This is a genomic window from Bacillus sp. FSL K6-1284, assembly GCF_038002625.1.
Lineage (GTDB): Bacteria > Bacillota > Bacilli > Bacillales > Bacillaceae > Bacillus > Bacillus paralicheniformis.
Window position 1 is genome coordinate 3,961,290 of sequence record NZ_JBBOCW010000001.1, and the last position, 57,671, is coordinate 4,018,960.

Below are 57,671 nucleotides of genomic sequence, written 5' to 3' on the forward strand. Positions count from 1 at the left end.
CAATGCCTTCCATGTCTGGCAGCTTTCCATAAAGGTGTACAGGCAAAATGCATTTCGTTTTCAAAGTGATGCATGCTTCAAGTTCAGAAGGATCCATGCAAAATGTAACAGGGTCAATATCGCAGAAAACCGGAGTGCCTCCAGCTGCAAGCACGGCGTTTTCCGTTGCAGCAAAGCTGTTTGCAGGCATAATGACTTCATCACCTTGTCCAATACCCGCAGCTTTCAGTGCGACAATCATGGCATCGGTTCCGCTGGAGGAAGCCATGACATGCTTTTTTCTCAAAAGAGCGGCTATTTCAGCTTCAAATACACCGACATAAGAACCGCTTGTAAATTGCCCGGTCGGCAGCACGCCTTTCACCGCATGAATCACGTCATCTACTTCTTCTTCTGTGATCAGTCGATGAAGCGGCATAAAATCAACTCTGGAGGGCGGAGAATCCATTCTGTTTAGCAAATTGGCGGTCAAGTCGAATTGATCCTGCTGCAATGTCTCTTTTAATTTTTGATTAGCCAGTGTGTCGTCTATACGGCATTCACCAGCGTGCTTCCCTTCCTTCAAATCATTCAGAAGGACAAATAGCTGTTTGCTTGTGCAAGTCATGTTTTCGCTTGCGGTTTTCATCAATTTCACCCCATTTTTATTATTTTGGGAAATTGTCATATTTCATGACATATCTTAAATGATGGAATCGATACCATAACAACTCTTTTTTTCAGGAAGTGACTTTATGCCTACGATTGACGAAATTGCAAAATTAAGTAATGTGTCAAAAACAACTGTTTCAAGAGTACTGAACGACCATCCTTATGTATCTGAAGAAAAAAGGAAGCGTGTTTTGGAAGTCATCGAAAAATTGGACTACATTCCGAACACCTCTGCACGAAAGCTCAGATCCAACAAAACGATGTTTCTCGCAGTGTCTGTCCCTCACGCGGACCATCCATTCTTCGCGCAGCTCATGAAGCATGTGTCCGCTGAAGCACTGAAACACCAATACAAAGTCATTGTGTTTCAGACGTTTTATCAAAAGCAGAATGAACTGAAAGTACTGGAGCTGCTCAAGAGGAAAGAAGTCGACGGGCTTATGTTATGCAGCCTTGAAAATGAGTGGGAAGACATCAAAAAATACGTCAAATACGGTCCTGTGGTCTTGGCAAATGAATTCCACGCCGAAGCGGACGTGCCGGTGATCTGCTATGACGAATTCGAAGCCGGATATAAAGGAACGGAGCTTTTTATTCAAAAAGGGCATCATTTAATGGCCTTCTGCTGTGACACGATACACAGCAAGGCCCAGATTATGAGAAAAGAAGGGTTTATGAAAGCATTGTCTGATGCGGGTTTACATTTCCAGGAGAAGTGGATGTTCAGCCACGCATTTACCATTCATGACGGCTTCCGTATTATGGACCAGATCCACAACATGTCCGAAAAGCCGACCGCCATTTTTACGGGAAACGACCAAGTGGCCGCAGGAATTATTAAAAGGGCCCGCTATTATCAATATGAAGTGCCAAAGCAGCTTGCAGTGCTTGGATATGATAATCAATCGATCTGTGAGGTGACCGATCCGGAAATCACGACAATCGATATACCTGTTGAAGAGCTGGCTCAAAAAGCCGTATGTGCAATGGTAAACCACCTAAATGGGGAAAGCGGATTACAGAGGGATGTCGTGACCCTGTCTCCTACATTAAAAATCAGACAATCTGTTTAGGGTATATATTAATCTTGAACTATTTTTTATTTTATTCAGATAAAATTTTTGTTAAAAAACGGTAAAGAAGGCCTTCTGAACGGTCATGGCTGCGGTTGCTGTTTTTTAACAAAAAAGACCGCCGGGAATTTGAACTGCCCCTCTTTTGTTAGACACACTTCACAATTGGAGGTGCAGTTTTTAAAATTTACAGTTGAGGAAATTCGCACAGTGTCTTTCATGGGTGGATTCGCAATACCGATATCATGGAGAAGACGCGTCTAAAAAGCCTATACAAGCTATTCTGCCGAAGATAAACCAAAAGGTACTTCACTCGAAAATGGGACATCTATCCGTGAAACAGCTTGAAACCGGAGGAATAGGTACCCTAAAAAGCGGCGTTCACCTATGAAGAAGGATCAGACGAAGGGACCCAAGCGGAAATTGAACGCCTGCGGATGGAGAATGCCTGCTTAAAAAAGTTGAAAGCCTTAGTTCAAAACAACGAAACATCACATAAAGCATGTCCCGTAAAGGCAACTGTCACGGCAATGCGGTGGCGGAAAGCTTCTTTTAGCATTTTAAAATCAGAATTCATTTATTTTAAAGAATTTGGAGCGTCGAACATTTCAAAAAAGGACCCGCATAGTATATTGATTCTCTACAATCACAAACGGATCAAGATCAAATTAAAAGGCATGAAACCTGGTACTATACCGGAATCATGCCAGTCAAACTGCTTCATGAGATTTTAACTTTTTAGGGTCACTTCATTTCCGGCGGTTTCCTTAACGATGTTGCTCAATTACCGCGCAGACGATGCGGTCTTTTCCATTAAGATCCTTTTTCACCCGTACGTCAGCATCAGGAAAGAACCGGTGAAACATGTCTTTGACGGCATTCCCCTGAGTCCAGCCGATTTCAAACACCACCAGTGCCTGATCTGCGATGACAAATGGAATTTCTTTCATGAAACGCTTATAAAACTGCAATCCGTCAGCACCGTCCGTCAAAGCCCCGGCGGGTTCATGAAGACGTACGACATCTGACAGCGTCTTCATGTCTTCCTCAGATATATAAGGTGGATTTGAAACGATGACATCAGCTTTCTTCTGTCGCTTGATAAGCGGCTCAAGCAAATCGCCGCCGATAAAATCCACTTTCGCCCCAAGCCGGTCAGCGTTGTGTCTTGCCGTGCTTAAAGCTTGTTCCGAAATATCCGTCGCCGTGACGGAAAAACGCGGGCTCTCAAGCGCAAGAGTCACCGCAATCGCCCCGCTTCCTGTACCGATATCGACGGCTTTAAGGCGATCTGTTCCGTGAAAAACTCTTTCCGCTTCAGAAAGAACAGCTTCAACGACTTCCTCTGTTTCAGGACGCGGAATCAAAACGTGTTCATTTACGGAAAATTCCCGTCCGTAAAAGGATTCTTTTCCGGTGATATATTGAACAGGCAATCCTTGATGATGAAGCTCGACAGATTTTTTAAACCGCGAAAAATCAGACTCTGATATGACATCATGGAAGCTTGCCAACAGTTTGCTGCGGTCGATGTTCAGCTGATCTGTCAGCAAAATTTCCGCGGCATTCCGGTCTCTTCCCGCTTCGGCCAAATAAGAAGAAGCCCATTTAAGGGCTTCAAATACCGTCTTCATCTCAGCTTTCCGCCTCTTGCAGCTTGCTTGCCTGGTCTTCTACGATCAGCGCGTCGATGACTTCGTCAAGCTTGCCTTCAAGGATCTGGTCGAGCTTTTGGATCGTCAAGCCGATCCGGTGATCAGTGACGCGGTTTTGCGGAAAGTTATACGTGCGGATGCGCTCTGAACGGTCCCCTGTTCCGACTGCGGATTTTCGGTTTTGATCATATTCAGCCTGAGCTTCCTGCTGAAATTTATCGTAAATTCGCGCGCGCAGAACTTTCATCGCTTTTTCTTTGTTTTTGATCTGAGATTTCTCATCTTGGCAAGACACGACAACACCTGTCGGAAGGTGGGTCAGACGGACGGCTGACATCGTCGTATTGACGCTTTGCCCTCCCGGACCGCTCGACGCGAAGGTGTCGACACGGATGTCTTTTTCATGAATATCCACTTCTACCTCTTCAGCCTCAGGAAGACAGGCTACCGTTGCCGTGGATGTATGGATGCGCCCGCCGGATTCGGTCTCTGGAACGCGCTGTACGCGGTGTGCGCCGTTCTCATACTTCAGCCTTGAGTATGCGCCGTTCCCATTGATCATAAAAATGATCTCTTTATATCCGCCTGTGCCTGTCATATTCGCTTCCATCACTTCTGTTTTCCAGCCTTGGAGCTCTGCGTAGCGGCTGTACATGCGGTACAGGTTTCCGGCAAACAAAGCAGCCTCTTCTCCGCCCGCTGCGCCGCGGATTTCCATGATAACGTTTTTGTCATCGTTCGGATCTTTCGGGATCAGCAATACCTTCAGCTGGTCTGTGAGCGACTCGATTTCTTCCTGCAGTTCGGAAATTTCCTCTTTAACCATCTCGCGCATATCGGAGTCCAGCTTTTCCTCAAGCATCGCTTTGGCATCGCTCAGCTGTTCCGACGCGCTCCGATAACGTCTGTATACTTCAACTGTTTCCTGTAAATCAGATTGTTCTTTCGAATATTCTCTAAGCTTCTTCGGATCGTTGACAACTTCCGGATCGCTTAATAGTTCATTTAATTTTTCGTACCGGTCCTCTATCGATTTTAAACGGTCTAACACGCTATTCACCTCTGTTTGCTGTGCGTAACATTCTAATTATAGTACAGGGACTCCTCCCCGTCAAAACAACTTCGCCGTTATCGGCAGCTGCCGCATCTTTTTGCTATACTTTTAAGAAAAAAGGAGCTTAACTCAATGCTGGAATCGATTCATCACATCGCTATCATATGCTCGGATTATGAAGCATCCAAAACATTCTATGTCGACAAGCTCGGACTTGAGATTCTGAGCGAAACGTACAGAAAGGACCGGGATTCTTATAAACTGGATCTCTCATTAAACGGCCGCTATGTCATCGAGCTGTTTTCTTTTCCAGATCCGCCCGAGCGCCTTACCAGACCAGAAGCTGCCGGGCTCCGCCATTTGGCTTTCACAGTGGCCGATCTTGATCAGACCGTCAAGGAGCTCAAGCAAAAAGGCATCATTGCCGAACCGGTTCGCACCGATCCCGGAACAGGCAAGCGCTATACGTTCTTCTCCGATCCGGACGGCCTGCCTTTAGAGCTTTACGAGGCATAGCAACGCCTTCGCCATCTGTGGAAAAACCGCTTTCTTTGCCGAATCCCTTCTTCTTTTGTCTAACAGGAAGGAAGCTTTTCATTCAGGTCGAATACCCTATTTAATGAACAGTTACAGGTTAAAAGGAGGTATCATATGAATACTGCTGATGCGGCAAATGAACTCGGGGTATCAACCAAAACGGTGCAGCGCTGGGTCAAGCAGCTGCAACTGCCCGCTTCCCGAAATGAGCTTGGCCACTACTTTTTCACGAAAGACGATATCGCCATTTTAAAAGAAGTAAAAGAGCAGTTAAAAAACGGTACGCCTATGCAGGATGTCACGGTCAAACGCCCGAAAAAAACCTTCCTCATCAAGAAAAACGAAATGGTTCAAACGGAAGAGCCGGCACCGCCGTTGAATGAGCGGCTCGAAGAAAGGCTGCAGCGTTTTTTAGAGCACGAACAGCTTGAACGCGAGCTGCTCCAAAAGAAAATCGCCGAGCTGGAAAGAAAGCTTGAACAAAAAGCGGACGATGTCGTCTCCTATCAGCTTCTGCAGCAAAGGCGCGAACTGGAAGAAGAACGGCAGCAGATCAAACATCTCGAACAGAAAATCAGTGAATTGGAAAGCATGAACCGCCACGAAAAAGATACAGCCGGCAGAAGAGAAGAAAAAAAACCGAAAAGCAAATTGAAATCGATCTTCTCTTTTTAAAGCGCAAAAAAGCTTGCAAGGCCATAAAACGGCTTCTTGCAAGCTTTTTCATTATGCTGTAATGGCAATCAATATCGGCAGTGAAATAATTGACAGCACCGCACTGATCACAAACGCGGATGCCGTTTCTGCTTCCTGGCTTTCAAAGTTTGTAGCAATCATAGCCGCCACGGCAGATCCAGGGAATGCCACAAGCAGAACCGCTTTTGTCATGTCGGCGGAAGAAAGGCCCACGACCATCGCGATCACAAACATTAAAGCAGGCTGAGCAGCGACTTTTAATAAAGCGATGCTCAAAGCAGGCATGCTGAATTTGATTTTACGGATTCCGACAGTCACCCCGACTGCGAAAAGAGCGATACCTGAAGTCGTATTTCCGAGCATATCAAGCATTTTCTGCGGCAATTCAGGAATCTGCAGACCGAATAATACAAGAATGATACTTGCAAGCGGTGCAAAAGCGAGCGGTTCAGACAAACCGTGTAAAATTGATTTTCCTGTTACCTTCCAAATGCTGTCTGTCGTTTCCGCTTGTTTTTTAGAAGAACGGCCGACAGTTCCGACGATGATCGCAAGAGGATCAAGCATCGCATTCACGACAATTCCCGTAATCGCGATCGGAATCGCAACTTCCTGCATGCCGAACAGGCTGCCCAATACCGGAATTCCCATAAAGGCGAATGTCGGCTGAGCTGAGTTTAATGAGAACATTGAAGCATCTGTTAAATCGTACTTAAATAAAAATCGTAAAAGAAGCAAAATAATTACGTAAAATCCAACGATACCGATGACCAGTGAAATCATCAGCGGAATCTGGCTGTAAAACTTATCTTTTGGCGTTGACAAAATGCTTGAAACAAAGTGGGCCGGAAGCGCGTATTTCGTAACGAGCGTACTTACCCCTTTTGCAGATTTAGCATCATAGCTTCCAAAGTGACCCGCGAACCATCCCAGCGCAATAACAAAAAATATTGGCGCAAGGAGGATTAAAATATTTAAAAAGTCCAAGACTGTTTCCTCCTCTATGTTGTCCCTTTCAGGGACGAATTAACGGCGGCTGATAAACGCAGTCGCCCTGTTACACAGCCGTCGATCCCATTTTTCATCTTTGATTGGTGCAGCCCGGTGACAAAATATCCGGACCCGGGCTGCTGTTTCTTTTTATCGTTTCCTCAGTATTGAATATTAGTCGCGTTTTGCAACAATTGTTTGATATTCCGGACGCCACATGGCTTCGCGAACCGCCTTTTCGACATCTTCAGGCTGAACTTGGGCCACGCCGTCTTTAATGGCAGCTTTCACAACATCAATTGCCACTTGAACGGATACGTCTTGCAGGTCGTCAATTTTCGGCAGCAGGCCTGCACCCGGTTTTTCATGGTCAACCATGTTCGCGACCGCGTTTGCAGATGCTGCAAACATGCCGTTTGTGATGACTTTCGCCTTCGAAACGATTGTTCCCAGGCCTAATCCAGGGAATACGAAAGCATTATTGGATTGTCCGATTTCGTGTTTCACGCCATTGTACTCAACAGCTTCAAACGGGCTTCCCGTCGCCACAAGCGCTTTTCCGTCCGTCCATTTGAACAAGTCTTCAGGAACAGCTTCAGCCAAATGTGTCGGATTGGACATCGGCAGAATCACCGGACGTTCAGTATGAGCCGCCATCTCTTTGATAATTTCTTCAGTGAAGGCGCCGGCAACACCTGATGTACCAATCAGAATGGTAGGCTTCACTTGACGGATGACTTCCTCAAAGGAAATCTCTCCCTTTTCATTGCGTTTCCATTCTTTCACTTCTTCGGTATCGCGCAAATACGGTTCTTGGAAATCCAAAATTTGATCCATGCCTGTCGTTAATAATCCTCTGTAGTCGACTGTCCAGAATGCGCGGCTGGCTTCTTCTTCTGAAAGCCCTTCAAGCACCATGGTGTCACGGATTTGGTCAGCAATTCCGATACCCGCAGAACCAGGTCCGAAGATGACGACGCGGTGGTCTTTCAAAGACGTGCCGGTCTTTTTAACAGCTGCTAAAATCGCTGCCAGCGTGATAGCTCCTGTTCCTTGGATATCATCGTTAAATGTCGAAATTTTATGGTTATATTTACTCATAATATTGCGAGCATTTTTATTTCCGAAATCTTCCCAGTGAAGAAGCGCATTAGGGAAAAACTTCAATGCTGTTTCGACATAAGCGTCGATAAATTGTTCGTAACGCTCACCTTCTACACGCGGATGACGGTTTCCGATATAAAGCGGATCGTTTAGCAGTTTTTCATTATTCGTTCCGACATCCAGTACGACTGGGATGACGCGGCTCGGATCGATTCCTGCTGCCGCCGTATATACTGCAAGCTTACCAATTGCAATGTTGATGCCTCCGACGCCCCAGTCGCCGATGCCCAAGATGCTTTCGGAATCGGTCGCAACGATCAAATCGATGTCATCAGCAGACGCCTGCAGGTTTTTAAACGCCGTTTCGATTCCGTCTATATCATCGATTGACAAGTAAACACCGTGCGGTCTGCGGTATTCGTGGCTGTATTCCTGAATCGCTTCACCGACAGTTGGCGTATAGACAACCGGAAGCATTTCACGCAGATGGTTTTGCAATAATTTATAGAAAAGCACTTCGTTTCTGTTTTGCAGATCGTTCAAATATACATTTTGACGAAGTCTGTCAGGTTGACGGGAAAATTGTTCATAAGCCCGTTCCGCCTGCTGATCAAGGCTGAGAACAGTCGGCGGCAGAAGCCCTTCAAGACCAAGGTTCTTTCTTTCTTCAAGCGAAAATGCAACACCTTTATTAAGCGTCGGAATGGAAAGAACGTCTTTTCCCCGCAAAGAAGTCTCCAAATATCCTTCCTTCGTTCTTCTCATGTTGTTCACACTAATTACCTTCTTTCTTAAAATATTAATGAAGTGAAATAAATACGGTAAACAATATAGAACATTTGCCTTTTTTACACATGTAGATTGTCAAATATGTAACGCGCGTTTTTGACAAAAAACTGAACATTTCTTAAAACCTATTTACTTTTTACTGACTACAGTAAGTCATTTTATGCCTGACTTTGTCAAAATTCAAGCGATGAAAATTAGTTAATTTTTTCGTATTCTTAATTAAGTTTTTTAATTACATTAATTCCTATAAAAAGGATTCAATAAAAAAAACACTTGTTTTTACCAAGTGTTTTTTGCGTGAAAATCTTATGTGTTTGTCCGATTTCATTTTGGCTTTCCAGGCACTTCATGATGGTGGCGGCAGCGTGCTTCATATGCTTCGGAAGCCCCCACCAAAATGACCGGATCGTCATAAGAAGCAGGTTTTCCATTGATCAGCCTCTGCGTACGGCTGGCCGGAGATCCGCAGACAGAGCACACCGCTTGCAGCTTCGTCACCGTTTCCGCTAAAGCCATAAGATCTGGCACGACACCGAAAGGCTCGCCCCGGAAGTCCAAATCAAGACCTGCTGCAATCACACGGTAGCCCTGATCAGCCAGAGAAGTTAACGTGCCGACAATCGATTCGTCAAAAAACTGGACTTCATCGACGCCGATGACATCCGTTTCTTTGCTTATGTATTGAAAAATTTCTTCCGGAGATGCGATGGCATGGCAAACAATGGATGTCCCATTATGCGAAACAACCGATTCACTGCTGTAGCGATTATCAATGGCTGGTTTAAACACTTTGACTTCCTGTCTCGCAAACGTTGCCCTTTTGATCCGGCGGATAAGCTCCTCTGACTTGCCCGAAAACATGCTTCCGCATATGAGCTCAAGCCATCCGCTTTGCTTCATGATGTACATCCGACTAACTCCTCTCCAGCGATTATTGCAAGTAAAAAAACAGGCAAGAAAAATCCTGCCTGTTTATCATATCTATTATTACTTAAGACCGTATTTTTTGTTAAAGCGATCAACACGACCATCAGCAGAAGCGAATTTTTGGCGGCCAGTGTAGAACGGATGGCATTCAGAACAAATCTCAACGCGTACCTCTTCTTTTACTGAACCTGTTTCAAATTCGTTTCCACAAGCGCATTTGACTGTTGCTTTTTTGAACTCAGGATGAATTCCTGCTTTCATATCTGTCATCTCCTTCCGCCCTGAATCCAATTCGGAAACAGAGTTATTATTCCGGGACAAAACCTCCGGAACGCACATGATGAAATTATAACAGCGATTCGGACGTTTTGCAAACTAAAGTTTTAAATCAGCGCCTTGCCGCCGACATATTCGCTTGCTTCCATTCCTGGATCAGAATATCGAAAAACTCCTGATTCGTTTTCGTCTTTTTCATTTTTCTCATAAATTTCTCGACGAAATCAGGCGTGTCAGACATCGTTTTCCGGATGGACCACAGACGGTCAAGGTGCTCTTTCGGAACGAGAAGTTCTTCTTTACGCGTACCCGAACGGCGAATATCAATGGCAGGAAAGATTCTTCTTTCCGCAAGAGAACGGTCAAGATGAAGCTCCATGTTCCCTGTCCCTTTAAATTCTTCATAAATGACGTCATCCATCCGCGAGCCCGTGTCGACAAGCGCGGTCGCCAAGATCGTTAAGCTGCCGCCCTCTTCGATGTTGCGGGCTGCTCCAAAGAAACGCTTTGGACGGTGGAAAGCGCCGGGATCGATTCCCCCTGACAACGTTCGGCCGCTCGGTGGAATGACTAGGTTATAAGCGCGGGCAAGCCTTGTAATGCTGTCCATTAAAATGATGACGTCCTTTTTATGTTCGACAAGCCTCATCGCACGTTCCAAAACAAGCTCGGCCACCTTGATGTGGTTTTCAGGCACTTCGTCAAACGTGGAGCTGACGACGTCTCCTGCAACCGAACGTTCGATATCAGTCACTTCCTCAGGCCTTTCATCGATAAGAAGCACGATCAGCTCCGCCTCCGGATGGTTGGTTGTGATGCTGTTCGCGATCTCTTTCAAAAGCATGGTTTTACCTGCTTTAGGCGGAGCGACGATCAGACCGCGCTGTCCAAATCCGACCGGCGCCATCATGTCCATGATCCGTGTTGACAGGTGATTCGGTTTCGTTTCAAGCACCATCTGGCGGTCTGGATAAAGAGGCGTTAACGCTGGAAAGTGCACGCGCTCTTTTGCCGATTCAGGATCGTCGCCGTTAACCGCTTCAACATGCAGAAGGCCGTAATACCGTTCGTTTTCTTTTGGAGGACGGACCTTTCCGGACACTTTGTCACCGTTTCTCAAATCAAAACGGCGGATTTGCGAAGCGGAAATATAGATATCCTCTGAACTAGGGGAGTAATTGATCGGTCTGAGAAAGCCGAACCCTTCAGACTGGATGATTTCCAATACGCCTTCCATGAACAGCAGATCTTCCTGTTCGGCGTTCGCTTTCAGAATGGCAAAAATCAGTTCCTTTTTTGTCAGTTTGCTGTAATAAGAGACTTTATAATGCCTTGCAAGCTCATACAGCTCTTTTAATTTCATATTTTCCAAAGATGAAATGGATACATCTTTCACTAAGAACACCACTCTTTTCTAATCGAATAATTTACTTTGTCTCATCAAATTCATGAAAGACGCTTGATTATACTGCCGATTCGTTTACCGGCAACGCTTCTACCCATATATATCGACGTATTGAAAAGGATTATAAGTATGAGTCGAGAAAGAAGCGAGGACTTAACAAGAGAAGATAATCGCATATCTGATAGATGCGGCAGGATTTTGGCTCTCTAAGAACCAACATGTGCAGAAAATTTCGCAGCACTCTTTAGTTTTACCCCATTTGTCGTACATATTCAACTTCATTTACGATTTGACATGAAATTGATAGAGATGACCCTGTTTTGAAAATGCCTTGACATAAAGAAGAAAAAGCCGTTAGCTATTGTATCAGAGTATGAACCTTGATTCAATTCGTGAAGTGAAATACAAGGGAAAAGCGGGTCGTCTATATCCCCGCTTTTTCTTATGGCCGGATGACCAGGTTAGGTTTTTTCTTGAGACTGTGTCTTCCGTCCACAAACCGCACCGTACCGGATTTCGCTCTCATGACTATACTGTGGGTCGTTCCAACAGATCCTTTGAATTGCACGCCTTTCAAGAGCTCTCCGTCTGTGACACCGGTTGCAGCAAAAATCGCGTCGTCTCCTTTGACGAGGTCTTCCATGCGGAGCACTTTGCCCGTATCAAGCCCCATCTTTTCACAGCGTCTCAGTTCTTCTTCGTTTTGAGGAAGAAGCTTTCCGTGAATTTCTCCTCCGAGAGCTTTGAGTGCGACAGCAGACAAGACGCCTTCCGGAGCTCCCCCTGAGCCGAATAAAATATCGACGCCTGTATGATCAAAAGCGGTGTTAATGGCACCGGCCACGTCCCCGTCGTTGATCAGCTTGATTCGGGCGCCTGCTTCGCGAAGCTCATGGATGATTTCCTCGTGCCGCGAACGGTTCAAAATCGTGGCTACGACATCTTCTACATCTTTATTTTTTGCTTTTGCCACAGCTTTTAAGTTATCAATCACAGGCGCTTCAATATCGATGCAGCCGACAGCTTCAGGACCTACAGCGATTTTATCCATATACATGTCAGGCGCATTCAGCAAGTTTCCGTGATCAGCCACAGCAATGACTGCGAGTGCGTTCCATCCGCCGCTTGCAACGATGTTCGTCCCTTCGAGAGGATCTACTGCTACGTCTACGCGAGGGCCGTAGCCGTTGCCGAGCTTTTCTCCAATATAAAGCATCGGCGCTTCGTCCATTTCCCCTTCTCCGATTACGACCGTTCCCTTCATAGGAATGGTGTCAAATACATCCCTCATGGCGCTTGTCGCAGCGTCGTCGGCCTCGTCCTTTTTACCTCTACCCATCCAGCGCGCTGACTTAAGCGCAGCCGCTTCTGTCACACGCACCAGTTCCATCGATAAGCTTCTTTCCATTCCTATCTAATCTCCCCTCACCCGTATGAAATCGTTTTATGTTTGATCTATCACAGCATTTGTCCATCAGGAATTTTGCAGCTGTTCAATTTCCTGGTCTGTCAATTTTTCGCGCCAGACAGTGGCCCCAAGCTTTGCCAGCTTTTCTTCAAGCTGGCTGTAGCCTCTGTCAAGGTGCTCCAAACCGGTGATTTCCGTGACTCCTTCCGCCATTAGACCCGCAACAACGAGACACGCTCCCGCCCGCAGATCGCTCGCTTTCACCTTGGCGCCCTGCAGAGGAACGGGACCGGTAATAATCGCCGATCTGCCTTCGACCTTCATCGACGCGCCCATGCGCCTCAGCTCGTCAATATGTTTGAAGCGGGCGGAATAAATGGTGTCAGTGACGACGCTCGTCCCGTTTGCCTTCGTTAAGAGCGATGTCATCGGCTGCTGCAGATCTGTCGGAAAACCGGGGTATACGAGCGTTTTTAAATCGACGGGTTTCAGCTCTTTCTGTCCGCCGACCATTAAAATCTGCTCGCTGCTTTCTTCGATTCGAACTCCCATTTCGCGGAGCTTGGCGATTAACGATTCCAAATGCGTCGGAATCACATTATCAATCAGCACTTCTTGTCCCATGGAAGCAGCTGCGATCATGAAAGTGCCGGCTTCGATCCGGTCCGGAATAATCGAGTGTCTGCACCCGTGAAGCGACTCAACGCCTTCGATGCGAATGACATCCGTACCGGCACCTTTTATTTTTGCTCCCATGCTCGTTAAAAGGGTCGCAACATCGATAATCTCAGGTTCTTTCGCAGCATTTTCAATTACGGTTCTGCCTTTGGCAAGCACGGCGGCAAGCATGATGTTGATCGTTGCTCCAACACTGACGACATCAAGATAAATGCGCGCGCCTTTTAATTCCTCCGCACGCAGATAGATCGCACCCTGTTCGTTCGTCACTTCGGCTCCGAGCGCCTCGAAACCTTTGATATGCTGATCAATCGGTCTCGGACCGAGGTGGCAGCCGCCTGGAAGGCCGATGACCGCTTTCTTAAAGCGTCCGAGCATCGCGCCCATTAAGTAATAAGAAGCCCGAAGCTGTTTCACTTTTCCATTCGGCAAAGGCATGCTGATCATCGGCGCAGGATCAACGACCATTTCTCCCTTTTCAAAGTGAACGTTTCCGCCGATCTCTCTCAGCAGATCGCGCAGCGTCAAAATGTCTGAAATATGGGGAAGGCCTTCAAGCGTAACCGTCGAATCAGCCAAAATCGTCGCGGGTATGAGAGCGACAGCGCTGTTTTTCGCTCCGCTTATATGTACTGTGCCATTGAGAGGATCGCCGCCGGCTATATTTAACTTTTCCATGATCGTCTCCTTCCTTAAAGAAGATAGCTAATGGAGCGCTTCATAATGAGATTTCCTTCAGACTCAAAATAAATGGTTCATTTCAAAATCTATCCAATTAAAAGAGAAAGAATACAACACATTTTAAATTTATCGGGAAGAAAAGTAGCGAAGCAGACTGCGGCAAGGTTCTCTTCTGCAAAACATTCATTTCTCTTTGTAAGACAAAATGGTGACAAACGGAGGGAGCCCCTCCACTTGCCACCCACATGAAGCAATTATTTATTCCAGTCAGCTAAAAACTGTTCAATCCCTTTATCAGTCAGCGGGTGCTTTGTAAGCTGATGAATGACTTTGAGAGGCATCGTACCGATATGCGCTCCCCTTAGCGCGGCTTCAGTCACATGCTGCGCATGGCGGATGGACGCGGCGATGATTTGCGTGTCCAAACCGTGCACATCGAAAATTTGTTTAATTTCACTGATCAAATCGAGGCCGTTGTGGCCGATATCGTCAAGGCGTCCCAGGAACGGGGAAACATACGTAGCTCCTGCTCTTGCGGCAAGAAGCGCCTGGTTTGCGCTGAAGATCAGCGTGACGTTCGTTTTAATCCCGAGATCGGTTAATGCTTTAACAGCTTTCAGGCCGTCAGACGTCATCGGAATTTTCACCGTAATATTCGGCGCGATTTTCGCAAGCTCTTTTCCTTCTTCAATCATCTCTTCAGCCTTCAGAGAAATAACCTCGGCGCTGACTGACCCAGAAACCACTTCGGTAATTTCACGCAGACGGTCATGAAACGAAATGTTTTCTTTTGCTACTAAACTAGGATTTGTCGTAACTCCTGCAAGCACGCCGAGAGCGTGTGCCTCTTTGATTTCGTCTAAATTTGCAGTATCAATAAAAAACAGCATATTGATAAAACCTCCTGTCATGAAAATGTCTGAACTGTGGAACATGTTTGCGCTTTCCGGATGATATGGATAAAACCGCCTGTCGCTATCAGGCGGCTTTTTTGACTGAACGGGAAGCAAAAGAGCCTCATGCCGTCAAAGGCATGTGTTAACAGCACTTCCCTAAAACATCAGAAAAACATCCTGTTCCCCCGGCTTTGCGGGAAAACAGATGCTTTTCCAATCGTCATTATGCTTTGTTTGAAGAACCAAATTCACGCATTTTGCCGATCACTGTTTCTTTGATAGCTTCGCGTGCAGGTCCGAGGTATTTGCGCGGATCATACTCTTCAGGCTTCGCAGCAAGCGTTTCGCGAACAGCTTTCGCAGAAGCGATTTGGTTTTCAGTGTTGACGTTGATTTTTGCCGTACCTAAAGAAATAGCTTTCTTGATGTCGGCAGTCGGAATGCCTGTACCGCCGTGAAGTACGAGCGGAAGACCAGTTGTGTTTCCGATTTCTTCCATTTCTTTGAATCCAAGGTTTGGTTCGCCTTTGTAAGGGCCGTGAACAGAACCTAATGCAGGTGCAAGGCAGTCGATTCCTGTGCGCTCAACAAGTTCTTGACACTCTTTAGGGTCCGCGTAGATGACGCCTTCAGCAATTACGTCGTCTTCCTGTCCGCCTACAGTTCCAAGCTCAGCTTCAACTGATACACCGTGGAAATGAGCAAGCTCAACAACTTTTGAAGTCGTCGCAACGTTCTCCTCGAAAGGATGGTGGGAAGCGTCGATCATAACGGAAGTGAATCCCGCATGAATCGCTTTTGCACAAGATTCAAAGCTTGAGCCGTGGTCTAAATGAATCGCAACAGGTACTGTTACGTTGTATTCTTCCATCAGCGCTTTAACCATTGCCACAACGGTTTTAAATCCGCCCATATAGCGTCCTGCACCTTCTGATACACCGAGGATAACAGGAGATTTCTCTTCTTCAGCGGCTTGTAAAATCGCTTGAGTGAACTCAAGGTTATTTAAGTTAAATTGTCCGACAGCATATCCGTTTTCTTTTGCTTTATTCAACATTTCCGTCATTGATACTAAAGGCATGTCGAAAGTCCTCCTTATGTAGCCTGATTTGCTTTTGCGAAAAAAGCCTCCACACCTACCTAGCATGACCAGAAAAATCCGCCATATGTAAAATGTTTTGGTTTTTTAAAAACGTTAGATAGCTTTTCTCTACTTATATAGAATAACAATTAATCAACAAATCGGCAACATTGTGACTGTGACAACATCAAAAACTTTTCAGCTATCCGTTGGACTTTATAGGCAGATAGGTTTTAACGGCATCGCGAATTTCGTCGATGTCAAAAGGCTTCGCAAAGTGCGTCAGGGCTCCGAGCTCCTTCGATTCCTGGATCATGTCGAGCTCTCCGTAGGCCGTCATAATGATGACCCGGATCCCCTCGTCAATGACCTTCATCCTTTTCAAAATTTCAATTCCGTCCATGCCGGGGATTTTCATATCGAGCAAAACGAGGTCGGGGCGCTGGTTTTTCACAATGTCAAGCGCTTGAATCCCGTTCGCAGCCTGGAAGGTTTTGTATCCTTCTTTATTGAAAACTTCATTCAGCAGAACCCGAATCCCGTACTGGTCGTCTACGATTAAAATCTTCTCATTCATGATTTACACCTCTATATTTATAATTTTCGCCAAAATTAAGCAGTAGTTTATCTATTCTGTTTTGTTTTTCTCTTTTCCTTTAATTAAAATATTTAAGTTTGCGACATATTTAGAGGATTTTTCCCATTATTCTCTTTTGTTATATAATGATAGTCAGTAAAAAAGGAGGAGTCAGCTTGCTTAAAATTTTCACCACTCAATTGACGGGAATCTTCAACCGGATTCAAGAGGGCGAGGCCCAATCGATAGAGGACGGCGCCCGCTTGTTGGCTCAGGCGGTCATCAGTGATCATTCGGTTTATGTATACGGAAAAAATGAATTGGAAGGCATTTTGAAAGAAGCGATGTACAGTTCTGAACCGTTCCCCTCAGTCAAAGTGCTGCCGAAGAACGAAGAAAACTGGCCCGATTTTGAAATGACGGACAAAGTGCTGATGTTCTGCGCCGGTTCAGCGGATGACGAAGAGCTGAAAATGGCGGAAAAACTGTATGAAAGAGGAATCGGACTTGTTGTCGTCTCCCCTTCGGGAAAAGACGGCGCCCCGATCGAATCATTCGCCGATGTCCATATCGATTCAAAGCTGAGAATGCCGCTTCTTCCCGATGAAGACGGAACAAGGTTCGGATTTCCGTCCCTGATGGTCAGCCTCTACATTTATCATGCCCTATCCTTTACATTAAAGGAAATTCTTCAGGAATACCAATAAAACAGGGTTGCCTAAAGGAAATTAATGACGGTGGGGCCGGCCTTAATGAATATAGTACCAGTTCGGGCCGCCATTATCACCAGAAAAATCCAAAAAAGGCCTGCCGGCGTGATGTGCCGGCAGGCCTTTTTCTTTTTTACAGCTTTTCCGAAGTCTTCAGCGAAGCATGTACGAAGTCTCTGAACAGAGCCTGAGGTCTTGTCGGTCTTGACGTGAATTCAGGGTGGAACTGAGACGCGACAAACCATGGATGATCTTTAAGCTCGATAATCTCCACGAGACGGCCGTCAGGGCTTGTCCCGGAAAATACAAATCCGGCTTCTTCCATCTGCTGTCTGAATTCGTTGTTGAATTCATAGCGGTGGCGGTGGCGTTCATAGACCACTTCATTTTCATATGCCTGATACGCTTTCGACCCTTCTTGAAGCTTGCACGGATAAAGTCCGAGACGCAGTGTTCCGCCAAGGTCTTCAATGTCCTTTTGTTCAGGGAGAAGGTCGATAATCGGATACGGTGTGGAAGGATCGATTTCGGCTGAGTGCGCTCCTTCAAGACCGAGCACATTTCTTGCGTATTCAATCGATGCCACCTGCATTCCGAGGCAAATGCCGAAGAACGGAATCTTTTGTTCGCGGGCATATTTGACTGTCGTGATTTTCCCTTCAACACCGCGGTCTCCGAATCCGCCCGGCACAAGAATACCATCCGCATTCTGAACAAGATCGGCAACGTTGTCTTCCGTCACTTCTTCCGCATTGATCCATTTAACCTGAATGTCTGCGTCAAACGCATAACCCGCATGGCGAAGCGATTCCACAACTGAAATGTAGGCATCCGGGAGCTCGACGTATTTACCAACCAAAGCGATTGTCACCGTTTTGGACAGACTTTTCACCTTTTTGACAAGTTCTTTCCATTCTTCCATATCGGCTTCTCTACAATTCAGCTTCAAGTGGCTGCAGACTAAGCTGTCCAGCCCTTGTTTTTGCAGGTCGAGAGGAATGGAGTAGAGCGTATCCGCATCGCCGGCCTCGATGACGGCTTTAGGATCGATATCGCAGAACAGCGCGATTTTATCTTTCATGTCCTGAGAAATCGGCATTTCTGTTCTCACGACGATGACATTTGGCTGAATGCCGAGGCTGCGCAGTTCTTTTACGCTGTGCTGAGTCGGCTTTGTTTTCATTTCTCCCGCCGCTTTAAGATATGGAACTAGCGTACAGTGAATGTACATCACATTGTCGCGGCCGACATCGCTCTTGATCTGGCGGATCGCTTCAAGAAACGGCAGCGATTCGATATCACCGACGGTTCCGCCGATTTCGGTGATCACGACATCAGCGCCCGTTTCTTTTCCGGCGCGGAATACGCGGTCTTTAATTTCATTTGTGATATGAGGTATAACCTGTACAGTACCGCCTAAATAATCGCCTCTGCGCTCTTTTTTCAGCACCGTGGAATAGATTTTTCCTGTTGTCACGTTGCTGTATTTATTTAAATTGATGTCGATGAAGCGCTCATAGTGGCCGAGGTCAAGATCCGTTTCCGCACCGTCGTCGGTTACGAACACTTCACCGTGCTGATACGGACTCATTGTCCCCGGGTCTACGTTGATATACGGGTCAAATTTTTGAATGGTGACATTCAAACCTCTGTTCTTCAGCAGGCGGCCGAGCGAAGACGCCGTAATTCCTTTTCCAAGCGAGGATACAACTCCTCCGGTTACAAAGATATATTTTGTCATTTCTGTACCCCTCTCTTCGATTAACGCTTATTCCTTAAAATGCTCTTTTTATGAAAAATCATTTAGATCTTTTCTAAATGATTTAAATGATAAGGAGGCGGAAAAACAAGAAAGCTCCCTTTCAATTTCTTGAAAGGGAGCTGATAGTCCGTATCACTCGAATCTCTTCGTTTTGAAGAGCCCAAAATACATACTACATAGTTCGCCTGTGAAAGTCAAGATCGATTTAAACATGAATTCCGTTCAGGCGGCAAAATTACTCCTCGTCTTCCTCTTCTTCAAAATCTTCATCATCATCGTCCAGGATCTCGTCTTCAAGATCATCCAGTTCATCATCGTCGGCTTCATCGATTTCTTCGAATTCATCGGCGGCAATGTCCAAGTCGTCTTCGACATCGTCAAGAAGAATATCATCCTCGTCGATTTCTTCGAATTCGTCAAGATCAAGATCTTCTTCAACCACTTTTTTCGCTTTTTTCTTTTTCGCTTTTACAGTCGGTTGTGTTTCTTCATCAAGCTGATCATACGGATACCAGCTGCGCAGGCCCCACGTTTGGTCTGACAGCGCCAAAAAGCGTCCGTCGATATTTAAATCTGTGTAGAACTGGGCGATGCGGTCTTCCAGCTCTTCTTTCCCCATTCCAAGCAAGGAAGCCACTTGATCTGTTAGCTCCTGGAATGTAATCGGTTTTTTGTGTTCCGAAAAAATTTCGTATGCGATTTCAACTAAAGCCATTTCCTTTAGCTGTTCCTCTGAGTATTGTTTCAAACTCATCGCCAGACACTCCCTTTCTATCTTCATGTATGTATCTACTATCTCTGTCATAGAAAATAAGCATGTAATCCCTGTCTTTACGACAAACCATACCTCTCATTATAAACAAAAGAAATCACTTTATGCCACCTTTATTCCCGTTAATTCAATAATTTTTACCTGTTGCATTGGAAATCGGCGGCAAGCGGGATTGAAACATAGAACAGCCGGGAGCGTCCGGCCCCTTGAAAACGAAAAAAACTGCGTCGGCGGCCTGTCCGCCGGCAGCAGTCCAAACCGTGCCAGACGGCTGTTTTCCGCCCTTATTTCATCAGCATTCTCGAAATGACGAGCTTCTGTATTTCCTGCGTTCCTTCATAGATTTGAGTGATTTTTGCATCGCGCATAAAGCGCTCGACCGGATAATCCTTTGTGTAGCCGTATCCGCCGAATATTTGCACGGCCTCCGTCGTCACTTTCATAGCCGTATCCCCTGCATATAGCTTCGACATCGCGGAAGCTTTTCCATAAGGCAGCCCCTCTGATTCCAGCCATGCCGCCTGGTAGGTTAAAAGCCTTGAAGCTTCAATCTCCGTCGCCATATCAGCCAGTTTAAAAGCGATGCCCTGCTGCTCAGCGATCGGCCTGCCGAATTGCTTCCGCTCTTTCGCATACGCCTTCGCCGCCTCAAATGCACCCTGGGCAATCCCGACGGCTTGAGCGGCAATTCCGTTTCTTCCTCCATCAAGCGTCTGCATTGCGATTTTAAAGCCTTCACCTTCCCCGCCAAGGCGGTTTTTTAAAGGCACGCGGCAGTCCTGAAAGATAATTTCGGTTGTCGGCGATGAACGGATGCCCAGCTTCCTTTCTTTTTTTCCGACAGAAAAACCGGGAAAATCCTTTTCAACGATAAAAGCGGTTGTGCCTTTGTGCTTCTGTTCCGGCGCAAGGTTGGCAAACACGATGTAGATGTCTGCAATTCCGCCGTTTGTGATAAAGATCTTCGTTCCATTTAAAATATAATCATCACCATTTCTGACCGCGGTCGTTTTCATGCCGCCGGCATCAGAGCCTGAACCGGGCTCCGTCAATCCGTAGGCGCCTATCTTTTCACCGCGGGCCATCGGCTTTAAGTATTCCTGCTTCTGTTCTTCCGTTCCAAATGCATAAATCGGCCAGCCTGCAAGCGAAGTATGGGCTGACAAGGTGACGCCCGTTGAGGCGCAGACTTTCGAAAGCTCTTCTACTGCGATGACATAGGCGAGGTAGTCACTGCCGATCCCCCCGTATTCCTCAGGCCACGGTATTCCCGTCAACCCCAATTCCGCCATTTTGGAAAATAGTTCTATGTCAAACCGCTCTTCCTCATCCCGCTCCTTTGCAGTCGGCTCCACCTCTTGACGGGCAAAGTCGCGCACCATCTTCTGTATCATTTGGTGCTCTTCACTCAGCTTAAAGATCATTCTTTTCCCCCCTTATAAATGCTTACCGATGACGATCCGCTGGATCTCGCTTGTGCCCTCATAAATTTCACACACTTTCGCATCCCTGAAATATCGTTCAGCGCTGAAATCCTTTGTATATCCAAAATCTCCGAGCAGCTGCACGGCCTCTCCGGCGACATACATTGCCGTTTCCGAAGCGAACAGTTTGGCCATTGAAGCAGCCTTTCCCGTCTGGACGCCTTGTTGTTTCAGCGAAGCGGCCTGATAAACGAGAAGCCTGGCAGCCTCTGTCCTCGCCGCCATGTCGGCCAGCTTAAAAGCAAGCCCTTGTCCGTTCTTATACAGCTCTCCGTCCGGATACCATATTTTTAGAAATTCGATGGCTTCAGAAAGCGCTCCTTCGGCGATGCCCAGAGCCTGCGCCGCAATTCCGATCCGCCCGGTATCCAGATTGGAAAGGGCCATTTTGAATCCTTTACCTTCCTTCCCCAGCAGCTGCCGGGCGGGGATGACAGCGTTATCAAAATTTAAAGTGACCGTCAGTGAACCGTGAAGCCCCATTTTCTCTTCATTTTTCCCAATAAAAAAGCCCGGCGTGCCCTTCTCCACGATAAAAGCCGAAATGCCCCCCGTTCCCGCTTTCGGATCGGTTGAAGCAAAAACAAGATAAATGTCGGCGGCTCCGCCGTTTGTGATAAAAACTTTCGTACCGTTGAGCACATAGGTATCGCCGCGCTTTTCGGCCCTGGTTTTTAGACTGCCCGCATCGGAACCGGCACTCGGTTCGGTTAAACAAAAGGCTCCCAAGTACTGCCCTGCTGCCAGCTTTTTAACATAATGTTCTTTTTGCCGCTCATTTCCGTATAAAAGAATGGGAATGGTGACAATTGACGTGTGTACAGATAGAACCGCGCCAAGAACGGCGCTTTTCTTTGACAGCTCATGGATGATCATTATATAGGTGATAAAGTCATGACCGGCCCCGCTGTACTTAGCCGGAATCGGAAGCCCCATCCAGCCGCGCTCCGCCATTTTCTTCAAAAGAGAGGTTGGAAAACGTCCTTTCTCCATTTCAGGTACAAAAGGAGCGACCTCCTGTTTAACAAATTGCCTGACAATCTTCTGCATGCGGGTCTGCTCTTCTGTAAACTGAAAATTCAAGGTCACCCCTCCTTATGTCGGCTGCTTTTCGTACGTATAAAACCCTCTGCCCGTTTTCTTTCCGAGACGTCCTGCGCTGACATATTGTTTAAGGAGCGGACAAGGCCGGTATTTATCATCGCCAAAACCTTCATGCAGCGTCTCCATAATATACAGACACGTATCCAGACCGATCAGGTCAGCGAGAGCCAGCGGGCCCATCGGATGGTTCATGCCAAGCTTCATGATTCCGTCTATGCTTTCTTTCTCGGCGACGCCTTCATAAAGCGCAAAAATCGCCTCGTTAATCATCGGCATTAAAATGCGGTTAGAGATAAATCCCGGAAAATCCCGCACCTCGATCGGAACCTTGTTCATCCGCTCCGCCGCAGCCACGACGGTTTCATATGTTTCGCCGCTCGTCTCAAGCCCCCTGATGACCTCGACAAGCTGCATGACCGGAACCGGGTTCATAAAATGCATGCCGATGACATTTTGAGGTTTTTTCGTGACGGAAGCGAGTTCCGTAATCGACAATGAAGATGTATTTGATGCCAATAGGGCTGAGTCTTCGGTCACTTCATCAAGCCGTTTGAAAATCTCTTTTTTTACATCCATTTGCTCAACAGCCGCTTCAATGATGAGAAAAGCTTCCCGCGCATCGTCGAGCGAAGCCGAAGGAGAAAGACGCTGGTAGATTTGCTGTACGTCTCCATGCGGAAGCTTGCCTTTTTCCGCCTGTCTGACTAGCTGGCCGGAAATGCGCTTCATTCCCTTTTCAATTTGGTCAGGTGATACGTCGTACATGTAAACATTGTATCCGGCCTGGGCAGAGACCTGGGCGATCCCGGCCCCCATCTGGCCGGCTCCGATGACCATGATCGTGTCTTTTTTCATTTAAAATCCCCCTTTTTTATACCTCGATCATCACGGCGTCTCCCTGACCGCCGCCGCTGCAAATGGCAGCAATACCTGTACCGCCGCCGCGCCGTTTTAATTCGTACATAAGCGTCAAAATGATTCTTGCCCCGCTCGCGCCGATCGGATGACCTAGCGCGATGGCGCCGCCGTTGACATTGACCTTCTCCATGTCAAGGCCCACGATCTTTCCGCTTGCCAAAGCTACCGCGGCGAACGCTTCATTGATTTCAAACAGTTTGATATCAGAAAGCTCAGCTCCGGTTTTGTTAAGCAGTTCTCTGATGACAAGCCCTGGGGTTTTCGGGAAGTCTTTGGCTTCGACTGCAATGGATGTGTGCGCTTTAATGACGGCGGACACATTCACATTGAGTTCCTTTGCCCTGTCTTCATTCATCACGATAAGCGAGCATGCTCCGTCATTTACCCCCGGCGCGTTTCCCGCAGTAATTGTCCCGTCGTGGTCAAAAACCGGAGCAAGCTGTGACAGCCTTTCCAATGACGTATCGCGCCGCGGAGCTTCATCTTGATCAACCGTTAATTCGCCGCCCCGCTTCTGCGGTATACAAACAGGGACAATCTCTTCTCCGAGCGCACCTGAAGCTGCAGCCTGTACGGCCCGCATGTGGCTCCTGAGCGCCCATCGATCCTGCTCTTCTCTTGTAATCTCCAACTCTTTCGCAGCGGCATTTCCGTAGGAGCCCATATGAACACCCGTAAATGAGCATGTCAGCCCGTCTGTGATCATCAAATCTTTAACCGCTCCGTCTCCCATTCTCAGCCCCCATCTCGCTTTTTGAAGCAAATAAGGGGCATTTGACATCGATTCCATACCTCCTGCTGCAATGACCTCCGCATCACCGGCCCGGATGATCTGATCCGCCATTGTGACGCTTCTTAAACCTGAAGCGCACACTTTATTAATCGTTTCCGTTTTGACGTCCCATGGCAGTCCCGCAAAACGCGCAGCCTGTCTCGACGGCAGTTGCCCCTGTCCGCCTTGAAGAACGGAACCCATAATGACTTCATCGACATCCTCAGGATGTACACCAGAACGTTTTAATGCTTCTTTTACGGCGATTCCGCCGAGCTCCGCTGCCGTCTTTGACTGAAGCGCGCCCCCGAGTTTTCCAAAAGGCGTGCGCGCGCCGCCTGCAATAACCGATCTCGCCACCTGACATCCTCTCCCCTTATCATGATTTGTGCATACCGAAGATAAAAGAAGGCGGAGATCCGGCTCACACCTTCTTTATTCAAAACCTGAAATCCGTCTATGAAGCATGTTCTTTTTGTTCTGAGCCGAATACGGCGCGTTCAAGCAGCTCCGCCACATCGTAGGTGCCGACCTGATCCTCCATTTCCTTGGCTTTTGTTCCGTCGCCTAGCATCGTCAAACAATACGGACAGCCCGAACTGATGACAGAAGGTGAAGCGCTGAGCGCCTGCTCCGTTCTGGCAACGTTGATCCTTGTGCCCGTCTCTTCCTCCATCCACATGAGACCGCCCCCAGCTCCGCAGCACATTCCGTTTTCACGGCTGCGTTCCATTTCCACTAAATGGATACCCGGAATGGAGCGCAGAATATCGCGCGGCGGTTCGTAAACCTCATTGTAGCGGCCCAAATAGCATGAATCATGAAAGGTGACGGTTTCGCGAACCGGAAACTCAGGTTTCAGCCTTCCTTCTTCAATAAGGGCAGCGAGAATTTCTGTATGATGATACACCTCCGCTTTCAGACCAAAATCAGGATATTCATTTTTAAAAATATTGTATGCATGCGGATCGATGGTTACAATTTTTCGAACATCATTTTTTTCAAATTCTTCAATGTTTTTTGCGGCAAGCTCCTGGAATAAAAACTCGTTGCCAAGCCGCCTCGGCGTATCGCCTGAATTTTTTTCTTTATTGCCTAAAATCGCGAACGTGACCCCGGCTTGATTGAGAAGGCGCGCGAAAGCCATGGCGATCTTCTGGCTTCTCCGGTCATACGATCCCATCGACCCGACCCAGAATAGGTATTCAAAGGACTCGCCTTTTTTCTTCATTTCTTTCACTGTCGGCACCTTAACGTCGTCTCTCATGTCACGCCAGTTTTCGCGTTCTTTTCTGTTTAATCCCCAAGGGTTACCCTGTCTTTCAATGCTCGTCATGGCGCGCTGGGCATCTGCATCCATTTTTCCTTCTGTGAGCACGAGATAGCGGCGGAGATCGATGACCTTGTCGACGTGCTCATTCATGACCGGGCACTGATCTTCACAATTCCGGCACGTTGTGCATGCCCAAATTTCCTCTTCGGTGATGATGTCGCCGATTAAGCTCGGATTGTATAGCTCTGAAGCAGCCGCTTCTCTTGATCCTTCTCCTCCCGCCGCCATGGCCAGCTGGTTGCCTTTCGTATGCTGAAAGAGAGGCGCGGGAACCCAAGGCGTTTTCGATGTTACTGCTGCTCCCTTTTCTGTCAAATGGTCTCTGAGCCGCAAAATCAGATCCATTGGCGAAAGCATCTTGCCTGTTCCGGTAGCCGGGCACATATTGGTACAGCGCCCGCATTCAACGCACGCGTAAAGATCGATCAGCTGGGATTGCCTGAATTCCTCGATCCGTCCGACGCCGAACGTTTCTTTTGTTTCATCTTCAAAATCGATTTTTTGAAGCTTTCCCGGGTTTGTCAGCCGGCTGAAAAATACGTTTGCCGGTCCGGCAATTAAGTGGGCGTGCTTTGACTGCGGCACATAGACTAAAAATGTCAGTAAGATAAGAAGATGCGCCCACCATGCCGCATAGAACACTGCCGCTGAGGCGGTTTCTCCCATGAAGCCGAGGGCAAAAGCGATGCCTGATGCCATCGGTTCGTGCCATGATAATGAATGTTCATGCCAGATCATGTTCATACCGTTTCCGAGTAAAACGGTAAACATCAAGCCGCCGATCAGCATGAGCACGATCCCCGACTTCAAATTACGCTTCAGTCTGACGAGTTTTTCAATATAGCGCCTGTGAAAGGCCCAGACCACCGCAATTAAAATCATCAACGTGACGATTTCCTGAAAAAACGTAAACGCCGGGTAGACGCTGCCAAGCGGAAGTCTTTGATCGGGAACGAGCCCTTTCAAAATAAAATCGATCGCTCCGAACTGAACGAGAATAAAGCCGTAAAAAAACATGACGTGGATAATGCCGCTTTTTTTATCTTTAAGCAGTTTCTTTTGGCCGAACACGTTCTCCCATATCTTTTGAAGGCGCTCCTTCGTCCGCTTATCAAAATCCTCTTTTTGTCCGAGCCTGATGTAACTGATTCTCGTTCGGATCAAGTAGACAAACAGATAAACGGCGTAAGCGGTTACACCTAAAAACGCAATGAAATTCAACCACAATAAGACATTCATCAGCTGCTCCCCCTTTCATTTCCCCAACCTTAAATCCCCTTGAACTACCTTTATCTTAAATAATGAATGAGTGTTCAGTCAATATGTTTTCATAAATGCAGGAAATTAGGGGGACACTATTCTTTACACGAAAAAAGGGAGTGTCTTCATTGGTGCCGCTTATGATTATGGTATGTTTTCTCATCCTGCTTCTTGCGCTCGATTTCCGTTTCGGCCGCAAAGCCTTTGAAAGGAAAGCCTACGAACCCGTTTTTTCAGAGAAGAAAAGCGATATTGAACTGATTCATAACGGAGAAGACTTGTGTGAGCGGCTGCTGGATGACATCCGCCAGGCCGAATCGTCGGTGCATGTCATGTTTTATATTGTGAAGAACGATGATATCAGCCTTGAATTTTTAAAAATGCTGAAGGATAAAGCGAAAGCCGGCGTATGCGTACGCTTGCTGATTGACCGGATCGGCGCGATGAAGGTAAAGAAAAAAACGCTGTCAGACTTGAAACAAAGCGGAGCGCACGTTTTTTTTGTCAACAATCCGGGCTTCCCTTATTTCTTTTATCGACTGAATGCAAGAAATCACCGGAAAATCGCCGTCATAGACGGAAAGATCGGCTATGTGGGCGGATTTAACATTGCGAAAGAATACCTTGGTAAAAAAGCGGAATTCGGCCCGTGGAAGGATTACCATTTGCGAATGACGGGGGAAGGTGTTGCCGACTTGCAGCACATTTTTTTATCAGACTTCAATAGAGAAGCGCCGCTATCACAGCCGGACAGCGGCATGTTCCCGCCGCTCCATCAAGGAGCTGTCACCCATTCGATACATGCGACAAAGGGGTTTTCTCTGGAAGAAAAATATATTTCATTTATTGATCAGGCAAAAGAAAGAATCATGATTTGCACGCCGTACTATATTCCGAGTCCGGCTTTGCAGCAAGCAGTTCTTTCAGCCAGGGAAAGAGGCGTGATCGTCTTGGTTCTCGTGCCGATGAAAGCCGACCATCCGCTTGTCAAAGAGGCCGCCTACACGAACTTTCCCGCACTTTTGGAGGCGGGTTGCTATATTTACCGGTACTACAGAGGCTTTTATCATGCAAAAGCATTGATCGTCGACGACCGGCATGTGATGATCGGAACGTCAAATTTTGACAATCGAAGCCTGTTTCTCAATGATGAAGTGAATGTCGTCATCCATGATAAAGACTGGACAAAACAATTCTTTGACGTCGTCAAGGAAAGTATTGAACACGCCGAGCTTCTGACAAAGGAGCGGTATGCGAAGCGGCCGGTGATGCAGCGGCCCGTCGAATGGCTGGCGAAATCGATTTCATATTTTTTATGAATCGTACGTTTATCCTGCATAACATGCGGGTAACATTTCACCAAAGTGATGATTACATACGGAGGGATATATGATGAACCAAGCAGAGTCGATTAAGCTCCGCGCACAATCGATGACATTAAAAAACTTGATTGAGCTGTACAGACTTTGCCGCTCAGCCAGACATCAGCTTTATATATGCTCAAGAAAAACAATGTGCAAAATTAAAGATTTAATTGAACTGGAAATGTTCAGAATGGCCAATCGCGAAAATGAGTGCCTGATTGTCATCGAAGGGAAGATGGCGCAGGAGTTAGTAAGAAAAGCACAATCGATTCTTTCTGACGCTCAAGTTCAATAAGGGAAGGCGACGGACCTTCCTTGTGTGAGACGCCTCCTCACCAAATCAAGAAAAAATCCCCCGTTCAAAGGACGGGGGATTCGTTTTACATTTTTTCAGGAGCTGATACGCCGATCAGCTTGAGTGCATTATTTAATGTGATTTGTGTTGCCTTCATCAATGATAAACGCGCCCGGCTTTTTTCTTCATCTGCCGGATCGAGAACTTTCTCAGCATTGTAAAAGCTGTGGAGCACAGATGCCAATTCAAAAATATAGTTTGTAATGCGGTGCGGAATCCGCTTCTCTGCGGCATCGGAGACAGCCTCAGGGAACGAGCCGATCACTTTAAGCAGATCATACTCTTTTTCAGAAGCGATTTTCGTCAGGTCAAGGTTCCCTTCAAATGAAATACCTTTTTCTTCGCCTTGTCGCAGCATGCTGCAAATTCTCGCATGAGCGTACTGCGCGTAGTAAACCGGGTTTTCATTCGATGTGGAGACAGCCAGGTCAAGATCAAAGTCCATGTGCGTATCGGCGCTGCGCATCGCAAAGAAGTAACGCACCGCGTCAAGGCCGACCTCATCAATGAGATCGCGCATTGTCACAGCTTTTCCGGTTCTTTTGCTCATCTTCATTTTTTCGCCGTTCTTGTAGAGATGGACGAGCTGGATGATCTCGACCTCAAGCGTTTCTTTGTCATAACCGAGCGCTTCAATGGCCGCTTTCATGCGCGGGATATAGCCGTGATGGTCCGCTCCCCATACGTTGATCAGCTTTTGGAAGCCGCGGTCAAGCTTGTCTTTGTGATAAGCGATGTCAGGCAGAAGATACGTGTAGGACCCGTCTTTTTTGATCAGGACGCGGTCTTTGTCATCGCCGAACGCCGTCGAGCGGAACCATGTCGCCCCGTCTTCTTCATAGATGTGCCCTTTTTCGCGAAGGGCTTCGAGCGCCTGATCGATCTTTCCGTTTTGGTAAAGCGATGTCTCTGAGTACCAGACATCAAATGGGACACGGAAATTCTCGAGGTCTTCACGAAGTTTGCCTAATTCGTACTTTAAGCCGTATTCACGGAAAAACGCGAGGCGTTCGCTCTCTTCTTCATGAACAAAACGGTCGCCGAATTCATCGGCGAGCTTTCGGCCGATTTCCTTAATGTCTTCGCCGTGATATCCGTCTTCAGGCATCGGCTTGTCTTTTCCAAGCGCCTGAAAGTAACGGGCCTCGACGGATAATGCGAGGTTGTTGATTTGATTGCCGGCATCGTTGATGTAATATTCGCGGCTCACTTCATACCCCGCTTTTTCAAGTACATTGCAGAGAGAATCTCCGACAGCGGCTCCGCGGGCATGTCCAAGATGCAGGTTGCCCGTCGGGTTTGCTGAGACGAATTCCACCTGAACGCGTTCTCCGCCTCCGATATTTGTTTCACCGTAGGCCTCTCCTGCTTCAAGCACAGCCGGAATGAGCTTCGCTAAATATTGATTGTTCATGTAGAAATTGATAAAACCCGGTCCTGCGATATCAAGTTTGTCGATCGACGCTTTTCCTTTATCAAAGGATGCGACGATTTCCTCGGCAATATTCCGCGGCGCTTTTTTGGCGATTCTCGCCAGCTGCATCGCCATGTTAGTGGAATAGTCTCCATGCGACTTGTCTTTCGGGACTTCCAATACGACTTCGGGAATCTCGCTTTCTGCGGCGAGGCCGGCTTTCATGACAGCTTCTTTAATTTCCTGCTTCAGCACATCTTTCATTTGTTCGACTATGTTCATGACTCGTGTCCTCCTCTATACGAAATCGACATCATATGTAAATGCTTTTGTTCATCGCTTACAATCATATCGTACTCAACACTGATCTTTCCGTCTGGCGGCTGCCGGGTGACTGATACGGATTTTGTATCCACGCCAAGCTCGAGCCTGCCGAAAGGCATTTTATAATGAGTGACGGTGCGGCTGCCCGGCCTGAAACGCTGTTTCATTTCAATGGCGCCGGAACGCATCACCAGAACTTCGTTTTCGCTTGCTTTTACGATCGTCTTCACCTTTCCCGCATCATGCTCTTCATGATAAGAAAGATATATTTTATCTTTTTTCATATAATAAAACCCAGTTGTCCGGAACTCGATCGTTTCCGTGTCCGATCCTTCCCGGATAACAGATTTCACATGGATATTAACGGGTGTCTCCTGGTTCATTCCGACACTTCCTTTTTTGATCCGATTTGACTTGATTAGTATAATCATTCGGGAAAAAAAGTTCAACCGCTGCTCCTTTATACCATCTTAACAGAACGGACGGGAAGATAAACCATTTTCTAAGAAAAAAGCCGTCCCGAAAAAGGACAGCCTGTTTATTTCACCCAGCCGAGCAGCATTTCGCGAATCAGCTTACTTGCCGTATTTGCGGTTTGTTCCGAATGGTCGTAGACCGGAGCGACCTCAACCAGGTCTCCTCCAACGACGTTGACGTCTGAGCGGGCGATTTCGTGAATCGAAGCGAGCAGCTCTTTTGATGTGATGCCTCCGGCGTCAACCGTACCGGTTCCCGGCGCATGAGCGGGATCTAAGACATCGATGTCAATCGTTACATAAACCGGACGCCCTGCGAGTTTCGGCAGGACGGATTTAAGCGGCTCAAGCACTTCAAATTTGGAAATGTGCATACCGTTTTCGTTTGCCCATTCAAACTCCTCTTTCATACCGGAGCGGATGCCGAATGAATAGACATTGCCGGGACCGATCAGTTCCGCTGCTTTGCGGATCGGCGTCGAATGCGAGAGCGGCTCTCCTTCATAGTCGACGCGGAGATCTGTGTGCGCATCCATATGGATGATGGCAAGATCGGGATATTTTTTATACATCGCTTTAATAACCGGCCATGAAACGAGGTGCTCTCCTCCCATTCCGAGCGGGAATTTTCCTTTTTCTAAAATGCTGTCAACATATTCTTCAATCATGTCGAGGCTCTTCTGCGGGTTCCCGAAAGGCAGCGGGATGTCGCCGGCGTCAAAGAAATGAACCTCGTCAAGCTCCCTGTCCAAATAAGGGCTGTATTCTTCAAGCCCGATGGACACCTCGCGGATTCTCGCCGGACCGAAGCGCGATCCGGGACGGTAGCTGACCGTCCAATCCATCGGCATGCCGTAAAGGATGGCGTCCGCCTCTTCCCAATCGGGGCGGCTTGCGATAAACACCTTGCCGGAATATGCTTCATCAAATCTCATCTTCAAAAACCTCCCTGAAAAAAAGCGCAGAATACCATCCTGCGCCAAACTGTTTTATTTGATTAAATCGCTGACGAATTTCGGAAGGACGAATGCCGCTTTATGAATTTCTTTTGTATAGTATTTCGTCTCAATATCGAAGAAGCGACTGTCCTCCACTTCAAGAGGATCGTATTTTTTCGAACCGATCGTAAACGTCCACAATCCGCTTGGATATGTCGGAATGTTGGCCAAATACAGCTTTGTAATCGGAAAGATCTCTTTTACATCGCGCTGAACGTTAGTGATCAGTTCAGGTGTAAACCAAGGGTTGTCCGTCTGAGCAACAAAAATGCCGTCTTCCTTTAGCGCATTTGCTATGCCGGCGTAAAAGCCTTTTGTGAACAAGTTGACAGCCGGCCCTACAGGCTCGGTTGAATCGACCATGATGACATCGTACTCATTTTCAGATTCTGCAATGTGCATAAAGCCGTCATCGACCTTTACTTCGACGCGCGGATCGTCAAGTTTGCCTGCAATGGAAGGCAAAAATTTCTTAGAGTATTCGATCACCTTGCCGTCGATATCGACAAGCGTCGCTTTTTTGACGCTCTGATGCTTCAAAATTTCACGGATGACGCCGCCGTCTCCGCCGCCGACCACAAGTACATGCTCAGGGTTCGGATGCGTAAACAGGGGCACATGCGCCACCATTTCGTGGTAGACAAATTCATCTTTTTCAGATGTCATGACCATGCCGTCAAGAAACAGCATGTTGCCGAATTCTTCCGTCTCGGCCATTTCGAGCTTTTGAAAGTCCGTCTGCTCTGTATGTAAAGTCTTGTTGATTTTCATCGTAATGCCGAAGTTTTTCGTTTGCTTCTCTGTGTACCAAAGTCCGCTCAAAGCGTCATCTTCCTTTCGTGATAAGCTGTATTTCCATCTATTTTTCTCGCCTGCGGCGACGATTATTCTGCACTGAAGCATCGGCTTTTGCCTAAGGAAAAAGTATAGAGGAATTGCAGGTGATTGTAAAGACGGATCGATTCATTTTCAGGAGTCATTCCATTCCCGACGGCCGTTTTGGGCTGAGCTTGCCACAGATGTACATAAGCTTATTCTGCAGCGGCGACTGCCAAAACTGAGGATTCCTCCGGTTGCTCTGTTAATCGCCTCCTAGAGGGTCTGCGGTTTTTTCCTTCCCGCTTGTTTAAACCCTCCTCTTTTTCCTCATAATGATAAGAACATTTATTTATCCGGGAGGAGATTTGAACATGGACATGATGACGGACAAGCGGGTCCGTTTAACTATCAAGACGATACGCGCATTTTTGTTCATGGGAGCATTGATGCTGATCTTCCTTTCAATCGTTGTCATGACGGTGGTCCTGGCAGCCAAATGGCAAGGCGCTCCTTCGATTCAGGTGCCGAGGTCTACCGTGTTGTATGACGGAAGCGGAAAGCAGATGGGAGAGACGCATTACGGGCAAAAGCGGTACTGGGTTTCGCTGAAAAGCATCAATCCCGCCGTCATCGATGCCACACTTGCCGTTGAAGACCGGAACTTCTTCCGGCACCACGGCTTCGACTATATGAGGATGGGCGGCGCCCTCATCGCCGATCTAAAGGCGATGTCCAAAGTTCAGGGAGCCAGCACCATTACACAGCAATATGCGAGAAACCTCTACCTCGGCCACGATAAAACATGGAAAAGAAAGTGGAATGAAGCTTTTTATACGATACGGCTCGAACAAAACTACACAAAGAAAGATATTTTGGAAGGCTATTTAAATACGATTTATTACGGGCATGGAGCCTACGGAATCGAAGCTGCTTCCCGGATGTATTTTGGCAAACGGGCCAAGGATATCAATGCGGCAGAAGCTGCGATGCTTGCCGGCATTCCAAAGGGCCCTTCCGTTTATTCGCCTTTTGTTAATGAAAAAAAGGCGAAAGAACGCCAGGAAATGATCCTGACAATGATGGAGAAAGAAAACAAGCTGACGAAAAAGCAGGCGGCAGAACTGAAAAAACTGCCGCTCCGCTTTGAAAAACAGGATAAGCAAACAACCGCTAAAACAGCTCCGTACTTTTATGACGAAGCGGTTAAAGAAATCGCGCGCTTGCTGCATTTGACACCGGAGCAAGCAGAAACCGGCGGCTACAACGTATTCACCACGCTCAACCCGCGTCTCCAAAAAATTGCCGAGGACACGATCGAACGCACGATTGATTCGTCATCTGACATTCAGGCAGGGTTTACAGCGATCAATCCGTCCGACGGCAGCGTTCTTGCGCTTGTCGGAGGACGCGACTACGAAAAAAGCCCGTTTAACCGCGTAACCCAGGCTATGCGGCAGCCCGGCTCCACCATGAAGCCTTTCCTTTATTATTCGGCTGTTCAAAACGGTTTTACGCCGGCCACCCGGATGAGGAGCGCGGAAACGACATTTGAGCTCGGGCAAGGCAGCGCTTATTCGCCGAGCAACTATCACGGCTATTACGCAGACGGCCCGATCACTCTTCTTCAGGCCCTGGCTTTGTCCGATAACATTTACGCCGTGAAAACGCACCTTTTCCTCGGCATGGACAAACTGATTGATGCTGCAAAACAATTCGGCATCACGAGCCCGCTGCAAAAAGTGCCGTCGCTTGCGCTCGGAACATCCCCCGTGAAGCCGCTTGAAATGGTAAACGGATACGCCATGTTTGCCAATGGCGGAAAAAAAATCGAACCTTCCTTTATTACGAAAATTACCGATTCAAACGGGGAGGTTCTTTACGAAAAACCGAAGCGAAGCAAACAAATCCTTGACCCAAGAGCGGCTTTTATCACGGCCAACATGATGAGCGGAATGTTCGACAAATCACTCAACGGCTATACATCTGTTACCGGGCGGACGATCGCAGATCAGCTGACGCGCCCATACGCCGGAAAATCGGGAACGACCAGCACCGACAGCTGGATGATCGGCTTTTATCCCGGCCTTGCTTCAGGCGTGTGGACGGGATATGACAAAGAGCGGACAATCGATGCCGTCGCAGAGAAAAACTATGCCAAACAAATTTGGGCCAAATTTATGGAAAAAGCGCTTGAAAACGCGCCCGCCGCAGCTTTAAAGCCGCCTGAAGGCGTGAAAGGGATGTATATTGACCCTGCTACAGGCTATGCGGCGGCGCCCAGCTGTCCGTCCAAATATTTCGCTTATTTTATCGAAGGTACTGAACCCGAGCAGGTTTGCTACGGAAAAGAAATCTATAAGGATCAAAAAGCCGGGCGCGAAAAACCCGCCGCTCCCCACAAGCGGAAAAAGTGGTGGGAAAAATGGTTTAAAAAAGAAGAATAAACTTTTTTGGGCGGGATAGACGAACCCCCCGGACTTCACGGCGGTCCGGGGGGTTTTTTTCCTATTGCTGAAGCAATCCCTTTTTCAGCTCGTCTGATGAACGGTCCCAAAGCCCTTGATCATGATTTTTCAGAAAATCGGCCAGAACGCGCTTGGAACTTTCATCCATGTGCTCGACGATAATCTTCCGCTTCATCGACTTATCCATTAAATTCACGTGCTCCGGAAGCGATTTGTAGCCGCGGCGGATGCTTCTGTCCACCGTCATTTCGCAAGCCGTCACCCCCGCATAATAAGGGCCTTCTTCCCTGCGGTCGATCGTAACCCACACAAGCCAGTAAGGTTTTCCGTTCGGCACCTCTTCCTTGTTCGGCAAAAATTTGATTCCTTTTTCAACCGTGCTGCGGGCGTGCATGGCGCCGATATCAACAAACGCTTCTTTCTCTTCGACATCGACAAAGACAGGCGAGATGTTGTCAAGGCTTAAAGCCCCTGCACCAAATCCCCCGTGTCCGTCCGTCGGATCGCTTTTAATAATATTGAATCCGATTGTTTTTTTCTTTTTTCCTTGTTCCATCAAAAATACCTCCTACATCAGCGGCCGGAAAACGCTGTTAAATATCGAGATGATATATTCCCGCCCTTCATTCAAAAACGGCCAGAATACATATTGGCCAAGCGGCGTAATGACGATGATCAGAAACACGATCGAGCCGTACGCTTCATATTTCGACAGCTTCGCCCGCACATCGGGGGCGACCACATCCTGTATAACCCGAAAACCGTCAAGGGGCGGGAACGGCATTAAATTAAACAGAAATAAAAGCAGGTTGAGATTCACCCAAATCGTAAAAAATTGAAGCAAGCCGCTGTAAAAACCGGAAGGCAGCGTCCCGGACAGCTTCACGGACAAAAGCAGCAATATAAAACCGATGAAAGCAAGGATCAGGTTGCTGATCGGTCCTGCGATTGACACGAGAAATCCGGCCAGCCTCGGATTTTTAAAATAAAAGCGGTTAACGGGCACCGGCTTTGCCCATCCGAATCCCAAAATAAAGATCAAAATCGTTCCAAACGGATCAAGATGCTTGAGCGGGTTGAGCGTCAGCCTGCCCTGCCGTTTGGCCGTCTCATCACCGAATTTGTATGCCACATATGCATGGGCGACCTCATGCACAGTGAATGCGGCAGCAAGTGTCAAAACAACATACGGAATCATTTCCAGCGGATAAATAAGAAAACGGTCTAAAATGTGGCTTTCCCTCTTTCTCATATACAAAGATTTACTATCTCCAGTATACTATAAGAGCAGCTGATGCTAAAGTAAGCAGCCATTTTTTAAAAGGAGGAGGAGAACATATGCCGTACGTAACGGTTCAAATGCTGGAAGGCCGCACAGATGATCAAAAAAGAAATCTGGTGAAAAAAGTGACCGAAGCCGTCTCCGAAACAACAGGCGCACCTGCAGAAAAAATCGCGGTCATCATTGAGGAATTGAAAAAGGAAAACTACGGTGTCGCCGGCAAACGAATGAGCGATATGTAATAAAAACGGCGTCTGCCGCTTACATGCGGGACGCCGTTTTTATTATTTATACCAAGCTTTATTTCTTGTGATCTGGCTATTGTGAGCCGAATCCCATACATCGACCGTGTAGGCGTAGTCGTAGTTCATAATGCAGCGGATTCCGCTTCCTTGCGCATCGTGGTTCAAGCCGAAGTTATGGGAAAATTCGTGGGTCGCCGCTTTTGCCGTGTTGGCCGTTCCCTGGTCGAGGTTTACGCTGAAGGCGCTGCCGTTCGGCTTGCTGTTGTATACGTATGCGATGCCGCCGGCGTCAAAATTGCTGTTCGCCGTAAATCCGACGACAAATTTATAGCTGCGTCCGCTGAAATTGCTCTGAAGGTTTGATAGAATTTGAGAGCTGTTGCTGCCTGAAGAAGTCCAAGGCGCCACGGCTTCGACGACAAAATCAATATCGTGGTCCCTGTTGAACATGACATCCGCCTGCTCAATAATTTGGACGATTCTCGTCTGCCAATCGCTGTATTTCGCGCGATACTGAGCGTCAGCCACGGCCAGGACGCTCACTTTCTGACTGCCCGTGCCTGCCTGGGTTGAAAATGTCCCTTTGCTCGTATTCTTTTTAAACGTTTTTGTCCCCGTCACATTTCCTTTCTCATCCAATATTTTCGTATTGACCGTTCTTTCTATTTGAACTTTTCCTTTCAAGTCTTTAAAGTCTTTCGCTTTAGGCAAAGAATCGATATGAGTGCCTTTTACTTCATGGCCGTGGTCATGATCGTGCCCGTCAACCTTGGCGGCGCCTGCCGTCAAACCGGGGATGAGACTGACGGAAAGTAATAGAGATAAGAATATAGAACGCTTTTTCACTGCTAATTCCCTCCTTTTTTTGAACGAATGAAAGATTCTGCTAGTTATCTAAAAATTCCTTCAATTCATCCAAAAAGAGGAAATATTACACGCGTTCTGTTTACTGCTCCTTTCTATTTCCCCACAAAAATTCCAAAATGTTTACAATAAAACAAAACAAAAAACCTACCGTTTTCCGGCAGGCTTATGAACAAAGGTCTCTGAGTTTTTTTATGTAAGCGACGGCTTCATCGAATTCTTCGTCCGTATACCGCTGCTTGCTTTTTACGGTAAACACTTTTTCTCTGATCTCTTCCTGCTCCAGTCCTTCAAAATACAGAATCGTCGACACCAGTTCCAAAAAACGCGATGACTGGCCGTTCACGTCGTCTATATAGGCTTTAATATCCCGCATATCCAGCTCACACTGGCTCAAAAACTGCGTTCCCGCTTCAGTGGGCGAATAGCGGTATTGATAATAGCCGCCTTTTTTTTCTTTGACTTCATGAAGAAATCCGAGATTGCAAAGTTCTTCGACTTGAAGCGTCAGCTCCTCTGAATAGGGCCCGTAAAAATGAAAATCATACTTTTCATAAAAGGGAAGCTCCAATTTCTTTGCGATATAAATGATTTTCTGCAGCTTTTTCCGCCCGACAATCTCCCCCGAATCCGAGAAGACCTTCATCAGCTTTGCATGTTCTTTTAACAAATCTCCGCCATCTCCTTCATCCTTTTCTTTCTATATCAGTCCGAGCAATTCTTTCATTCTTTTCGCATGACGGCCGTCAGGCAATCCTTCGATTAAATCGAGCGGGAAATACAGCTTATGGTCCGTTCTCCGCTTGCCTGATATCGCATCGACAATATCGGACTGCCGCGACAGCTCCTTAATCTGGCCGTTGTGCGTCAGCAATTGAATCGGGAGGCGCTCCTCTTCTTCCCCCGGTCTGTAGAAATCATAAGGAAGGTCTGAGGACGAATCCACCACAAGGTAATAATCGGGATCAATCCCTGATTCTTTAAACAAGGCGGTCAGTTCAAAGTAAGTCGCCATTTCCTCATTCGGATTGAATTCCGCATACTGGAACAGCCTGCGGTTGATAAACCGGCGGCATAAATCAGACAAAACCTCATCCTCTTCTTTTTCCCAGGCCTGAAAATAATAAAGAATGATTGCTTCATCAAGACTCAAATAATCTTCCAATGTGACATTGCCTTCAAAAATAGAATAAAAATGCACGGGCGCATACGTGAAAACATAGCCTTCCTCATGAAGCTGCTTTGCACGGTGAAGAATCTTCGTCAAAATCACTTCCGCGCTTCTTGTCACAGGATGGAAATAGACCTGCCAGTACATCTGGTACCGGCTCATAATATAATCCTCAACGGCATGCATTCCGCTTTGCTTAATCACGATTTGGTCTTCGCGCGGCCGCATCACGCGGAGGATCCGCTCCATATCGAAATGGCCGTAGCTGACGCCGGTATAATAGGCGTCTCTCTGAAGATAGTCCATGCGGTCAGCGTCAATCTGGCTTGAGATCAGGCTGACGACCTGCTTGTTCTGATAGGTTTTCGCGATGACCTCAGCGACATCCTTTGCAAACGTCGGGCTCACCTTGTTTAACACCTGGTTAACTTCTGTATCGCCTAAAATGATCGCTCTCGTAAAATCTTCATGATCAAGCCGGAAGACCTTTTCAAACGAATGGGAAAACGGGCCGTGCCCCAAATCGTGCAGCAATGCGGCGCAAAGGCACAGATCACGCTCGCTGTCATCCCATTCCTCCCTGCCTTTAAAAACGTCATCAACCATTCTTCTGACAATTTCATAGACGCCGAGAGAATGGTTGAAACGGCTGTGTTCGGCTCCGTGAAACGTCAAATAGGTCGTTCCAAGCTGTTTGATTCTGCGCAGTCTCTGAAATTCACGGGTTCCGATCAAGTCCCATATCAGCTTGTCCCGTACATGGACATAGCGGTGAACAGGGTCTTTAAACACTTTTTCTTCTGATAATTTTCCGTTTGGATACGCCATTTTTGTCCCTCTTTTTTTCAAACGTGAGGCAAACTGATCGCTGCCCATCCGTCTCTTTTTCTTCGGAGAACTAAATGTATATTGTAAGTATTGCCCGATCTGCTTGTTTTCTTTTAGGTCTGTTTCTATTATATCGAGTCTGCTTTTTGAAAACATCCTTGAATTTACCCGGCTATTTGTTCCAGACTGCAAAAAAGCCGGCAAACAAGCAAAAACGCCTGACCCGTTAGGGAGGCGGTTATTTTTTGAGTTTCTTTTTCACTTTTTCGATCAGCTCGTCTTCATCAGGAGCTGACAGCGGACGATTATTGACAAACGCGAACGATTTTTTTCGTCCCGGCCCGCAGTAAGACTGGCAGCCGATTTCCACTTTTGCATCCGGATCGATTTCTTTCAGACGGGGCAAAAGCGTCTTTAAATTAGTGGCCTGACAATCGTCGCATACTCGAAATTCATTAGCCATTTCATACGCTTCCTTTCGTTTTGTTCATCTGTCTTTATGAAAGGCATTCAACCGTGCCGAACTTTGATAAAAAATGACACCATCCTTCATTTTACAAGGATTCTTTCATTCCTGCAAGGATCGCGCTAAAAAAATCAGTTCCTATTCTTTTAGCAAACTTGTATAAATATTTTCCAAAATGGACAATCTAATACCAATACTGACAATGGGAGTTGAGAAGTGATGAAACAAAGACAAGACGCTTGGTCTGAAGAGAATGATTTACTGCTTGCTGAAACGGTATTGCGGCATGTCAGAGAAGGCAGCACACAGCTGAACGCCTTCGAGGAAGTCGGAGACAGACTGAACAGGACATCAGCCGCCTGCGGTTTTAGATGGAATGCGGTTGTCCGCCACCAATACGAAAAAGCATTGCAGCTGGCTAAAAAACAAAGGAAGCAAAGAATGCGCGCCCTTGGAAACGGCCAGCCGGCGAAAAAACGCTTATTATACAAGCCGCCTGTCGAAACAGAGGCTGAACCGCCTGCAGAAAGCGTCATTGAGCAGCAGAAAGCAACCGCCGATTCAAGCGAACAGCAGCCGATCGCCAGCGAGCATCTGCCTTATGTTGATGAGAGCTTTAAAGAAGAGTTAGCTAGTTTATCGCACCTTCTATCGCCAAACCAGCCGCAGGCAGGCCATTCAGCCGATTCATCGAAAGACATGACGATCGATGATGTGATCCGCTTCCTGCAAAACTACACAGGAAACGAAGCACAGACTGCCGCTTTAAAAATGGAAAATGACCGCTTAAAACAGGAAAATGAAGAGCTGACGAAAAAAGTTGAAAAGCTTGAAGCTGAAGTCAAAAAGCTGGAAAAAGACCAGTCGACCATCCAGGAAGACTACGAAACGCTCGTAAAAATTATGAACCGTGCAAGAAAACTAGTTTTATTCGAAGAAGACGAACACGCTGCGCCCGCCTTCAAAATGGACCGGAACGGCAATTTAGAAAAAATGGCTGAATAGCGCTTTCAGAGGGTGCGGCAAAGAGACAGAACTGAAAACGCATAAAAATTTGCCGATACGCTGATACCCCTTTCTTGAAAAAAGGGGGTATTTTTTACCTCTGCGGCTTGCTTTCATATGACAAAAATTTCATAATAGGGATAGCAATTTATAAGGCGGGGTATTCGATGAAGTTTGTTTTATATGCGGTTCAGTTAGGCACGGCAGCCCTTTTGTTTTTGTTTTCTGCATTGGCAAGCTGGTATCAAGGCAGCGAGCTTTTAAAGGTGCCGTGGGAGTGGAAATATACAGCCAAGTTTACAAAACTGCTCTATGGAGAGGACTCCATAAAATACGCACACGATATTTCCCAGCTTGATTTTTTCGTCTACGCGGCCAAGCATACGCCGGCAACCGTAATTTTAATGGCTGTCAGTTTGGCGTATATCATCGCTTTGGCGGCTTATCTTCTCATCAAAACATATGTAAAACGAAAAAGCGCTTTGAGCGCAGCATAAAAAAACCGCTTCGGAAGCGGTGAAGTGTGACAAAATCCTGAAACGTTCAACCGTTTTAGGATTTTGCCGTCTATGAAGCATTTTCTCAATCGCTAGAGGCAGCTGCGGTTTTTCGCCGCTTTAAGCATGCCTGGCAACGAATATAACGGGAGCGCAGAGGCTCTTCTTCTATCCAAAAACTTTTTCATTCCGCTCAATCATACGGACGAGGTTTTTTTCATAGGCTTCTTCTTCTGCGGGCGTGAGGGGGCCTTGATAAATCTCCCCGCCCAGCTCTTTCAGCTGTGTCAGAAGCAAGAGCATCAAGTCCTGCACCGAGATGTCTTCATTGAGAAGCTCAGAGAGCGAAGCCATCGTTTCCGGGCGAATATCGGGATAAACGGCTTTTGTTTTCCCGCGCATGTCTTTCAATGCGGTGTCGTAGAAACGTTTGATCAGCTCAGCGCGACCGCTTCCGCTTTGATCAGCGCATAAATAAATTTGAACAGCCACTCCGCCTCTCAGCCGCCTCTGGGAAATTCCCGCAAACTTCCTTCCCCCGATGCTCAAATCAAAGCTCCCCGGACAGTAAGAGCCTTTGATTTCATAGGCTTCGATTGCTGCGTCATAGGATGACAGCATTCGCTTAACGAGCTCAAACATCGCTTCATAGCCCCGGTCGATATCAATTCCGTTTTTCTTATCCTGAAAAATCAGCGAAACGTTTAAAACCCCGCTGTCCAAAACGACGGCCAGTCCGCCGGAATTGCGAACGATGACTTGATAGCCCGCTTCTTCAAGCAATGAAATCCCGTCTTGTAAATAAGGAAGCCTTGTATCCTGAATTCCGAGCACGATCGTGTCATGGTGCACCCAGGAACGCGCCGTCGCCGGAGACAAACCCTTTCCGACAGAAGCGCACAGCGTATCATCTATCGCAAATGATTGTTTTGCATCAAAATATGGGCCGAGGCTGGATTGGTCAATAATTCTCCATTTCGGCTGGATGAGTAGATCAATCGGTTGCTTTGCCATATATATTGTAAACCCTTTCGTTATGCATTTCAGCCAACATCCATTATACCATTTACGAAAACATGATGTGGGATTTTTCTTATCTCCGGCGCTTCTCCTTCATTCATGTGACGCTTAAAGACGGTTCTCCGAATTCGAGCGGCAGCCCGACGTAATTTTCGGCAAGACTTTGAGCGGCCGCTGTTGAGGTTGTGACATGGTCAAGCTCAGCCAATTGAATTTGGTAGTCAAATGGCGTGTAGCCGTGATGACAGTGCAGCAGGGATGTCATATACCAGGAAAAGCGCTCCGCTTTCCAGACGCGGCGGAGGCAAGCCTCAGAATAGCGGTCCAGCCGTTCGGTTTTGCCAGCTTCGTAATAGTCTTCGAGCGCCCACGCAAGCCGTTGGACATCCGCCATCGCAAGATTCAGGCCTTTCGCACCGGTCGGCGGTACAATATGCGCGGCATCCCCCGCTAAATACAGTCTGCCGTATTGCATCGGATCGCATATAAAGCTTCTCATCGAGACAATGTTCTTTTGAATCACAGGGCCTTCAGTCAGCTTCCATCCGTCATCGGCCGACAGCCTTAAATGAAGCTTCTCCCATATCCTTTCGTCCGGCCAGTTCCCGATTGAATCTGAAGGGCTGACTTGCAGGTAAAGCCGCTGGATTTCCGGAGTCCTCGTGCTGACGAGGGCAAACCCGTCCTCATGATGGGCATACACAAGTTCAGACGAGGACGGAGGGGCTTCAGCCAATATGCCGAGCCATCCGTATGGGTACACCTTTTCGTACTCTTTGCGGATCTCCCTCGGAATGCTTTGTCTGCTCGGCCCATGAAATCCGTCGCACCCCGCAATGAAATCGCAGGTCAGTTCTTCTGTATCGCCGTTTTCAGTCTGATAAGTGATGACGGGCGCTTCTGTATCAATATTTGACAGGCGGACGCCAGACACATTGAAAACGATGCGCCCTCCCGATTGCAGACGGACGTCGATTAAATCTTTGATCACTTCATGCTGGGGATAGATGGCAATGTACTTTCCTCCCGTCAGCTTGTGCATATCAATTCTGTGCCGCTTGCCGCCAAAGCGGATCTCAATCCCTTGATGAAACATGGCTGTTTTCATCATCCGTTCACCGGCGCCTGTTTCATTTAGCAAATCTACCGTCATCTGTTCAAGAACGCCTGCACGGACGGTTTCTTCAATCTCCTTTCGCGAGCGGGATTCGATCACGACCGCTTCGATTCCCCGGCGTTGGAGCAGGTTTGCGAGCATAAGCCCGGCAGGCCCCGCTCCGATAATTCCCACTTGTGTCCGCAAAATGGTTTCCTCCCTTTATCCATGTTTTGATGTGGCTTCTAACGTAAACTCGGCGCTTTCCGATTGAGAGACAAAATCAAATGAAGCATGCTTCTCTTGGACGAGCATGATGCCAAGCGCAGCAAAAACACTCGGGATCGCGAACACCATGAAAGCCTGCTTCGGCTCCATCCCGGCAGCAAGAATCAATGCAAACAGCGAAGGGGCAATGATCGCTCCGAGTCTGCCGACCCCGAGCGCCCAGCCGATTCCGGTCGCTCTGATTTCTTTCGGATAATATTCTGAAATATAAGGATTGGCGATATTTTGCGCTCCGACAGTGCATGCTCCGCCTAAAGCAATCAGCAAGTACAGAAGAACGGCGTTCATCGTCATTCCAAACGCTGCAAAACAAAAGGCCCCGATGACATACATCGCCGCAAGCACTTTTTTATGGCCGGCCTTATCTGCCAAATATCCGCCGAGTACCGCTCCTGCGGCTTGTCCGCTGCACAGCGCCAGATTAAATGACAAGCTTGACGACAGCCCGTAACCTGACTCCTGCATCATTTTCGGAAGCCATGTATTTAAGCCGTAGACCATGAGAAGGCAGCTGAAAACGGAAAGCCAGAATGCGAATGTGCTCGCTGCACGTTTTTGTTCGAACAGTTTTTTAACTGGAAAGCCCTTCTTTTCTTTCGCAATCACCGAAATTTGATAATTGTCGTCTTCCCTGTACCGTCCCGCCGGATGCACCTGATTGAGAATCTCAGCCAACGCTTTCGTCTTCTTCTTCAAAACGTAAAATGACAGAGATTCGGGGAACCGGCTGAAAAAGAACGGGAGCACAAAGAGCGGCACGGCTCCGATCAGATACAGCACTCTCCAGCTTGTCCCGGACACGGCGAACATGCCGACGAGAGACGCCAGCACACCGCCTGCGGAATAGCCGCAATACATGGCGGCTACGATCACCGCCCTGTTTTTTTTCGGCGAATATTCGGTCATCAGCGAAATCGCATTTGGCATCAACCCGCCCATTCCAAGAGCAGCAAGAAACCGCATGATCGTAAACAAAAGCGGAGAATCGATCAGCCCGGCCAATGCCGTAAACAGGCTGAACAGAAAAATACAGAAGCCTAACACCTTTTTGCGGCCGTATTGATCTGCGAGCGGTGAAAAAATAAGTGCGCCGAGCATCATACCGATCAATGTATAGCTGCCGATCGCTCCGGCTTGAATGGCGGTCAGGCTCCATTCCTCCATCAGCCACGGCAAGCTGACGCCGTACATCGCAATATCATAACCGTCAAAGGCGATGGCGAAAAAACACCATAGGAAAACAGTCAGATGCACTTTGTTGAATTTGCTGGCCGCCATGATTTCTGCTGGATGAACTGAACGATTTTTCATGTTTCCCTCCACGATTCTAATCGTATTATGAGAACAGCTTAACGTACGGTGTCTTTTTCATTGAAAGCGTGCGTGCGAGCTTTTTGCCCCGCAGGTTCGAATGCCATGACGACATTGGAGCTCCCGGAAGACTGGCCGTATCCGTAAAACGTGCTTTTACATCCGTCTTCAAGCACGCCCAAAAGCATTGCAATGTGACGGCCGCCAGCTTCAAGTCCGGCATTTTTAGCATATTGAGGCAGCATCTGCTGAGCAGATATAAGATCGTTGTCTGTTAAATAGGTTAAAAATTGAGCATCGAGGGCCTGTTCGGCCAAAGTCGGCATGCATTCGGGCCCTCTCACCAAATGGTGGCTGAGTGCCCCGCTGCTGATGAACACGATTTTCTTTCTGCTTTCCTTCAGTACTCTTCCGGCAATCCGGCCCCACAAATACGTTTCTTCCAGGTTCGCCGCCAATGTAACCGATAAATCGATGACCGGAATATCCCCTTTTGGAACGAGATAGCGCAGCGGAACAACTGTCCCGTAGTCCCAGCAGTAGGCGGGATCGTTGATAGGAATGACGGAAAGCCCCTCTTTTGCGCCGGCTTCGGCCAACTGCAGCGCCAATTCCGTGTCCCCGGGGTAAGAATACGGAACATCGGAAATTAAATTCGGGCACTCCAAAGCTGTTAAAACGCCTTGATGATCGGGAGCCGCATCGATCAGATGATCGAAGCTTGACGTCCAGTGACAGGAAATCAAGACAACGGCATCAGGCTGAATTCTTTCGATGATCCCGGAGAGCCGCTTCATCCCTTTGACCAGCTCTTTTTGAAAGTCAGGGGTTTTATCTTCAAAGCACATCCTCGGTGTATGCGGAACAAGCGCCGCCAATTCGATTGACATGTAGATTCCTCCCGTCGCCTTCTTTAAGGTCTTAATTTTGAAACCGGTGTTCCGCCTATGCCCCAGTGGCTTTTAGGAATTTCGGTGACAAGAACACGGACGTTTTCCCTCGGAGCATCAAGGGTGGCGCTCAACGTTTCCGTCACTTTTTGAATGACTTCCTCGACCTTTTCAGGCGGCCGGCCTTCTAATAATTGAATATGAACGATCGGCATATGATCACCTCAGGTTATGATTGGACTGAAAATGATACATCTCCCAGTCCTTCTACTTGTGCTGAAACGCGGTCGCCCGGCTGCAGCATGACAGCTCCCGTTACACCGCCCGTTAAAATGATGCTTCCGGCCGCAAGCTTTTGTTTCTTCCTGGAGAGCATATTGGCGAGCATGGCCGCCGAATTTGCGGGATGTCCTACAACTGCTGCACCAGTGCCCTGCTCTTTGACCTCGCCGTTTATCACTAAAGAGACTTTTGCTTCATCAAGCTTGAAATGGTCCGGCATCTTCACTTTTTCACCTAACACCACCCTTGAAGATGACGCATTGTCCGCAATGACATCAGGCAGGGTAAATGAGAAGTTTTCATAACGGCTGTCAATCACTTCAAGAACGGGAATCAATTCAGCAACGGCTTCAAGGACCTTCTCCTTTGTAACACCCGGCCCTTCAATATCCTTTCCAAGCACAAAAGCAATCTCGGCTTCAACCTTCGGGTGAATCAGCTCGTTCATCCGGATGCTTCCGCCGTTTGGTACGATCATATCTTCAAAAATATAACCGTAGATCGGCTCCTCGACGTTCATCTGCTCCATTTTCGCCCGGCTTGTCAGGCCCATTTTCGGACCGATAATGCCGTTGCCATCCCATAATTTCAGTTGAATCAGTTCTTCTTGAATCGCATACGCCTCTTCGACGGTCAGCTCCGGGTAGTCTTTTGTGATTCTTTCAACCTCGCGCTTCTCTGTTTCAGCAAGATACAAGAGGCGCGCCGTATCCTTCAATGCTGTGGCATTCATCCGTTTTCCTCCTTTTACAGCTTGATGCAAATATTGGTTAATTCGCTGAAGAATTCGAGGCTGTGAATGCCTCCTTCTCGTCCGAGCCCGCTCTGTTTCATGCCGCCAAACGGTGTCCGAAGATCGCGGAGAAACCAGCTGTTGACCCATACCATGCCCGATTCGATTTGCCCGGCTACGCGGTGCGCCCGGCGGAGGTCGTTCGTCCATACGGTCGCGCTTAATCCGTAATGTGTATCATTAGCCTGTGCAATAACTTCCTCCTCTTCGTCGAACGGAATCACCGTCACGACCGGCCCGAAGATTTCTTCTTTGATGAGCCTGGAATTGCGGGAAAGTCCGGTGATAATCGTCGGTTCAAGAAAGCAGCCGGATTCCTGTCCTTCAGGGCGTTTTCCTCCGGTTAAAATAACGCCGCCTTCCCGTTTGGCCAATTCGATGTAGTTCATCACACGCTCGGTGTGTTCAGAAGAAATTAAGGCACCGATATTCGTATCCGGATCAAAAGGATCGCCGACTTTGAGCTCTTTCGTTTTCTCAACGAACTTGTTCAGAAATTCGTCATACGCTTCCCGCTCGACATAGATGCGGGAGCCGCTCATACATACTTCGCCCTGGTTGACGAAACTCGATTTCAATGAGATGCTGACGGCTTCCTCCATGTCGGCATCGGCAAAAATAATATTCGGGTTCTTTCCTCCCAATTCAAAGGAAAGTTTCTTTAATGTTTTCGAAGCAGCTTCCATAATGATTTTGCCGGTTGTCGTTTCTCCCGTGAAAGATATCGCATCAACATCGGGATGCTCAGAAAGCGCAGCGCCGGCGGAATCAGGCCCAAACCCGTGGACGATGTTGACGACTCCGTCAGGCATTCCTGCATCATGGCAGATTTCCCCGAGGAGCGTGGCTGTCAGCGGCGTCAGTTCAGCCGGTTTGATGACGGCTGTATTTCCCGCCGCCAGACAAGGCGCCAATTTCCACGTCAGCAAAAGCAGCGGCAAGTTCCACGGATTGATCAGCCCGACGACGCCGACCGGACGGCGGATCGCATAATTGATTGCAAGATCGTCAGTTTGATAAGCTTCTGTTCCGGCTCCTCTCATAAAATCCGCAAAAAAATGAAAGTTGAAAGCAGCCCGCGGAATATCTAAATTACTTGAGAGCGAAAGCGGCTTCCCCGTATCCAATGTCTCGAGCCTTGCCAGTTCGTCTTTACGCTCAAGTATGATGTCGCCGACCTTTCTGATGATCCGAATCCTTTCATCAGCGGTCATGTTTTTCCAGCGTCCGTTTAAAGCACGCCTTGCTGCCGCGACTGCAAGATCGACCTCTTTTTTGCCTCCTTCCGCAACGCTCCCGATGATTTCCTGTGTAGCCGGATTGATGTTGTCAAACGTACTGCCGTTCTCTGAAGGAAAGTACCTGCCGTTTATGTAGTGCTGACAGTCAAAAGGTTTTACGAGTTTTGCCGATGGGGTCTGAACATTCATATTCTACAAACATCCTCCTTTTCAAATCCTTTCCATTAAGTTAAATGATTTTAAACGACAAGAAAACAGCAATGTTCCTCTATGCGGAACAAATCAGACATTTTTTCCGAAAATTTGATATTTTCCGCTTTTTTATTTTTTAAATCATGTTATATTATGGAATAAAAGGCAACGAAAACAAGGGAGAGAGTTGAGGAACCTATGACTGTTGAGACAAAGGACCACCAGCTGCTCGGTTCAGTAAAAAATGCACTTCGTCTGCTTCAATCGTTTACATTAGAGACACCAGAAAAGAAACTAACCGAACTCGCCTCATCGCTCGGCCTCGGAAAAAGCACAGTATCGCGCCTTTTGACTACATTGGAAAGCGAAGGGTTTGTCATGAAGGACCCGGAATCCAGAAGATACAAGCTCGGCTTATCGGTTCTGAAGTTAAACACCATTGTCAACTCCACTCTTGAAATCAACCGCGAATCCCAGCCGGTCCTCAAACGGCTGACAGAAGAGACCGGCGAAACGTCGCATATTGCGATGCGACGCGATCTAAGCGTCGTTTATCTCAATCGGACGGAATGCCCCCGCCCTGTCGAACTTCTCTCATATATCGGGCGGCAAAACCCGATGCATTGCACAAGCTCGGGCAAGGTGCTTCTCGCCTTTGACGAAGACGGCATATTGGATGAGTATGTGAAGGAAGGCTTGAAAAGCTGTACAAAACAAACGATTACAGACGAGGACAAATTGAGGGAGGCGTTGAAAACCGTTAAAGAAAACGGGTTTGACGTCAGTTGCGGGGAATTCATTGATGGTGTCACATCCATCTCAGCTCCCATCAGAAACCACGCGGGCCGAGTGTTGTACGCCGTCAGTGTCGTAGGTCCGGCAGAACGCATAAAGGCCCGGCAGGCGAAAATCGCATACCAAGTGAAAAAAGCGGCCCGGGATATTTCCGAAAGAATCGGGTACTGGAAACGAATATAAAAATTGGGGGAATCGGCTTTGTATGATCTTCACACGCACTTTATACCGCACGATGTGCTGCTTTGGCTGGACGACAATGAAAAGAAGGTCCACGCCGTCCGCGAAAAAAAGGATGGCCGCCAAGCGGAGTTTTTGACGGTCAATCACAAATGGGGCTTTGAATTAAAAGAGCTGTTCTACCAGGAAGCTTTATATTTGGAAGCCCAGCAGGAAGCCGGCGTCTCACACTCATTGGTATCGCCGGTTCCCCAGCTTTTCCTTTACGATCTCGCCGAAGAAATCACAGACGAATTGTCCTTTGTATACAACAAAGCGCTTGCCGGATGGGTTAAAAAACACGACGGCCGCCTTTCAGGCCTCGGCACCGTCCCGCTGAACAGCCCTTTAAAGGCGAGCGAGCGCCTGAATGAAGCGATGAACAACGGCCTTAAAGGAGCGATTATCGGCCCCGGCGCTTCGCAAATGCTTCTCTCAGACGAAGCATTTACACCGTTTTGGGAAACGGCTGACAGAAGAAAAGCGATAATCTTTATCCATCCGCTCCTTTCTGAAGATCCGCGGCTTCGCCGCAGGATGCTGCCAAATTTGATCGGCGTTCCGTGGGAAACGACAATTTGCGCCGCTGATCTTTTGTTAAGCGGGTTTACAGACCGTTTTCGCAATGTGAAAATTCTGCTGGCGCACGGCGGCGGCTTTTTGCCCTATCAGATCGGAAGACTGGACAAAGGATATGACAAATGGGCCGGCGTTTCTTCATCGCTTTCGGCGCCGCCGCGCGAATATTTGCGGAAGTTTTGGTTTGACAGCGTGCTGTGGGAGAAAGAAAGCGCGGCATATTTGAAGAAGCTCATCGGAGAAGACCGCCTTGTTCCGGGTTCCGATTTTCCTTTTGACCTTTGTCAGTGGCCGCCTCTCGGTCCCGGTCGGAAAGGGGCGGAATCTCTGCTGAATGTAGCGATTGAAGCATAAAAAAAGGCGAACCTCTTCAGGTTCACCTTTTTCAAAAACAAATTACAGCGCTTGAACTGCCGTAATCAGCGCAAGATTATAAACGTCTTCAGCGTTGCATCCTCTGGAGAGGTCGTTTACAGGCATGTTCAGCCCTTGCAGAATCGGACCGACCGCTTCGAAGTTGCCGAGGCGCTGAGCGATTTTATAGCCGATGTTCCCCGCTTCAAGGCTTGGGAAAACAAATACGTTTGCATCACCTTTAATGACGGAGTCCGGCGCTTTTTTCTCGGCGACAGACGGAACGAATGCCGCATCAAATTGGAATTCGCCGTCCAGTGTAAGCTCAGGCGCTTTTTCTTTGGCGATCGCAACCGCATTGGCTACCTTTTCAGTTTCGTCTGATTTTGCAGAGCCTTTTGTTGAAAAGCTGAGCATGGCGACACGAGGGTCAATGTTGAACATTTTCGCTGTGTTCGCACTTTCGATTGCAATTTCCGCAAGGTCCTGACTGTCAGGCGCAATATTGATCGCACAGTCTGCAAATACATACTGCTCATCGCCGCGCGCCATGATAAACACGCCGGAAGTTTTCTTCACGCCTTCTTTTGTTTTAATAATTTGCAGCGCAGGGCGAACCGTATCCGCTGTTGAATGAGCCGCACCGCTGACAAGACCGTCGGCAAGCCCTTTATAAACAAGCATCGTTCCAAAATAGTTCTCATCTAAAAGGATTTGGCGGGCCTGTTCTTCCGTCGCTTTTCCTTTACGGCGTTCAACGAAAGCCTGAACAAGATCTTCCATTCCTTCGTATGTATGAGGATCGTATATGTCAACGCCATCCAGCGTCAAATTCAACCCGTTCGCTTTATCTTTGATTTCCTGCTCGTTTCCCACAAGGATCGGCTTTAATACGTTGTTTCCGGCCAAATCGTTGACAGCTTTGAGAATGCGCTCGTCCATACCTTCCGGAAATACGATTTTAACTCCTTTTCCTGCTACTTTTTCCTGCACTGTTGTAAATAGATCTGCCACTATATACCCTCCTTGAAAGTGTCACAAATACTTCATTTCTCTATTAAGCATACTCTTTTGTGATATAAATTCAATCCTTCTGTATTTTATTATAATGCTTTCACTTTTTAAACGCTTTTTTTAAATTAATTTAAGTGCGGCAGGGTTTAAACACTTCTATTAGTATATAACAGCCTTTCCCAGTTATACGACAGATCGTCACCTTTTGTTCAAATCTTCTAAACGGATAAAACGCGGCAAACTATGATATGATGAAGGCAAGTACATACAAATTGGGAGTGATTGCAAAATGAGCGAACAGCAAAAAACGAACGAAGCCGCCCAAACGCTTGACGGCTGGTATGCCCTTCACGATTTCCGGACAATGGACTGGTCCGCATGGAAAATGCTTTCAAGCGATGAGCGCCAGATCATTATCAGCGAATTTACAGGTCTTCTCGAAAAATGGGGAGCTGCTCAAAAAGAAGGAAACGGAAGCCACACGCTATACACCATCGTCGGCCAAAAAGCGGACTTCATGCTGATGATTTTGCGTCCTACGATGGAGGAATTAAATCAAATTGAACTTGAGTTCAATAAATCCAAACTCGCTGAATACACGATACCTGCTTATTCATACGTATCCGTTGTCGAGCTGAGCAACTATATGGGAAGCGGCGAGGGAGACCCTTACGAAAATCCGCAAGTGCGTGCGCGCCTGTACCCTGAGCTCCCGAACGCCAAATATGTCTGCTTCTATCCGATGGATAAAAGAAGATCGGGCGATGACAACTGGTACATGCTGTCTATGGAAGAGAGAAGAAGCTTGATGCGCAGCCACGGGATGATCGGCCGCGGCTATGCGGGCAAAGTGAAACAGATTATTACCGGCTCAATCGGATTTGACGATTATGAGTGGGGTGTCACGCTCTTTTCAGATGATGTGCTCCAGTTCAAAAAGCTCGTCTATGAAATGCGCTTCGATGAAGTAAGCGCCCGGTACGGTGAATTCGGTTCATTCTTTGTCGGCAACCGCCTCGCAAATGAACAGCTGCCTGCATTTTTGCATGTGTAATGATAAAAAGCTCCAAAGACCTCGGTCTTTGGAGCTTTTTTGCCTATTACTTGCAGTTACACGGCTGTGTAGGCGGAGTCGCCCTTTTTTGCACCTCGATTGAAGATTCGGCATAGAAAGTCGATCCGAGCCCCAGCACTCTGTTCTCCGCCCGGAATGTATACTTTCCTGCGGCAGGCAGCGTTTTGTTTGCCAGCACAAGCTTAAACTCCGCAATACCCAACAGATCAATTGTAAGCGGCAGCCTTACCGTTTTTCCGTTATTCAAAATTTGCCCTGTAGTCAACGCTCTTCCGTTCACGGTATCTTTCGTTGTTGCGGAAAATCCCGACGGCAATGTAAATTCAACCGTTCCCAGCGCCAGGATTGAATTCGGACGATACGTCAGCTCAATATCCGAGAACGACCACTCCTGTTTGCTGGCACCTGTTATAGTCGCATACAAGGAAGCGTTCGCAGCCGGGCGGTAGACAGATTCAGTTTTGGTTGTTTGAGCGCTAGCCTGGAACGAAGGCAGAAAAATCGAAACCATCATCACGAGACTAACCGCCAAGATTGACAATTTAGAACGATACATTCTTTTCAACACAGCAATTCCCCCTAGTCATCATTTTTTTCATCATTCGTCATGACGAAAGCGTACAAGAAAGGCAACATCAAGCAACGCCTTCTTCCCAAAGCGCCGGCACTTTGGTGATTCCTATTAAAAACTACCATTTTTTCAACAGGTAGTAAATGTTTTCCATGTCATATTTTTAAAAGAAATGCAAAATAATAGAATTTAACCAGGCGTTGCTCCTCTTGATTTTCTTCGCTGTTCTTTAGTAAAGGACAAAAGACCCGTCCGCATTCCTTCTCTTCATTCTCCTGATTTTTGTTGACAAACGGTGTATCTGGCTGTACATTATTGACATTATTGAAACATGACCATCTGCGTTTAAATTTGAAATCACCTTGCTTTTTCTCCATTCATGTTTTGACTGAATGGATGAAGAAAGGAACGAAAAAATGCCTAAATTGGTTTCTTCAAATCTTGTAAAAGGTAAGATCATCAATATTAGTCCGCCGCAGACGCTGGCGCTCAGTTTCTTGATTATCATTGCCATCGGCGCCTGTTTATTGAAGCTGCCCGGCGCCTCCACTACTTACATCTCATGGGTGGATGCTTTATTCACGGCCACCTCTGCAACTACGGTAACGGGGCTTGTTGTTGTCGATACAGGGGCAGATTTTACGGTTTTCGGACAAACAGTTATTATGTGCCTGATTCAAATCGGCGGACTCGGCTTAATGACGTTTGCCGTCCTCGTCATCATGATGATCGGCAAAAAAATCGGCCTGCAGCAGCGGATTCTCGTTCAAGAAGCATTTAACCAGACTTCTTTAGGCGGACTTGTCCGCTTGGTCAAGCATTTGTTTATTTTCACCATTGTTATAGAATTTGTGGCATTTTTGATCCTTTCGATCAGATGGGTTCCTGAATACGGTTTGCAAAAAGGCTTGTTTCATAGTTTGTTTAACACGATTTCAGCCTTTAACAATGCGGGGTTCTCCCTGTGGCCGGACAACTTGTCTCAATATGTGGGCGACCCGATTGTCAATATTGTCATCACAGGCCTTTTCATTACAGGGGGTATCGGCTTTACCGTTCTGCTGGATTTATGGACAAAGCGAAACTTCCGGACATTATCGCTGCATTCCAAGCTCATGATCGTTGGAACATTGATCATCAATACGACAGCCGCCTTGCTGATTTTTATTTTGGAATACTCGAATCCAGGTACGCTCGGCGGACTGACTTTAGCCGACAAAATGTGGGGCGCTTACTTCCAGGGTGTGACACCGAGAACTGCCGGATTCAATACGCTTGATATCGCCCAGATGACAACGCCGTCCCTCCTGTTAACCATCGTTTTGATGTTTATCGGAGCCGGAAGCGCGTCAACAGGAAGCGGAATTAAACTGACAACGTTTATCGTGATGATCTTGGCGACGATCACCTTTTTAAGGGGAAAAAGCGAGACGGTTGTGTTCAAAAGGGCGATTAAAATGAAAACCATTTTAAGAGCTTTGGCCATCATTGTGATCAGTTTTTTATTCGTGCTTTTCGCATTATTTATATTGACGATCACAGAGAATGCTCCATTTTTGGAAATCGTCTTTGAAGTATTTTCCGCTTTTGGAACGGTCGGCCTCTCGATGGGACTGACACCTGATTTAACGACCGCAGGCAAAGCGGTTATCATGATGATGATGTTTATCGGCCGCGTCGGGCCTCTCACTATGGCGTTTACACTGGCCAAGCCGAAGAAGGCGCCGATCCGCCATCCTGAAGATGAAGTGATCACAGGTTAATATGCAAAAAGACCGCTCTTTTCACGAGCGGTCTTTTTGTTTTTCTCTTTCCAACATGATGTGTCGTCATATTCCATCCCGCCCGTTCATACTGTAAAAGGGATGGGAAATATTGATCTATCATCTTGAGTCTTTTACAGCCGGATCGTCTTCATAGCAGCACTTTATCATTCCTCATGTATGGACGGTAGGCATGACTTTGACACAATGAAATGAGGAGGAACGAGATGAAATTTAAAAAAAATCAGATTCAGCCGCTTCAGGAGCTTGAAATGCCGGATTTCCGGCAGCAAATGGGGCCCAACCCTTATCCGCAGATGGGGCAGATGGGGCAAATGTACCAGCAGCATGGACAGCAGCCTTTCACCCAAACGGGAGGGCAGCAATCGTATCAGCAGCCCGGCCCACAGCTGTTCCAGCCGCAGCCGGCAGGAGTCCAGGTCCCTCCGATGCCTTCAGCACAGCAGACTTCACCGAGTATCCCCGGCATGCTGCCGCTTGAGCAATCCTACATTGAAAATATTTTGCGGCTCAATCGCGGAAAAGTGGCAACCGTATATATGACATTTGAAAACAATCCGGAATGGAATGCGAAAGTCTTTCGGGGAGAAATTGAAGCAGCCGGCCGCGACCACATCATTTTAAGCGACAGAAAAACAGGCACACGCTATTTGCTGCTGATGGTGTATCTTGACTATATTACGTTTGATGAGCCGATCACTTATGATTATCCGTATTCAATGGCCTCATATACCCCAAGATAAAGGTTCGGTTTCATTAAAACCGAACCCTTTTTTTATAGATATTAAGCAAAGTTTCTCACATCATTATTACGTTTGAATTTGTAAATAACGATGAGGAAAAAGACAGCAGCGAAAGCAAACAGGATCATGATATTCAAATACAGACCTTGAAGCTGCTGTCCCTCCTGCAATTTTGCCAGCGTATCCAGCACCCACCGCTGCGGAAGAAAGTCCGCGATACGCTGTGCGAAAGACGGCATGATTTCAATCGGCCAAAAACATCCGGACAGCATGATCGTCGGCATAAATATTAAATTTCGCAATACCCCGGATGACTTAGAGCTATTTGCAAAGACGACGGTGATCAGCGCCAGGCCGACCGCGCTTAGCGCAAAAATCAACAGCACCGCTGCCATCTCCCAAAATGAGATGCCAGTCTCCATCCGGAACACATATTTCACCATTATCAATGTTAAAAAGATTTGGCATGCGATGACAGACATACTGACGGCCACATTGGACATAACGTACTGTCTTGCCGTTATCGGTGTGGTCAAAAGCCTGAAATACGTTCTGTTCTCTTTTTCCTTCACTAACAGTTCGGTCAAGCTTCCCGCTGAAAAAAGCATCGCCATCAGAAGAAAACCGACCGTTCGCTCCGTCATGTTTCTATTTTTCGCCGTGTCTTCAACCGTATATGTTTTGACACCCGTTTCAGAACTCCGGTAATTTTTATACATTTCCTCAAAACGCTTTTCATTCCCCTGCGCCGATTTGCCGATTGCGGCGATATTATCAATGTAATGATAAACATACGATTTCACAAACCCGGTGATTTCAGCGCCTTTGACAGATGCAATGGCGATATGAGCCGGTTCTCCGCTCTGCACGCTTTGAGAAAAGCCTTGTTCAAACGTAATGACGCAATCAAGCTCCCCTGACGCAATTTGACTTTTCCCTTCTGCTTCACTGACCGCGCTGATGTTGACATTCTCGATCCCCTTCAAAAAATCCTTAGTATCTTCGGCGATTCGTCCGCCGTCATGATTGATAATTCCGACGCGCAAATCTGTCTTGTCCATGCTTCCCTCTGTTAAAAGCGATACGAATATGCCTAGCAAGGGCAGACATACGAACAGAAAGATATTGATTTTCTTTTTGAAGGTGACATTCAGTGTGTTTTTGACAAGCCATAGCATTTCTTTCATCTTACAGCCCTTCCCTTCTCTGCAATGAGACAACGGCAATCAGCAGAAATAACAGGGATAAACCGATGTTCAGCAAGATTACGGGCAGCCCCGCCGCTAGATCGTCCGCAAATATAATGTTCATAATAGCTTCGTTCGTCCATGTGAGCGGAGACAGGTCTTTGATCAAAGCTAAAACACCTTCCGCACCCTCGACAGGAAAATAAGCGCCTCCGAAAAATGCAACTAGCGGAATCAACACGTTAATGATCGCCACTGCCGCTTCCCCCGTTCTCGTCAAATAACTGACGCCAAGGCCGAGGCATACGGCAAACAATACGATGCTGAACAGCACGGCCGCCACAAGGGCGAGATGATCTCCCCAGTACGCTTTAAATACGTATTTGCTGAATATGACGACGGCAAAAATACACAATCCGTTTGTCACAAGATTGCCAATCAGCTTGCCGGCAAAAATCTCGCCTTTATGAACCGGCGCCGCGATCAGCCGGTCGGCTGTTTTTCCAAGCCGCTCTCCCCTTATTAAATAACTGGCGCTTAGTGCACTGTAAAGCGCGATCAGAGTGGTCATGGTAACCGCGTAATAATCCATGGAGTTGGGCTTTCTGTCTGAGCTGAGAGACGTCTCCTTGATATAATGGTCGCCAGGTATGTCCCCGAGCACGGCACCCGCTTGCTCAGGAGCGGCTTTGATGATCTCTTGTGCGGCATTGTACCGGTTTGCAAACGCGGTCAGCATTCCTTGAATAATGCTGTTTTTCATACTGTTTTTATCCATTTGGTAAAGCTTGATGCCGCTGTTTTCGATCTCAAGGTAAGCATCGTAGTTCCCTTGTTTGATTTCTTGTTTTCCATCCGTATCAGACAATATTTTTTTAAAATGAACGCCGGATGTTTTCGCTTCTTTTGCGAATGTTTTAAAACCTTCCGAAAACGCTCCGTCAACCTTGTCTTTATACAGAACATGAACCTCGCCGACCGCTACTGTTTGCTGATCGAAAGCGTTCGTCAGCGCGGTACCTAAAATCATAATCAGTACAATCGGAAATGCCAGCATAAAAAGGAATGTCC

At 47.4% G+C, this 57,671-nt stretch carries 57 protein-coding genes (2 of these 57 cut by a window edge); 16 read left to right on the plus strand and 41 right to left on the minus strand.

Annotation, left to right across the window (positions count from 1 at the left end; all coding sequences use genetic code 11):
- Positions 1–628, minus strand: the start of a protein-coding gene (locus tag MHB72_RS20260; protein ID WP_035337900.1) for a DegT/DnrJ/EryC1/StrS family aminotransferase. Its footprint begins 686 nt before the window's first position; 628 of the gene's 1,314 nt are visible here — the first part of the coding sequence; it begins with the start codon at positions 626–628; its stop codon lies beyond the left edge, outside the window.
- A gap of 106 nt (positions 629–734) precedes the next feature.
- Between MHB72_RS20260 and MHB72_RS20265 the strand changes: the two genes are divergently transcribed.
- On the plus strand, positions 735–1,724 hold the full coding sequence (locus MHB72_RS20265) for a LacI family DNA-binding transcriptional regulator (RefSeq protein ID WP_020453276.1): 990 nt from the start codon (positions 735–737) through the stop codon (positions 1,722–1,724).
- Between the two features lie 605 nt (positions 1,725–2,329).
- Positions 2,330–2,458, plus strand: a complete 129-nt coding sequence (locus MHB72_RS22935; protein ID WP_373367299.1) for a hypothetical protein — start codon at positions 2,330–2,332, stop codon at positions 2,456–2,458.
- Between the two features lie 33 nt (positions 2,459–2,491).
- On the opposite strand, the gene prmC is transcribed toward MHB72_RS22935, so the two are convergent.
- Entirely contained in the window at positions 2,492–3,358 is an 867-nt protein-coding gene (gene prmC, locus MHB72_RS20270; protein ID WP_145625080.1) for a peptide chain release factor N(5)-glutamine methyltransferase, read from the minus strand.
- 1 nt (position 3,359) lies between these two features.
- Positions 3,360–4,430: a peptide chain release factor 1 gene (prfA, locus tag MHB72_RS20275; protein WP_020453279.1), complete on the minus strand. Its 1,071-nt coding sequence runs from the start codon at positions 4,428–4,430 to the stop codon at positions 3,360–3,362.
- Positions 4,431–4,565: 135 nt separating this feature from the next.
- Between prfA and gloA2 the strand changes: the two genes are divergently transcribed.
- Positions 4,566–4,949 carry an SMU1112c/YaeR family gloxylase I-like metalloprotein gene (gloA2, locus tag MHB72_RS20280; protein WP_020453280.1) on the plus strand — a complete coding sequence of 128 codons (384 nt, stop codon included), beginning with the start codon at positions 4,566–4,568 and terminating at the stop codon, positions 4,947–4,949.
- 135 nt (positions 4,950–5,084) lie between these two features.
- Positions 5,085–5,645, plus strand: coding sequence for a chromosome-anchoring protein RacA (gene racA / locus MHB72_RS20285; RefSeq protein WP_095291436.1), 561 nt, complete (start codon positions 5,085–5,087; stop codon positions 5,643–5,645).
- Positions 5,646–5,696: 51 nt separating this feature from the next.
- Here the strand turns inward: racA and MHB72_RS20290 are convergent, their stop codons facing one another.
- The 10 genes from MHB72_RS20290 to MHB72_RS20335 all read right to left on the minus strand — a co-directional run bounded on the left by MHB72_RS20290 (position 5,697) and on the right by MHB72_RS20335 (position 16,481).
- The gene (locus MHB72_RS20290) at positions 5,697–6,653 is read right to left on the minus strand and encodes an AEC family transporter (RefSeq protein ID WP_020453282.1); all 957 of its coding nucleotides are present in this window, start codon (positions 6,651–6,653) and stop codon (positions 5,697–5,699) included.
- Positions 6,654–6,830: 177 nt separating this feature from the next.
- Positions 6,831–8,534, minus strand: a complete 1,704-nt coding sequence (gene malS / locus MHB72_RS20295; RefSeq protein WP_023857066.1) for an oxaloacetate-decarboxylating malate dehydrogenase — start codon at positions 8,532–8,534, stop codon at positions 6,831–6,833.
- A 339-nt stretch (positions 8,535–8,873) separates the two neighbouring features.
- Positions 8,874–9,458, minus strand: a complete 585-nt coding sequence (locus tag MHB72_RS20300; protein ID WP_020453284.1) for a thymidine kinase — start codon at positions 9,456–9,458, stop codon at positions 8,874–8,876.
- Between the two features lie 78 nt (positions 9,459–9,536).
- A complete protein-coding gene (rpmE, locus tag MHB72_RS20305; RefSeq protein WP_003186051.1) occupies positions 9,537–9,737 on the minus strand; it encodes a 50S ribosomal protein L31 in 201 nt (66 codons plus the stop codon).
- 127 nt (positions 9,738–9,864) lie between these two features.
- Positions 9,865–11,148, minus strand: a complete 1,284-nt coding sequence (gene rho, locus MHB72_RS20310; RefSeq protein ID WP_003186053.1) for a transcription termination factor Rho — start codon at positions 11,146–11,148, stop codon at positions 9,865–9,867.
- Positions 11,149–11,599: 451 nt separating this feature from the next.
- On the minus strand, positions 11,600–12,565 hold the full coding sequence (gene glpX / locus MHB72_RS20315) for a class II fructose-bisphosphatase (protein WP_023857065.1): 966 nt from the start codon (positions 12,563–12,565) through the stop codon (positions 11,600–11,602).
- A 66-nt stretch (positions 12,566–12,631) separates the two neighbouring features.
- Positions 12,632–13,921, minus strand: a complete 1,290-nt coding sequence (locus MHB72_RS20320; RefSeq protein WP_023857064.1) for a UDP-N-acetylglucosamine 1-carboxyvinyltransferase — start codon at positions 13,919–13,921, stop codon at positions 12,632–12,634.
- Between the two features lie 257 nt (positions 13,922–14,178).
- Positions 14,179–14,814 (minus strand): fructose-6-phosphate aldolase, encoded by a 636-nt coding sequence (gene fsa, locus MHB72_RS20325; RefSeq protein WP_020453287.1) that lies wholly within the window; start codon positions 14,812–14,814, stop codon positions 14,179–14,181.
- A gap of 229 nt (positions 14,815–15,043) precedes the next feature.
- A complete protein-coding gene (locus tag MHB72_RS20330; RefSeq protein WP_020453288.1) occupies positions 15,044–15,901 on the minus strand; it encodes a class II fructose-bisphosphate aldolase in 858 nt (285 codons plus the stop codon).
- A gap of 202 nt (positions 15,902–16,103) precedes the next feature.
- Positions 16,104–16,481: a response regulator gene (locus MHB72_RS20335; RefSeq protein ID WP_094777382.1), complete on the minus strand. Its 378-nt coding sequence runs from the start codon at positions 16,479–16,481 to the stop codon at positions 16,104–16,106.
- A 173-nt stretch (positions 16,482–16,654) separates the two neighbouring features.
- Here MHB72_RS20335 and MHB72_RS20340 point away from each other — a divergent pair, with 173 nt between their 5' ends.
- A complete protein-coding gene (locus tag MHB72_RS20340; protein WP_145608063.1) occupies positions 16,655–17,185 on the plus strand; it encodes a DUF2529 domain-containing protein in 531 nt (176 codons plus the stop codon).
- Positions 17,186–17,321: 136 nt separating this feature from the next.
- Here the strand turns inward: MHB72_RS20340 and MHB72_RS20345 are convergent, their stop codons facing one another.
- From MHB72_RS20345 to MHB72_RS20375, 7 genes are all read right to left on the minus strand, one after another.
- Entirely contained in the window at positions 17,322–18,929 is a 1,608-nt protein-coding gene (locus tag MHB72_RS20345) for a CTP synthase (protein ID WP_103749415.1), read from the minus strand.
- A gap of 256 nt (positions 18,930–19,185) precedes the next feature.
- Positions 19,186–19,704 (minus strand): DNA-directed RNA polymerase subunit delta, encoded by a 519-nt coding sequence (gene rpoE / locus MHB72_RS20350; RefSeq protein ID WP_023857062.1) that lies wholly within the window; start codon positions 19,702–19,704, stop codon positions 19,186–19,188.
- 302 nt (positions 19,705–20,006) lie between these two features.
- The gene (locus MHB72_RS20355) at positions 20,007–21,146 is read right to left on the minus strand and encodes an acyl-CoA dehydrogenase (protein WP_216919323.1); all 1,140 of its coding nucleotides are present in this window, start codon (positions 21,144–21,146) and stop codon (positions 20,007–20,009) included.
- A gap of 12 nt (positions 21,147–21,158) precedes the next feature.
- Positions 21,159–22,289: an acyl-CoA dehydrogenase family protein gene (locus MHB72_RS20360; RefSeq protein WP_216919321.1), complete on the minus strand. Its 1,131-nt coding sequence runs from the start codon at positions 22,287–22,289 to the stop codon at positions 21,159–21,161.
- A gap of 12 nt (positions 22,290–22,301) precedes the next feature.
- Positions 22,302–23,165 (minus strand): 3-hydroxybutyryl-CoA dehydrogenase, encoded by an 864-nt coding sequence (locus tag MHB72_RS20365; protein ID WP_216919319.1) that lies wholly within the window; start codon positions 23,163–23,165, stop codon positions 22,302–22,304.
- Positions 23,166–23,181: 16 nt separating this feature from the next.
- Positions 23,182–24,360, minus strand: a complete 1,179-nt coding sequence (locus MHB72_RS20370; RefSeq protein ID WP_216919318.1) for an acetyl-CoA C-acetyltransferase — start codon at positions 24,358–24,360, stop codon at positions 23,182–23,184.
- Positions 24,361–24,457: 97 nt separating this feature from the next.
- Positions 24,458–26,572 carry a (Fe-S)-binding protein gene (locus MHB72_RS20375; RefSeq protein ID WP_216919317.1) on the minus strand — a complete coding sequence of 705 codons (2,115 nt, stop codon included), beginning with the start codon at positions 26,570–26,572 and terminating at the stop codon, positions 24,458–24,460.
- A gap of 149 nt (positions 26,573–26,721) precedes the next feature.
- Here MHB72_RS20375 and cls point away from each other — a divergent pair, with 149 nt between their 5' ends.
- Both cls and MHB72_RS20385 read left to right on the plus strand, forming a co-directional pair.
- Entirely contained in the window at positions 26,722–27,912 is a 1,191-nt protein-coding gene (cls, locus tag MHB72_RS20380) for a cardiolipin synthase (RefSeq protein WP_216919316.1), read from the plus strand.
- A 73-nt stretch (positions 27,913–27,985) separates the two neighbouring features.
- Positions 27,986–28,252 carry a hypothetical protein gene (locus tag MHB72_RS20385; RefSeq protein WP_023857054.1) on the plus strand — a complete coding sequence of 89 codons (267 nt, stop codon included), beginning with the start codon at positions 27,986–27,988 and terminating at the stop codon, positions 28,250–28,252.
- A gap of 85 nt (positions 28,253–28,337) precedes the next feature.
- Here the strand turns inward: MHB72_RS20385 and argS are convergent, their stop codons facing one another.
- The 4 genes from argS to speE form a co-directional block, all read right to left on the minus strand.
- On the minus strand, positions 28,338–30,008 hold the full coding sequence (gene argS / locus MHB72_RS20390; protein WP_216919315.1) for an arginine--tRNA ligase: 1,671 nt from the start codon (positions 30,006–30,008) through the stop codon (positions 28,338–28,340).
- Positions 30,005–30,433, minus strand: coding sequence for a DUF1934 domain-containing protein (locus MHB72_RS20395; RefSeq protein WP_023857052.1), 429 nt, complete (start codon positions 30,431–30,433; stop codon positions 30,005–30,007). Before MHB72_RS20395 ends, argS begins: the two co-directional genes overlap by 4 nt.
- Positions 30,434–30,588: 155 nt before the next feature.
- Positions 30,589–31,461 carry an agmatinase gene (gene speB / locus MHB72_RS20400; RefSeq protein WP_023857051.1) on the minus strand — a complete coding sequence of 291 codons (873 nt, stop codon included), beginning with the start codon at positions 31,459–31,461 and terminating at the stop codon, positions 30,589–30,591.
- A gap of 54 nt (positions 31,462–31,515) precedes the next feature.
- Positions 31,516–32,346, minus strand: coding sequence for a spermidine synthase (gene speE / locus MHB72_RS20405; protein ID WP_035337912.1), 831 nt, complete (start codon positions 32,344–32,346; stop codon positions 31,516–31,518).
- A 368-nt stretch (positions 32,347–32,714) separates the two neighbouring features.
- Between speE and MHB72_RS20410 the strand changes: the two genes are divergently transcribed.
- Entirely contained in the window at positions 32,715–34,787 is a 2,073-nt protein-coding gene (locus tag MHB72_RS20410) for a transglycosylase domain-containing protein (RefSeq protein WP_216919314.1), read from the plus strand.
- Between the two features lie 61 nt (positions 34,788–34,848).
- On the opposite strand, the gene MHB72_RS20415 is transcribed toward MHB72_RS20410, so the two are convergent.
- Complete coding sequence (locus MHB72_RS20415) at positions 34,849–35,364, minus strand: YwhD family protein (protein WP_020453305.1); 516 nt, start codon at positions 35,362–35,364, stop codon at positions 34,849–34,851.
- A 12-nt stretch (positions 35,365–35,376) separates the two neighbouring features.
- Positions 35,377–36,060, minus strand: coding sequence for a site-2 protease family protein (locus MHB72_RS20420; RefSeq protein ID WP_035400430.1), 684 nt, complete (start codon positions 36,058–36,060; stop codon positions 35,377–35,379).
- 86 nt (positions 36,061–36,146) lie between these two features.
- Between MHB72_RS20420 and MHB72_RS20425 the strand changes: the two genes are divergently transcribed.
- Positions 36,147–36,332, plus strand: a complete 186-nt coding sequence (locus tag MHB72_RS20425; protein WP_025810627.1) for a 2-hydroxymuconate tautomerase — start codon at positions 36,147–36,149, stop codon at positions 36,330–36,332.
- Positions 36,333–36,374: 42 nt separating this feature from the next.
- Here the strand turns inward: MHB72_RS20425 and MHB72_RS20430 are convergent, their stop codons facing one another.
- The 4 genes from MHB72_RS20430 to MHB72_RS20445 form a co-directional block, all read right to left on the minus strand.
- The gene (locus MHB72_RS20430; protein WP_216919313.1) at positions 36,375–37,181 is read right to left on the minus strand and encodes a zinc-dependent metalloprotease; all 807 of its coding nucleotides are present in this window, start codon (positions 37,179–37,181) and stop codon (positions 36,375–36,377) included.
- A gap of 184 nt (positions 37,182–37,365) precedes the next feature.
- Positions 37,366–37,869, minus strand: a complete 504-nt coding sequence (locus MHB72_RS20435; protein ID WP_023857045.1) for a YwgA family protein — start codon at positions 37,867–37,869, stop codon at positions 37,366–37,368.
- 30 nt (positions 37,870–37,899) lie between these two features.
- Positions 37,900–39,198 carry an HD domain-containing protein gene (locus tag MHB72_RS20440; protein WP_023857044.1) on the minus strand — a complete coding sequence of 433 codons (1,299 nt, stop codon included), beginning with the start codon at positions 39,196–39,198 and terminating at the stop codon, positions 37,900–37,902.
- A gap of 238 nt (positions 39,199–39,436) precedes the next feature.
- Positions 39,437–39,661, minus strand: a complete 225-nt coding sequence (locus MHB72_RS20445) for a DUF1450 domain-containing protein (RefSeq protein WP_003186096.1) — start codon at positions 39,659–39,661, stop codon at positions 39,437–39,439.
- Between the two features lie 219 nt (positions 39,662–39,880).
- Between MHB72_RS20445 and MHB72_RS20450 the strand changes: the two genes are divergently transcribed.
- Positions 39,881–40,669, plus strand: a complete 789-nt coding sequence (locus MHB72_RS20450; protein ID WP_023857043.1) for an RsfA family transcriptional regulator — start codon at positions 39,881–39,883, stop codon at positions 40,667–40,669.
- Positions 40,670–40,836: 167 nt separating this feature from the next.
- The gene (locus MHB72_RS20455; RefSeq protein WP_023857042.1) at positions 40,837–41,166 is read left to right on the plus strand and encodes a YjdJ family protein; all 330 of its coding nucleotides are present in this window, start codon (positions 40,837–40,839) and stop codon (positions 41,164–41,166) included.
- 168 nt (positions 41,167–41,334) lie between these two features.
- Here MHB72_RS20455 and MHB72_RS20460 read toward each other — a convergent pair whose 3' ends face one another.
- From MHB72_RS20460 to MHB72_RS20490, 7 genes are all read right to left on the minus strand, one after another.
- Positions 41,335–42,180 carry a lipoate--protein ligase family protein gene (locus tag MHB72_RS20460; protein ID WP_026580256.1) on the minus strand — a complete coding sequence of 282 codons (846 nt, stop codon included), beginning with the start codon at positions 42,178–42,180 and terminating at the stop codon, positions 41,335–41,337.
- 103 nt (positions 42,181–42,283) lie between these two features.
- Positions 42,284–43,489 carry a 4-hydroxybenzoate 3-monooxygenase gene (locus tag MHB72_RS20465; protein ID WP_216919312.1) on the minus strand — a complete coding sequence of 402 codons (1,206 nt, stop codon included), beginning with the start codon at positions 43,487–43,489 and terminating at the stop codon, positions 42,284–42,286.
- 15 nt (positions 43,490–43,504) lie between these two features.
- On the minus strand, positions 43,505–44,881 hold the full coding sequence (locus MHB72_RS20470; protein ID WP_216919311.1) for an MFS transporter: 1,377 nt from the start codon (positions 44,879–44,881) through the stop codon (positions 43,505–43,507).
- A 38-nt stretch (positions 44,882–44,919) separates the two neighbouring features.
- Positions 44,920–45,771, minus strand: a complete 852-nt coding sequence (locus MHB72_RS20475; protein ID WP_023857038.1) for a DODA-type extradiol aromatic ring-opening family dioxygenase — start codon at positions 45,769–45,771, stop codon at positions 44,920–44,922.
- A gap of 23 nt (positions 45,772–45,794) precedes the next feature.
- Complete coding sequence (locus MHB72_RS20480; protein WP_020453317.1) at positions 45,795–45,986, minus strand: 4-oxalocrotonate tautomerase; 192 nt, start codon at positions 45,984–45,986, stop codon at positions 45,795–45,797.
- 14 nt (positions 45,987–46,000) lie between these two features.
- On the minus strand, positions 46,001–46,786 hold the full coding sequence (locus tag MHB72_RS20485) for a 2-keto-4-pentenoate hydratase (protein ID WP_023857037.1): 786 nt from the start codon (positions 46,784–46,786) through the stop codon (positions 46,001–46,003).
- A 14-nt stretch (positions 46,787–46,800) separates the two neighbouring features.
- On the minus strand, positions 46,801–48,276 hold the full coding sequence (locus MHB72_RS20490; protein WP_025810619.1) for an aldehyde dehydrogenase: 1,476 nt from the start codon (positions 48,274–48,276) through the stop codon (positions 46,801–46,803).
- Positions 48,277–48,477: 201 nt separating this feature from the next.
- On the opposite strand from MHB72_RS20490, the gene MHB72_RS20495 reads away from it, so the two are divergent.
- Together MHB72_RS20495 and MHB72_RS20500 are read left to right on the plus strand one after the other, a co-directional pair.
- Entirely contained in the window at positions 48,478–49,257 is a 780-nt protein-coding gene (locus MHB72_RS20495) for an IclR family transcriptional regulator (protein ID WP_020453320.1), read from the plus strand.
- Positions 49,258–49,275: 18 nt separating this feature from the next.
- The gene (locus MHB72_RS20500) at positions 49,276–50,226 is read left to right on the plus strand and encodes an amidohydrolase family protein (RefSeq protein ID WP_216919310.1); all 951 of its coding nucleotides are present in this window, start codon (positions 49,276–49,278) and stop codon (positions 50,224–50,226) included.
- Between the two features lie 42 nt (positions 50,227–50,268).
- Here the strand turns inward: MHB72_RS20500 and pta are convergent, their stop codons facing one another.
- On the minus strand, positions 50,269–51,240 hold the full coding sequence (gene pta / locus MHB72_RS20505) for a phosphate acetyltransferase (protein WP_020453322.1): 972 nt from the start codon (positions 51,238–51,240) through the stop codon (positions 50,269–50,271).
- A gap of 289 nt (positions 51,241–51,529) precedes the next feature.
- On the opposite strand from pta, the gene hemQ reads away from it, so the two are divergent.
- Entirely contained in the window at positions 51,530–52,294 is a 765-nt protein-coding gene (hemQ, locus tag MHB72_RS20510) for a hydrogen peroxide-dependent heme synthase (protein ID WP_216919309.1), read from the plus strand.
- 46 nt (positions 52,295–52,340) lie between these two features.
- Here hemQ and bslA read toward each other — a convergent pair whose 3' ends face one another.
- Complete coding sequence (gene bslA / locus MHB72_RS20515; RefSeq protein WP_023857033.1) at positions 52,341–52,880, minus strand: biofilm surface layer hydrophobin BslA; 540 nt, start codon at positions 52,878–52,880, stop codon at positions 52,341–52,343.
- A gap of 422 nt (positions 52,881–53,302) precedes the next feature.
- Between bslA and MHB72_RS20520 the strand changes: the two genes are divergently transcribed.
- Both MHB72_RS20520 and gerQ read left to right on the plus strand, forming a co-directional pair.
- Positions 53,303–54,649, plus strand: coding sequence for a TrkH family potassium uptake protein (locus MHB72_RS20520; protein ID WP_216919308.1), 1,347 nt, complete (start codon positions 53,303–53,305; stop codon positions 54,647–54,649).
- A 227-nt stretch (positions 54,650–54,876) separates the two neighbouring features.
- Positions 54,877–55,413, plus strand: coding sequence for a spore coat protein GerQ (gene gerQ / locus MHB72_RS20525; RefSeq protein ID WP_020453327.1), 537 nt, complete (start codon positions 54,877–54,879; stop codon positions 55,411–55,413).
- 41 nt (positions 55,414–55,454) lie between these two features.
- On the opposite strand, the gene MHB72_RS20530 is transcribed toward gerQ, so the two are convergent.
- Positions 55,455–56,600 (minus strand): ABC transporter permease, encoded by a 1,146-nt coding sequence (locus MHB72_RS20530; RefSeq protein WP_020453328.1) that lies wholly within the window; start codon positions 56,598–56,600, stop codon positions 55,455–55,457.
- 1 nt (position 56,601) lies between these two features.
- Positions 56,602–57,671 carry the 3' portion of an ABC transporter permease gene (locus tag MHB72_RS20535; RefSeq protein WP_216919307.1) on the minus strand. The gene runs 55 nt beyond the window's last position, so the window shows 1,070 of its 1,125 coding nt (coding positions 56–1,125); its start codon lies beyond the right edge, outside the window; the stop codon is at positions 56,602–56,604.

Coding starts and splice junctions, on each gene's coding strand:
- MHB72_RS20265 (WP_020453276.1), top strand. CDS start 735: ATGCCTACGATTGACGAAATTGCAAAATTAAGTAATGTGTCAAAAACA.
- prmC (WP_145625080.1), bottom strand. CDS start 3,358: ATGAAGACGGTATTTGAAGCCCTTAAATGGGCTTCTTCTTATTTGGCC.
- gloA2 (WP_020453280.1), top strand. CDS start 4,566: ATGCTGGAATCGATTCATCACATCGCTATCATATGCTCGGATTATGAA.
- racA (WP_095291436.1), top strand. CDS start 5,085: ATGAATACTGCTGATGCGGCAAATGAACTCGGGGTATCAACCAAAACG.
- MHB72_RS20300 (WP_020453284.1), bottom strand. CDS start 9,458: ATGTACATCATGAAGCAAAGCGGATGGCTTGAGCTCATATGCGGAAGC.
- rpmE (WP_003186051.1), bottom strand. CDS start 9,737: ATGAAAGCAGGAATTCATCCTGAGTTCAAAAAAGCAACAGTCAAATGC.
- glpX (WP_023857065.1), bottom strand. CDS start 12,565: ATGGAAAGAAGCTTATCGATGGAACTGGTGCGTGTGACAGAAGCGGCT.
- MHB72_RS20320 (WP_023857064.1), bottom strand. CDS start 13,921: ATGGAAAAGTTAAATATAGCCGGCGGCGATCCTCTCAATGGCACAGTA.
- fsa (WP_020453287.1), bottom strand. CDS start 14,814: ATGCTGTTTTTTATTGATACTGCAAATTTAGACGAAATCAAAGAGGCA.
- MHB72_RS20330 (WP_020453288.1), bottom strand. CDS start 15,901: ATGCCTTTAGTATCAATGACGGAAATGTTGAATAAAGCAAAAGAAAAC.
- MHB72_RS20345 (WP_103749415.1), bottom strand. CDS start 18,929: ATGACAAAATATATCTTTGTAACCGGAGGAGTTGTATCCTCGCTTGGA.
- rpoE (WP_023857062.1), bottom strand. CDS start 19,704: ATGAGTTTGAAACAATACTCAGAGGAACAGCTAAAGGAAATGGCTTTA.
- MHB72_RS20355 (WP_216919323.1), bottom strand. CDS start 21,146: ATGATCTTTAAGCTGAGTGAAGAGCACCAAATGATACAGAAGATGGTG.
- MHB72_RS20365 (WP_216919319.1), bottom strand. CDS start 23,165: ATGAAAAAAGACACGATCATGGTCATCGGAGCCGGCCAGATGGGGGCC.
- MHB72_RS20375 (WP_216919317.1), bottom strand. CDS start 26,572: ATGAATGTCTTATTGTGGTTGAATTTCATTGCGTTTTTAGGTGTAACC.
- MHB72_RS20385 (WP_023857054.1), top strand. CDS start 27,986: ATGAACCAAGCAGAGTCGATTAAGCTCCGCGCACAATCGATGACATTA.
- argS (WP_216919315.1), bottom strand. CDS start 30,008: ATGAACATAGTCGAACAAATGAAAGATGTGCTGAAGCAGGAAATTAAA.
- MHB72_RS20395 (WP_023857052.1), bottom strand. CDS start 30,433: ATGAACCAGGAGACACCCGTTAATATCCATGTGAAATCTGTTATCCGG.
- speB (WP_023857051.1), bottom strand. CDS start 31,461: ATGAGATTTGATGAAGCATATTCCGGCAAGGTGTTTATCGCAAGCCGC.
- MHB72_RS20410 (WP_216919314.1), top strand. CDS start 32,715: ATGGACATGATGACGGACAAGCGGGTCCGTTTAACTATCAAGACGATA.
- MHB72_RS20415 (WP_020453305.1), bottom strand. CDS start 35,364: ATGGAACAAGGAAAAAAGAAAAAAACAATCGGATTCAATATTATTAAA.
- MHB72_RS20420 (WP_035400430.1), bottom strand. CDS start 36,060: ATGAGAAAGAGGGAAAGCCACATTTTAGACCGTTTTCTTATTTATCCG.
- MHB72_RS20425 (WP_025810627.1), top strand. CDS start 36,147: ATGCCGTACGTAACGGTTCAAATGCTGGAAGGCCGCACAGATGATCAA.
- MHB72_RS20440 (WP_023857044.1), bottom strand. CDS start 39,198: ATGGCGTATCCAAACGGAAAATTATCAGAAGAAAAAGTGTTTAAAGAC.
- MHB72_RS20445 (WP_003186096.1), bottom strand. CDS start 39,661: ATGGCTAATGAATTTCGAGTATGCGACGATTGTCAGGCCACTAATTTA.
- MHB72_RS20455 (WP_023857042.1), top strand. CDS start 40,837: ATGAAGTTTGTTTTATATGCGGTTCAGTTAGGCACGGCAGCCCTTTTG.
- MHB72_RS20460 (WP_026580256.1), bottom strand. CDS start 42,180: ATGGCAAAGCAACCGATTGATCTACTCATCCAGCCGAAATGGAGAATT.
- MHB72_RS20470 (WP_216919311.1), bottom strand. CDS start 44,881: ATGAAAAATCGTTCAGTTCATCCAGCAGAAATCATGGCGGCCAGCAAA.
- MHB72_RS20475 (WP_023857038.1), bottom strand. CDS start 45,771: ATGTCAATCGAATTGGCGGCGCTTGTTCCGCATACACCGAGGATGTGC.
- MHB72_RS20480 (WP_020453317.1), bottom strand. CDS start 45,986: ATGCCGATCGTTCATATTCAATTATTAGAAGGCCGGCCGCCTGAAAAG.
- MHB72_RS20485 (WP_023857037.1), bottom strand. CDS start 46,786: ATGAATGCCACAGCATTGAAGGATACGGCGCGCCTCTTGTATCTTGCT.
- MHB72_RS20490 (WP_025810619.1), bottom strand. CDS start 48,276: ATGAATGTTCAGACCCCATCGGCAAAACTCGTAAAACCTTTTGACTGT.
- MHB72_RS20495 (WP_020453320.1), top strand. CDS start 48,478: ATGACTGTTGAGACAAAGGACCACCAGCTGCTCGGTTCAGTAAAAAAT.
- hemQ (WP_216919309.1), top strand. CDS start 51,530: ATGAGCGAACAGCAAAAAACGAACGAAGCCGCCCAAACGCTTGACGGC.
- MHB72_RS20520 (WP_216919308.1), top strand. CDS start 53,303: ATGCCTAAATTGGTTTCTTCAAATCTTGTAAAAGGTAAGATCATCAAT.
- gerQ (WP_020453327.1), top strand. CDS start 54,877: ATGAAATTTAAAAAAAATCAGATTCAGCCGCTTCAGGAGCTTGAAATG.
- MHB72_RS20530 (WP_020453328.1), bottom strand. CDS start 56,600: ATGAAAGAAATGCTATGGCTTGTCAAAAACACACTGAATGTCACCTTC.